This is a genomic window from Collinsella sp. AM44-11, assembly GCF_003467145.1.
GTDB lineage: Bacteria > Actinomycetota > Coriobacteriia > Coriobacteriales > Coriobacteriaceae > Collinsella.
This window is the reverse complement of sequence record NZ_QSFE01000001.1, coordinates 57,672-115,342: the sequence shown is the minus strand read 5'-3', so window position 1 is coordinate 115,342 and position 57,671 is coordinate 57,672. Positions and strand designations below refer to the sequence as shown.

Genomic DNA, 57,671 nt, shown 5'->3' with positions numbered 1-57,671 from the left:
GTAGCTCCCTTCCCAAACATTGCACCGAAAGTGCCGGTAAAGCATTTCCAGTCAATGCTGAAACACCTGTTCCGCACGTAATGAAGCTCAATCTTCTGGCGCAAGCCGCTCTCGAACGTTGCAGCGTTACGGTCGGTGGCCTGCCACAGGCCCGTAATACCGGGCTGGACAGAGAGCAGCTCAGCCTTTTCCTCATCGGAAAAGTGCTGTTCAAGTTCGTCTCTTGTTATGGGACGCGGACCGATGACGGAAAGGTCGCCGTTCAGCACGTTCAGGAACTGCGGCATCTCATCAATGGAGCACTTGCGGATGAACTGCCCGACTTTGGTAATACGGGGATCATCGTCGACCTTGCGCTCGACTTCCCACTGATGCAGCTGCTCAGGACTCAGATACTTCTGGACGTTGCCGGCATCCGCAACCATGCTGCGAAGCTTAAGGATCTTGATGGTCTTACCGCCCTTGCCAACACGCTCCTGCGAGTAAACAGGGCTGCCAGAGGACTCAAGACAGATGAACGCACACACGACCACAATGGGAATGAAGAGCACAACACTCACGCAAAGGCTAAATACAAAATCGAAAAGTCGCTTAACAAATCGATAAGCCAATGTACCGCTCGGCTTAATTACTAAAGTAGCTGGCTTAGCTCCAACAGCTGCGGCACCGCTATATTCCGTTTTATCTATCATAATTTACTTCAAACCTACGTCCCCGCCCCCGGGGATCCTCCCTGTCCCGTTAAGCAGTCGCCAGCAGCTAGGCAATCGCCTTTTTAAGGTTTCGCATGACGCGCTGCTCGTTTGAAAGCACCGCGAGGCCAACGCGCGTAGTTACGCGTCGGCCACACAGGTCGAGCTCCAAATAGGCAGTGCTCTTGCGTCTGTTAATGGTTTTGATAAGGCCTTCGTGGCCCAACAGTGGACCTGCCGTCACTACGACCTGGTCGCCGTCTTTTAAGGCCTCGCTCATGGGCACTACGCGGTCTCCTCTATTGGTAAAACTGCCAATGAGCTGGGTCTCTTCTTTTGCCAGCGGCACAAACTGACCGTCCTGGGATAACACCCGGGCAAAGTCGTCCATGCGCAGCAGATACTGTTGCACGGTGCGGGGATCTGCCGTGTCGCAGATAAGGTAACCGGGAAAGAGTGGCTTGGTCGTATTGACCCATTCGCCGTGTATCTTAATCTCGGTTTGATATTGGGGATAAAAGAGCTCTTGCATGGCACTCGCCGGCACCACGCGCTCGATGCGCTCGCGCATTACGTCTTCGCGACCATTAGTGACCTGGATCACATACCACACGAGCACCACCCCCCTTGCTGTCTTACGTGTGGCTCACGGGATTTGGGTATGGCTTCGCCAGGGCGCTCATGCGCGAAGGCGCTCCATATTCAAACCCTGAGCCCAGTTAGACAAGCACGTGGCTCTGCCCCACCGTGAACGGTATGTATAAAAGCAGTTGCTAGAGACGCGGACGTGTATCGCAAAATGACCGCGTCCCCAGCTGACTGCGTGCGATCCGGTCAAGTGATTTCAAAACTGGACCGCACGCAAACAGCTGAAGGACTGCTACGTTTTGCCATGCAATCTATTAATTATTTGCACCTGTGAATTAACTCAATACAAATAAACAACGTCGCATGACTTCTTTATTGGAGCTCGTGGTTTTTCTGACACCGCCGTTACGGCCGGATGCTGATCGACCCTGCGCTTTGTGGCTTGCTGGAGCCGTGAGCACAGTTGAACTCATGTAACGTTAGGTATCCTAGCACAAGCTGGTAGCGAAACTGATTTGGCTTGTGGCGAACAACATATCGTTCATTTAGCGTGCTTAAGGGGGTTGTTTTGGGATGTTGTTCACGTTGATGCAGGTTATTGGGGCGTTGGCAATAATTGGGAGCGTTCCTGAAGCCCAACTGGAGCAGCGAGCTACACTGGTAATCGCGTTTGGATAACAAACTATGTACAGACATGGGAAATAAATTGTGCAACTTTTTGTTGGCGTAGGTGGGGTTTGTGGCGTATGACGTTTTCGCATGAAAAAAGGTCTTCGGAATACCGAAGACCTTTGCATTCACAATGGTGGAGACGAGGGGGATCGAACCCCTGACCTCTTGACTGCCAGTCAAGCGCTCTCCCAGCTGAGCTACGCCCCCGTGACGAGTAGATACTATAGGGGAAGTTGACGCGACGTGCAAGGACTTTTTTGGGTCAGACTCCAAATGCCCATTGATATAAGTAAGCGATGGCGGTGCCGGTGTGGACTTGGATCGTGGCTGTTGACCTAACGACGTTGCTGATGCCCGTGTCGGCTAGTAGACCTAACGAAGCGTGATCTAGCTCCCACTCTAGGCCGCGTTCGCTTACCACCGTCCCAGGGGCTATAGCAATGATAGAGAACGTCTTGTCCACGACGCCCTCGATGGTCCACGATTCGCCTTCATGCAGAATGCGGGCCGTGATCTCGTCCTCGGCAATCCAGACGGGGGCGTCTTTGTAGTTGGCTAGTAAGCCTAGGACGCTTAGGGCCATATCCGGGCGGCCACCGGTGGCGCAGGTCGCAACCACTTCGGCACCCGTCCAGCGACGGCGGACGGAGTCGAGCGCCAGCGCCAGATCGGTATAGTCCTTGTACGGGTCGTGGCGCTCTACTTCAAAGGCTTCGGCGGCATCGACCAACGCGCGGCCCGCATCGCTCACCGTGTCGGCATCCCCCACATAGACGTCGCAGCTCAGGCCAGCGCCCAGTAGCGCATCAAGTCCGCGGTCCACGGCGACAATGTGGTCGCACTCCCCTGCTAGCCTACGCAACAGATCCGCGCTCGCAACCACGGGCGAGCCACAGACCACTAATACCTTACAAGCCACAGCCCTCGCCTATCCCTCAAACGCAAGCACGCGGGCCAGATCCAGCTCCTCGTAGCAGTCGATAAAGATATCGCAGTTGGCGCGCACATCGTCGCGCTCCATACGGCCATGCGGGTCATAGATACCCACGCGCTTAAAGCCGGCGGAGCCAGAGCTCTTTAGGCCAAAGACGGCGTCCTCAAACACCCATGAGCGCTCAAACTTGTGCCCATGGCGCCCCTCCAGACGGCGAAGCGCCAGCTCGTATACGTCGGGGAACTGTTTGGAACGTCCCGCCTCGCCCGTGGTGGTCACAAACTCCATGTAGGCATCGAGCCCGGCGCCCGCAAGCGCAGACTTAACCAACTCGGCCGGCGTGGACGTGGCAACGCACATGACAATGCCCGCCGCCTTCGCCTGCTCCAAAAATGCCAGAAGCCCCTCGCGCGGCGGCACCCTGGAGTAGACATCGATCAAAATGTCGCTCAGCTCGCGATACAGCTCCTCGCCATTCTCGCCAATGCCCCAGGTGTCGTGGTAGGCCTGGCATTCGTCCTCCAGCGAAAGATGCTCAAACTGGGCAAAATCGTCGACCGTCACGTCAACTCCGTGGCGGTGCAATAACTCGGGCTGGGCATAGGCCCAAACGGGGGCGCTATTAACCAGTGTGCCGTCGCAATCGAAAATAAAAGCGACATTGGGAGCGGCGGTCTGGGACATAAATGTACCTTTCGATGTCAAATGGTAAACAACCTGCTAAAAACGTTTTACCAAACGTCAAACCAACAATCAAAAAACCCTTATTGGTAAAACTGTCAAGAGTTTTACCATCGCAATTCTGCCAGTGGTCTAAACATGGCGCTTACCGATTAAACGCCGCCCAAAAACCACTTTCCTTCATAAAAGTAACGTACAGGTGTTATCGTAGTTTCTGCCGAAAGTTCCACCGAGCACGCGAGGTGGAACGAATCATAGAACTATCGCCGTCCCTTCGATTCGTGCAGCCTTGGACCTTTCGCATCTAGTCACCAAGGCAACACGCTGCCGCGTCATGATGGGATCAAACGTGAGCGATACAAAGCTAAAGCCAGCAACTAAAAAGCCCGCTACCCGTAAAGCCGCCCCGCACGCACCGGAACTCTCCAAGGACGATGTCTACCTGTTTGGCATCGGCACGTGGGAGCGCAGCTGGGAAAAGATGGGCGCGCACCCCGACACGCAGAACCGTACGCGCGGCTGGCGCTTTTGCGTTTGGGCGCCCGATGTAAAGAGCGTGCATGTCATTGGCGAATTTAACGACTGGGATGAAGAAGCCAACCCGCTGGTGCCCGTGCATACGAGCGCTATCTGGGAAGGCTTTATTCCTGGTGCCGAGCAGGGCCAGCTGTATAAATATCTCATCGAGACCAACGAGGGCGAGAAGCTCTACAAGGCCGATCCGTACGCCTTTAAGGCTGAGTGCCCTCCGGGTACCGCCAGCGTGCTGTGGACCCTCGATGGCTATAAGTGGAACGACACCGCGTGGCTCAAGCGTCGCGCCGGCCACAACCACATGTCGCAGCCGCTCAACATCTACGAGGTGCATATTGGCTCGTGGAAGCGCCACGGCGACGCCCCGCAGGGCGAGCCGGATGAATACGGCAACTACCCCGGCCCCATGGACCCCTTCCCCGCGCAGCGCGGCGAGTTCTACACCTACGACGACCTGTCGGTGGAGCTCGTGGACTACGTGCGCGACATGGGCTACACGCATATCGAGGTCATGCCGCTTATGGAGCATCCTTTTGACGGCTCCTGGGGCTACCAGACGACCGGCTACTATGCCGCCACGTCGCGCTACGGCAACCCGCAGCAGCTCATGCACTTTATCGATGCGTGCCACGAGGCAGGCATCGGCGTGATCATGGACTGGGTGCCCGGCGGTTTTTGCGCCGACTCCCACGGCCTTGCCACCTTTAACGGCCACATGTTGTTTGAGCACGAGATTCACCCCAACTGGGGCACGCACAAGTTTGACTTCGCGCGCGGCGAGGTCCGCTCCTTCCTGGTCTCCAACGTGCTGTATTGGCTCGAGAACTTCCACGTTGACGGCATTCGCATGGACGGCGTGTCCAGTATGCTGTACCTCAACTTTGGCATCGACGATCCCGGCCAAAAGAAGTTCAATAAGTACGGTACCGAGGAGGACTTGGACGCCAGCGCGTTTATCCGCCAGGTCAACTGCGCCGTGGAGGCCCACTACCCTGACGTGATGATGATGGCCGAGGAGTCCACCGCGTGGCCGCTCGTGACCTACCCGCCGCAGGACGGCGGCCTGGGCTTCCACTACAAGTGGGACATGGGCTGGATGAACGACACTCTGCACTACATGCAGACCGATTTTCCGTGGCGCCCCGGCAACCACGGCCTACTCACGTTCTCCATCATGTACGCCTTTACCGAGAACTTTATTTGCCCGCTGAGCCACGACGAGGTCGTCCACGGCAAGTGCTCGCTCATCGGCCGCATGCCGGGCGACTGGTGGCGCCAGTTTGCCGGTCTGCGCACGCTGGCCTTCTACCAGATGACGCACCCCGGCGCCAAGCTCAACTTTATGGGCAACGAGATCGGCCAGTTTATTGAGTGGCGCTATTACGAGTCCATCCAGTGGTTCCTGACCGAGGAGTATGAGACCCACCGTCATCATCAGGCGTTTATCAAGGCGCTCAACCACCTGTACACCGCCGAGCCCGCCCTGTATGAGCGCGGCTACACCGACGACGGCTTTACCTGGATCGATGCGGACAACTCCAAGCAGTCCATCGTGAGCTTTGTGCGCCAGGGCGAGGACGTCGATGACGACCTGGTGATCCTGATCAACTTTGACCCGGCGAGCTACGAGAGCTTCCGCGTGGGCGTGCCGCGCGAGGGTGACTGGGAGGTCATCTTCGATTCTGACCGTCCTGAGTTTGGCGGCAGCGGCTATGCCGGCGAGGAGCCCTATACCTGCTCGAGCGAGCCCTATCCCCGGAACGGGCAGATGGACTCCATCGAGATGAAAGTGCCCGGCCTGGCAGGCGTGGTGCTTAAGCGCCGCGGTCCCAGCAGCTATAAACCGCCGGTGGTTGAGGAGCCCAAGGCTGCGTCTAAGAAGCGCACGTCCTCGGTAAAGCCTAAGCCTGCGGCCGCCAAGAAGGCTCCGGCTAAGGCGAAGGCCAAGGCAACCAAGCCCGCCACGGCCAAAAAGACAACCACCAAAAAGGCCGCTACCAAGGCCAAGTCTGCTTCTGTTAAGCCGTCTGCCAAGGATGCGTAACAAAACCGTTACAGCTGTAATTACCCGCCCCGACGAGGCGTAGGATACAAGTCATAACCGTTCCGGGAGAAACATCCCCGGGGGAAAGGAACGTATGAATAAGATCTTCGACAACAAGCAGGAGTTTACCGAGCTCTATCGCGATGCCGTCATGAGCATCAGCGGCAAGAGCGTCGGGGCCGCGAGCGACCTGGACCGCTTCAACGCCCTGGCCAAGCTCGTGGCCGAGAAGGCGCGCACCGTTGCCACCAAGAGCGACGCCCGTGTGACCGCCGAGGGCAAGAAGCGCGTGTACTACTTCTCGATCGAGTTTTTGATCGGCCGACTGCTCGACAACTACTTGCTCAACTTTGGCGTGCGCGACATGGTCGCCGAGGCGCTCGACGACATGGGCTTCGATCTGTCCGTCATCGAGAACCAGGAGCCCGATCCGGCTCTGGGCAACGGTGGCCTGGGCCGTCTGGCCGCATGCTTCCTGGATTCGATGGCAGCCGAGGGCATTGCCGGCTACGGCAACGGCATGCGCTACCGCTACGGCCTGTTTAAGCAGGAGATCGTCAACGGCAGCCAGGTCGAGGCCACCGACGAGTGGCTTACCCACGGCTATCCCTGGGAGGTCCGTCGTCAGGATAAGGCTGTGACCATCAAGTTTGGCGGCCGCGTCGAAGGCTTTGAGGAGGATGGCCGCACGTTTTACCGCACGGTGGACACGCAGGATATCCTGGCCGTCCCTTATGACATCCCCGTCGTGGGCTATGCCGGCGAGACCGTCAACAAGCTGCGCGTCTGGGCTGCCGAGCCGGTCGAGGAGCACTTTGACCTGGAGGCCTTCAACCGCGGCGACTACGCCCTGGCCGATGCTGAGCGCGCCGAAGCCGAGGCCATCAGCGCCATCCTCTACCCCAACGACGCCGGCGAGCACGGCCGTCTGCTGCGCCTGAAGCAGGAGTACCTGTTTGTCTCGGCCGGCATCTACAGCCTGCTCGACACCTTTGAGAAGGAGCACGGCGAGAACTGGGAGCTGCTGCCGCAGTTTGTGGCCATCCACACCAACGACACGCACCCCGCCATGTGCGGCCCCGAGCTCATGCGCATCCTCATCGACGAGAAGAAGCTCGAGTGGGACGACGCCTGGAACATCGTGACGCAGGTCGTGAGCTACACCAACCACACCATCCTGCCCGAGGCTCTGGAGAAGTGGCCCATCGGCACGTTCTCCAAGCTCCTCCCCCGCGTGTACCAGATCATCGACGAGATCAGCCGTCGTTGGCACGAGTCGTTCGACACCACGCAGGAGGGCTGGCAGGAGCGTCTGCGCCAGACCGCCATCCTGTGGGACGGCGAGATTCGCATGGCCAACCTGTCTGTGATCTGCAGCCACAGTGTCAACGGCGTGGCCAAGATCCACTCCGACATCATTAAGAACATCGTGCTCAAGGACTTCTATGCCCTGACTCCCGAGAAGTTCAACAACAAGACCAACGGCATCTCGCACCGTCGCTTCTTTGCCGAGGCCAACCCCACCTACGCCAAGCTCGTGACCGAGGCCATTGGCGATGGCTGGCTCAAAGACGCCTTTGAGCTTGAGAAACTCAAGGAGTTTAAGGACGACACCGAGTTCCTGAAGGCCGTGGGTGCCTCCAAGCGCGCTAACAAGGAGCGCCTGGCCGCCTACGTCAAGGCCGAGACCGGTCTGGTTATCGACCCCAACACCGTCTTCGATGTCCAGGTAAAGCGCTTCCACGCCTATAAGCGCCAGCTCATGAACATCATGAAGGTGATGGACATCTACAACCGCCGCATCGCCGATCCTAACTTCCACGTGACGCCGACGACCTTCATCTTTAGTGGCAAGGCTGCCTCGAGCTACACCTTTGCCAAGGAGACCATCCGCCTCATTAACTCCGTTGCCGACGTCATCAACAACGATGCCCGCGTCAATGAGGTCATGAAGGTCTGCTTTATCCCCAACTTCCGCGTGAGCAACGCCCAGCTCATCTACCCCGCCGCCGAGATCTCGGAGCAGATCTCCACGGCCGGCAAGGAGGCCTCGGGCACGTCCAACATGAAGCTCATGATGAACGGCGCCATTACGCTGGGCACCCTCGACGGCGCCAACATCGAGATCGCCGACCTGGCCGGCCGCGAGAACGAGGCCATCTTTGGCCTGACCGCCCCCGAGGTCGAGCAGCTCTGGGCGTCGAATAGCTACTTTGCGTGGGACACCCTCAACAACGATCGCGAGCGTCTGGGCCGCGTGATGGACGAGCTCAAGGACAACACGTTTGCGGGTCTTTCGGGCAACTTCGAGAGCATCTACAACGAGCTCATGAACAACAACGACCCCGACCTGGTCATGGCTGACTTCCGCAGCTACGTTGATGCATGGGAGAAGCTCACGAACAGCTACGGCGACCAGGAGACCTGGAACCGCAAGGCCCTGCTCAACACCGCCTCCTCGGGCTGGTTCTCGAGCGACCGCACCATTCGCGAGTACCGCGACGAGATCTGGCACGCGTAAAGGCGCGCGAGCTCCCTTTGCCGTACGGCATTACTCGACGGGCGTGACAGAGCGCCGCGCCCGTCGCTAATGGGTTAGGAACATCGATGACAGAAGGAGAAATCGATGAGTAAGAAAGAATGCATCGCGATGCTCCTCGCAGGAGGACAGGGCAGCCGATTGGGGGCACTCACCCAAAAGATCGCCAAGCCGGCGGTTAGCTTTGGTGGCAAGTTCCGCATTATCGACTTTTCGCTGTCCAACTGCTCCAACTCGGGCATCGACACGGTGGGCGTTCTGACGCAGTACCGTCCCTACCTGCTGCATGCCTACGTGGGCTCCGGCGAGGCGTGGGATCTGGACAGCCGCGACGGCGGCGTGTCGATCCTGCCGCCGTACGAGACGCAGACCGGCGGCGCCTGGTATGCGGGCACGGCCGACGCCATTACGCAGAACCTGGACTACATCAAGGCCAACGACCCCAAGTACGTCCTGATTCTTTCGGGCGATCACCTGTATCGCATGGACTACCGCAAGATGCTCAAGACGCACATTGAGAACAACGCCGACCTCACGGTGAGCGTTATGCCCGTGCCGTGGGAGGAGGCCAGCCGCTTTGGCATCCTGACCACCGACCCCGAAGACGGCCGCATCACCAAGTTCACCGAGAAGCCCGAGAAGCCCGATTCGAACCTCGCGTCCATGGGCATCTACATCTTCTCGGCCGACGTGCTGATCGAGGCGCTCGAGGAGGACGCTCTGGACCAGCGCTCGAGCCACGACTTTGGCAAGGACATCATCCCCAAGCTGCTCGGTGAGAACAAGCGCCTGTACAGCTATGAGTTCCACGGCTTCTGGAAGGACGTCGGCACCATCGCCAGCTTCCATGAGACCTCGATGGACCTGCTGGGCAACAACCCCGAGTTCGATTTGTTCGACAAGAACTTCCCCATCATGTCCAACATCACCACGCGTCCGCCGCACTACATTGGCCCGGACGGCCGCCTAGACGACTGCCTGGTCTCCAATGGCTGCAAGATCTACGGCACCGCTCGCCACTCGATCCTTTCGACCGATGTCATCATCGAGGAGCGCGCCGTGGTCGAGGACTCCGTGCTGCTGCCGGGTGCGCACGTTAAGAGCGGCGCGCACATCTGCCGCGCTATTTTGGGCGAGAACTCCACGGTCGAAGAGGGCGTGAAGCTCGGCTCTGTCGATACCACCAAGGATACGGCCGTCGTTGGAAATGACGTCGTTATCGGGAAGGGGGAATGATCCGATGATCAATCGCAAGGCCATCGGTTATATCACCGCTAACTACTCTTCGTCCTACGGCAGTGTCCTGCTCAAGGACCGCCCCATCGCGTCCGTTCCGTTTTTGGGCCGCTACCGCCTGATCGACTTCCCGCTGTCCAACATGATGAATGCCGGCATTAAGACCGTCGGCGTCGTCATGCCGGGCAACTACCGCTCGCTGATCGACCACGTGGGCTCTGGCAAGGACTGGGGCCTGGACCGCAAGAAGGGCGGCCTGTTCATGGTGCCCGGCAACGCGTATGGCACCACCAAGGGCGGCATGCGCTTCCTGCTGCGCGACATCATCTCCAACAAGACGCTGTTCCAGCGCTCGGAGAAGCCCTATGTCGTGATGATGGGCACCAACATCATCTTTAACATGGACCTCAACACCATCATCGAGGCGCACGAGAACTCCGGTGCCCAGATGACCGTGGTGTACTGCAAGGCCACGCGCAACGTCGATGACGAGACCAAGCTCGAGATTAACGAGAACGGCCGCCTGACGGGCGTGAGCGCCGGCGTCGTGTACGGCGACAACGCGTCTATGGATTGCTGCATCGTCAACCGCGAGACGCTGCTCGAGATCATCGACCACTACCAGGCCGCCGACTATCTGGACCTGCTCGAGGCACTCCAGGGCGACTTTGGCAACATCGACGTGTGCAGCTACGAGTACAAGGGCGAGGTCGTGGGCGTATTTAGCGAGAAATCGCTGTATCGCCGCAGCATGGACCTGCTCGACCAGACCGTGGCCGACCAGCTCTTCGATCCCGAGCGCCCGATCCTGACCAAGGCTCACGACGTGCCGCCTTCGCGCTATGCGACCGGCAGCCACGCCTGCAACTCGATCATTTCGGCCGGCTGCATCATCAAGGGCACCGTGCGCAACTCGATCTTGTCGCGCGGCGTCGTGGTTGAGGAAGGCGCCTCGGTGACCAACTCGATCATTAACCAGAGCTGCATCATCAAGAGCGGCGCACGCGTCGAGAACGCCATCCTGGACAAGAACAACGTGGTTCCCACCAACACCGAGCTTCGCGGCACGCCCGAGAACATCCTGGTGCTGGGCAAGGCTCCGTTAACTTCCGACACCACCATCGTACGTTAACGTTGGCACCGCAACATCGCTCGTAACATGTAGAATAGCCGCCCGGTTAGCGCCAGGCGGCTATTCTCGAATTGCAACATGGGAGACAATATGGCTGATTCCAGCAAAAAGATGCAGATCGTGTTTGCCTCGGCCGAGTGCGCACCGTTTGTGAAGACCGGTGGCCTGGGCGACGTGGCGGGCTCGCTGCCCGCGGCGCTTGTGCGCGCCGGCGCCGAAGTTATCGTGATGGTGCCCAAGTACGCCACCATCAAGGACGAGTACAAGGCGCAGATGGAGCACTTCTCCGACTTTTACGTGAGCCTGGGCTGGCGCAACGAGTACTGCGGGCTCGAGAAGCTCGAGCACGACGGCGTCACTTATATGTTCATCGACAACGAACGCTACTTTGCGCGCGACTATCCGTACGGCTTCTTTGACGACGGCGAGCGGTTTGCGTTCTTCTCCAAGGCCATCACCGAGAGCCTGCAGCACCTGCCGGCCGGCTTTGAGTGCGACATCCTGCACTGCAACGACTGGCAGACGGCACTAGCGCCCGTGTTCTTGCGCGAGTTCTACCAGGGCCTGCCGCTGTATGACCGCGTCAAGACCGTGTTCTCGATCCACAACGTGGCGTTCCAGGGCCAGTTTAGCGACACCGTGATGGAGGACATCCTGGGTGTGGCGCATATTCCCGCTGCTGCCTCGCAGCTGCGTTGCGACGCATGCAGCGTCAACTATATGCTGGGCGCGCTGCGCTATGCCGACGCCATCACCACAGTGAGCCCCACCTATGCCAACGAAATCCAGACGCCCGAGTTTGGCGAGGGCCTGGACGGCGTGCTGCGCGAGCGCTCGTACGCGCTGCAGGGCATTTTGAATGGCATTGACGTGGCGGGCTTTGACCCGGCGACCGACAAGCGCATTGCCGCCAACTACACCGTGGAGGACCGTTCCGGCAAAGCCGTATGCAAGGCAAAGCTGCAGGAGGAACTGGGGCTCGAGGTTCGCGACGACCGCCCGCTCATGGTGATGGTCACGCGCCTGACGCGCCAAAAGGGCATGGACCTGGTCATGTACGCGCTCGACCGCATTCTGGCCGGCGGCGTGCAGTTGGCCGTGCTGGGCACCGGTGACCGCGACTACGAGGACGGCCTGCGCTACTTCCAGGACAAGTACCCCGGCACCATGGCCGCGCGCATCGAGTTCGATCCCGCGCTGTCGCAGCGCATGTATGCCGCCGCCGACATGTTCCTAATGCCTTCGAAGTTTGAGCCCTGCGGCCTGTCGCAGATCATCGCGATGCGCTACGGTACCCTGCCCATCGTGCGCGAGACCGGTGGCCTGAAGGACACTGTGATCCCGTACAACGAGTTTACCGGCGAGGGTACGGGCTTCTCGTTTAGTAACTTTAACGGCGACGAGATGGGTGACGCCGTGTTCCGCGCGGCGCGTCTGTTCTGGGATAACCGCGACGCCTGGAACCAGCTGGTAACGCAGGCCATGAGCCAGGACTTTAGCTGGACGCGCTCGGCCGACAAGTATCTGGGCCTGTATTTCTTTATGCATCCGGAGATTGAGAGGCCGGCACCCGTGGTTGAGGCTGCGGCTGTCGAGGAACCCAAGGCTGAAGAGAAGCCAGATGAAGCTGACCCCGTTAAGGCCGAGCCTGAGGTGAAGGCTGAGGCTACTCCCGAGCCCGAGCCTGAGGTGAAACCCGCCGCGAAGCCTGCGGCCAAGAAGACCACGACGCGTAAGACGACGGCCAAGAAGGCCACGACCACGAAGGCCGCTGCGAGCAAGACCACCGCTGTCAAGACAACGACCTCGCGCAAGCGCACCACCGCAGCTGCCAAGAAGGCCGCCGAAGCCGAGGCTGCTCCCGAGGTAAAGGCCGACGCCGTCGAGGCTAAGGCTGCGGCAAAGGCACCGGCCAAGGCCGCTACCAAGAAGACGACTGCGACCGCCAAGAAGGCAACAGCTGCCAAGAAGATCACAACAACGAAATCGACGACCACGAAGGCCGCCACAACCAAGGCAGCCACAAAGCCGGCCGCCAAAGTCGAGGGGACACCCGCCGAGCCCAAGGCCGAGGCAGCTGTCGAGGCCAAGCCGACCGCCAAGACCACCACGCTCAAGCGCGCAACGACGACGGCCAAGAAGTCCACGACCAAGGCTGCTGCTCCCAAGGCAGAGGCCAAGGCCGAGGACAAGCCCACAGTAAAGGCCAAGCCGGCACCGAAGCCCGCTGAGGTCAAGACCGCTCCGAAGGCTACGGCAAAGGCCGAGCCTGTCAAGGAGGCCCCGGTCTCCCCCGCCGCTTCGGCCGAGGAAAAGGCTCCGACCAAGAAGACCTCCGTCCGCAAGGCAACAGCCACCCGCAAGCGCCGCTAATCCAGACGATCCAAAACCTCATCAAACCCTAAGCAAGGGGCGCTCCAACCGGGCGCCCCTTCTCTGTTGATAGTTGGTAAAACGATTTTCTAGGACAACCGTTCGCCGATGGTAAACGGATGTTGTTTATACAGCCTGTGTACAAAAGATATACTTACATCCTGTGCGTAAAACCCATGGCCCGCAGGCCATGATTCTATTGAACTGGACCGTACTATGAGATTGATACACAACAGCCGTCTACCGCAGTTTCGCACTCCGTTTGGCGCTGTGACCACTGGAACTTCCGTTGCACTCTCGGTGATTTTGGAGGATGCCGATCCCAACCAGGCAACGCTTACGCTGCGCATCTGGGTCGATGAGGTCGGCGAGACCCTGATCCCAATGGAGCACGAAGGCGATGGCATTTTTACCGGCGAGCTCAAATGCACCGAGCCCTGTCTTATCTGGTACAGCTTTATCTGCAATATCGAGGGCCAGCCCGAGGTCCGCTTGGGCGCACCGCAGGGTCGCACCGGTGGCGAGGGCGTAACTTACGACTACGCCGAGGTGCCGTCCTTCCAGATTACCGTCTATAAGCACCGCGAGAACCGCCCCGCTTGGTACGAGCAGGGCATGGTCTACCAGATCTTCCCTGACCGCTACGCTCGTGACGAAAACTGGCGCGAGCGCACGCTGGCCGAGGTCGAAAAACCGCGCAACGGAATCCAGCGCCGCATGATCGAGGACTGGAACGAGCCGCCCGTATACGAGCGCGCCGAGGACGGCTCCATCAAGACCTGGGACTTCTACGGCGGCTCGCTCAAGGGTATCCAAAATGACCTGCCCCGCATCGCGGAGCTGGGCTTTACGGCCATCTACCTCAACCCCATCTTTGAAGCCGCGAGCAACCACCGCTACGACACGGCCGACTACACCAAAATCGACCCAATCCTGGGCACCGAGCAGGACTTTACGGAGCTGTGCGAGGCGGCCGAGAAGCTGGGCATCTCCATCATCCTGGACGGCGTCTTCAACCACACGGGCGACGACTCCATCTATTTCAACCGCTATGGCAACTACCCCGGCATGGGCGCCTGGCAGAGCGAGGATTCGCCGTGGCGCGATGCGTTTTATTTCCACGAGGACGGCTCGTACGACTGCTGGTGGGGCGTGGGCAACATGCCCGCCATCAACGAGAATTCTGAGCTGGTGCGCGAGAAGCTTCTGGGCAAGGACGGCGTGATTCGTAAATGGCTACGTGCCGGCGCTCATGGCTGGCGCCTGGACGTCGCTGACGAGCTTTCCGACGACTTCCTGGCCGAGATCAAGAAGGCCGTACTTGCCGAGAAGCCTGATGCACTGTTGCTCGGCGAAGTCTGGGAAGACGCCTCCAACAAGATCAGCTACGGCCATCTGCGTCGCTACCTACAGGGCTCCGAGTTGGACTCTGCTATGGATTACCCCTTCCGCGACATGGTCATCGGCTTTTTGATGGGCTACAAGAACGCCTACCAGGCAGCCGAGGAAATCGAAACCCTGCGCGAGAACTATCCCCGTGAGGCCCTGTCCTGCGCACTTAATCTGCTTTCGAGCCACGACCGTCCGCGCATTATCTCGGTGCTCGGCGGCGGCCCCGACGAGTCGCAGCTGCCCGAGTGCGAGCGCAGCAAATGGCGCCTGGACGAGAACTCGATGGGCCTGGCCAAGAGCCGTTTTTGGCTCGCCACGCTCATGCAGATGACCTTCCCCGGCGTGCCTTCGATCTACTACGGCGACGAATACGGCCTGGAGGGTCTAACCGATCCGGGCAACCGCCGCACCCTGCCGACCAAGGACCAACTGCACGACTTCGACACGCTGGCTATTGTCAAAAACGCCTCCGCCGTACGCCGCGCACTGCCGTTTATGATCGACGGCGAGATCAAGGCCTTCGCGCTCAACGACGAGGTGCTGGCATACAACCGCACGGGCAGGGATGGCGAGTCCGCGACGGTTATCATTAACCGTAGTCTGCGCAATTCGCACCGCGTGACGATTCCGGCGCTCGACGAATGCGCGAGTGACGTGATCAGCGGTCACGAGTGCGAGATCCACAACGGCACGGTCACGCTCGATTTGTATCCGCTGGGCTCGTCGATCATCTATCACCATGCCGAGCAGCGCCTGCAGGAGCCGCTCGATCACGGCGCGGGCGTTGTGTGCCATATCACCTCGGTACCGACCGATGACGGCAAGCCCGGTACGATCGGCGCACCCACGCGTCGCTTTATCGACCATCTGGCCGCTATGGGCATGCGCTACTGGCAGGTCCTGCCTGTCAACCCGACGGACTTCTTCCGCTCCCCTTACGCCGGTCCTTCGGCCTTTGCAGGTAATATCGACCTGCTGCCCGAAAGCCACGAGGAGCTGGCGGCCGACTTTGAAACTTGGAAGGCCCGTGGCGGCGAGGATGCCGATCCGCTGTACACCGCGTTTAAACATCGCAATGCCGATTGGCTCGAGAAGTACTGCGTCTACATGGCCGTCAAGAAATACTTTGAGGGCGAGTCGCGCCACGATTGGCCGGCAGATGTTGCGCGCTACAACGAGCACCTGATTGACGACAAGCGCTTCCACGACGAGGCCGAGCTTCAGGCGTACATGCAGTACCGCTTTGACCTAGCCTGGTGCGAGCTCATGAACTACGCGCACAAGAAGGGCATCGAGGTCATCGGCGATATTCCTATGTACGTGTCCGACGATTCGGCAGATGCGTGGAGCGAACCCGAGAACTTCTGGCTATCCGATACCGGCAAGGCAATCGAGATCTCCGGTGCGCCGCCCGACAACTTTGCGCCCGAGGGTCAGGTGTGGGGCAACCCGACGTTCCGCTGGGACCACATGAAGCAGAACGGCTATAGCTGGTGGATGGATCGCCTACGTCGTGCGTTCTCACTTTACGACCGCGTGCGTCTGGATCACTTCTTGGGCTTCCACAGCTACTTCAGTATCCCCGCTGGCAAGGCTTGCGCCGAAGGTCGCTGGCTGGCGGGACCGGGCAAGGACCTGTTTCAGACCGCCTATGACGAGCTGGGTCCGCTCAACTTTATTGCCGAGGACCTGGGCTATTTGACGCCCGGCGTTCGCGCCATGGCCTCGACCTGCGGCTTCCCCGGCATGGACGTGCTGGAGTTTGGCGACTACGACGTCCGTTGCGGCGTGCACCCTACGCCAGGAAAGATCCTGTATACCTCGACGCACGACACGTCGACGCTTGCCGGCTGGTGCACGCGCTCCTTTGCGGGTGGCGACGAACCGAGCGGCATTGCATTGGCAAGCGAGCTCATGGGCAACGCCCTGACAAGCGACGCTCCCCTGGTGATGATGCCGCTGCAGGACGTGCTGGGGCTTGGCGACGACACGCGCATGAACGTACCGGGCGTGGCCACGGGCAACTGGACCTGGCAGGCTGACGAGGCCGACGTTGCGGCCGCTGAGGGCAAAACCGCACAGCTCCTGCGCAACACGCATAGATTCTGGGGCGAAGCGTGATAAAACGCCCGATATAGGGTACAGTTACAGACGTTTGAATTTTTGCGGGCAGAGTAATCTGCCCGCTTTGTGCTGAAAAGGAAGTATTATGGCGCGCTACGATTACAAGTGCTCGAGCTGCGGCAACGTGTTTGAGGTTGAGCATCCCATGTCCGAGACTCCCGAGGTCGTGTGCCCGAGCTGCGGTGCCCCGGCGGCCAAAACGTTCTCGGCCAGCAGCATTAAATTTGAGGGCAGCGGTTTCTACAACACCGACCAGCGAAGCGGCGGCTCCAGCACAAGCGCCACGAGCGGTTGCTGCGCCAACTGCCCGCACAGCCACTAGAAACCAATCAGCCCCGCGACCGGCACCAATCGCGGGGCTGTTTCTTTGCGCTATGGATAGCTCTATGAGTTGCGCACCAGCCTGGCGCAGAAGTGGCCGTCGTAGGAGTCGGCGTTTACCGGCACGCTTTGGAAGAGGCCTCGATCGTTCTGGCGTACGGATACGAGCTTCTTGGCCTGATCGAACTCGGGGAGTTGCAGAATCTGCGCCTCGGAGAGCGGCTCCAGGCTAAAACCGGTGCCCTCGGGAGAGTTCAGGAACGCTTCCACGACCTGTGTGTTCTCCTCGTCGAAGACCGAGCATGTCGCATAGATAAGCTCGCCACCAGCAGCCACGCGCGCAGCGGCTTCCTTGAGCATCGTCAGCTGCAGCTTGGGCAGCTCAACCGTCACATCCTTTTCGGTCAGGCGCCACGGGATCTCGGGATGACGACGCATGGTTCCGGTGCCAGAGCACGGCGCATCGATAAAGACTGTGTCGAACTTAACCGGCTCGCCAAGCATGGCATCAAACGATGTGAGCACCTCATCAAGCTCGCAAGCATCACCAGAAACCGTACGAACGCCCTGAATACCGGCCTTATGCAGGCGAGCGAGATTCAGATCGCACTTGCGATCATGCAAATCGAGCGCCGTATGCTGACGCTCATAGCCCGCACGCTTGGCCTGGCACATCATCACATAGGTCTTGGTGCCACGACCGGCACCAATCTCAAGGCAGCTTCCAGGGCACGTGGCAGCTGTGGCGATGAGCTGGGCGTTAAGATCCGAGGCCACGGCAGCAGCGCGCTCAAATACGCCCGACGAAACGGTAACCTGGGCATCAACCGGGGCATGACAGCCCGGGAAGACAGGCGCGACGAGCTGCGAGATATACGGATCGGGATTAGTCGCAAAGGCGTTCTCATGCAGAGCCAGCGGCGCGGGCGCCAGATTGCCGGCAAAGTTGAGCGCACCCTCTGGCGTGTCGAAGGATGCCATAATGCGAGCGCACAGCCAGCGCGGCAGACCCATCAGACGCGACAGACGAACCAATCGTCGCTCAGACTCATTCACATCGGACGCCGTAGCAAAGTCCTCAACGTTATCCGCAACCTTATGCAGTACAGCATTGGCCAAGCCAGCGGCAGACTTAGCACCGCAGCGAACCAGCTCAACACCCTGACTTACGGCAACGCGGCCAGGCGTATGCAGATAGAGCATCTCGAAGGCCGAGATACGAAGCGCCATGCGAACGCGCGGCGCGACCTTTTTGGGTTTATCGAGAAACTGATCGAGCAACTCGTCCAAAATACCCTGCGTGGCGGCAACACCGAGCGCCAGGCGAGCGGCAAACGCAGAATCGCGCTGGTCAATGGCCTTGGCCGATGCGCGAGAGGACAGCACGTCGCGCGCATACATGCCGCGGCGATCGGCCTCCATCAGCACATCGAGCGCAAGCTTGCGCGCGGGAGACAGCTTGCTCATGACAAAACACCCCAGATAAGATCGGCACCCTGCAGGCCAGCAGCCCAAGCAGAAGCAGTCATAGCACGCTTGCCATCAGGCTTAACCTCGAGCAGTTCAACCGAGCCATCAGAAAGGCCCAGGTAAACACGCTTGGCCTTAACGAGAACCTGACCCTCGCCGAGCGACACATCAGCCGCCGCAGCATCGAGCACACGCACGGTCTTGCCGGCAATCACGCAACGAGCAGGCGCGGTATCGGACGAAGCCAGCACATGACGCACGCAATCAAGCGCCGCCATGTGCGGATCTAGACGCATCTCCTGCTTGGAAATCTTCGCAGCATGGGTGACAAGCGACTCATCCTGCTCGATCCACACCGCCGTACCATCGGCAAGCGACGGTAGCGTATCGGCCAGCAGCTTACCGCCAAGCTCACCAAGCTCCATCGTGAGCGCCTCGGCATGCTTACCGGCAACCGACGTAGACGCCTGGGCACAATAAGCGCCGGTATCAACGCCATGTCCAATACGCATGATAGAAACGCCAGCAACCTCATCACCAGTAAGAATCGCACGCTGAATAGGAGCAGCCCCACGCCAGCGAGGCAGCAAGGACGCATGAACATTCACAATACCAAGCGGCGCCATATGCAGCACCTCATCGGGCAAAATGCAACCATAAGCAGCCACACAGAAAATGTCAGCCTGGGCAGCCTGGAGCACCTCAACAACCTCAGGCGTCATACGATTAGCCTCAACAACAGGCAGACCAAGCTCGAGCGCCTTAGCCTTAACAGGAGACGGCTCCAGCTTCTTACCACGCCCACGAACAGCATCGGGACGAGTAATAACGAGCGCAACCTCATTACCAGCAGCAACAAGCGAAGTCAGCGAAGGCACAGCAAAATCAGGCGTACCCATAAACACAATACGCATAAAGGACATCTCCCCTCAACCAAAGCCGAGACGGCTACAAAGAGCAGCGGAAAGCCAAATCACCAGCCCATCCGCAATAACATTTCAACAAGAACAAATATACCCAAAACCAAAGAAAGAGCCGCAATAAAAGCAGCTCTTTCAGCAAAGCACCCATCAGCGAAGACGCCCATCCCTGGCCCGACGGCACCCGGGCGAACCGAGCCAGAACAACGCAGTCCCCGGTGCTGAGCGCCCACATATCGTCCCGCGCGCAGTTTCGCAGCAAAGCGAGAATGTTTGAGCACGGGATGATATGTGGGCGCTCAGCACCGGGGACGGTGGGCCCTACTCCGTCTCGCCCGGTCGAGCGCCGCGGGCCAGGGCGTCCTGGTACTCCTTGACGGCCTTGAGCCTCTGCATGGGCTTAAGGCGCTCGAACATGGTGTTGCCGTGCAGGTGGTCGATCTCGTGCTGCAGGCACACGCAGAACAGATCGCCCGAGGCCTCATAACGAATCAGGTTGGCGTCCAGATCATACGCCTCGACGACGACATGGTCGGGACGCTCGATCTCGCAGCTAATGCCAGGGATGGAAAGGCAGCCCTCGCTAAAGGGCACCAGATGGTCACTCTGCTCAACAATGACGGGGTTAATGAGCACGTACGGGTCGTAGTCGTTCTTGTCGCTGTAGTCGCAGTCGATGGTGACGAGCTGAATAAGCTCGCCGATCTGCGGAGCAGCCAGGCCGCAACCGCCGTTGTCGAACATCATCTTCTTCATCTTCTCGGCAAGCGCCTCGATCGCCGGGGTGATCTCCTCGATCACGGCGCACTCCTGACGCAGGCGAGGGTCGGGCGACAGTACGATTCCGTTGGCTTCCATGGCCATCCTTTCGGGTTGTTACATCAAATCATAGGCATCGACGTCAACGCTCACGCTCACGCCGCGCACAGAGCCCACCTCTTTGAGGCAGGCGTCGATATCATCAGAGACATGGTACCCCACAGGCGACTTCACAAGCAGATGGAAGCGGTAACGGTCCTTGGCTCTCTCGATTACACACGAAGCCGGGCCCAGCACCTGCGGCAAGGCACTCCCCGCCCTCAAAAAGTCGGGCGCGGCGGCATGCCAGCGGCGCTTAAGAAGCTTTGCAATGCGCCCAATGTAGTCCTGCGCGTCATCCGCGTTCGCCGACCACACCAAAATGTTGACCAGACGCACGAACGGTGGATACAGGGCGTCGCGGCGCTGGTCCAAGTCGTAGTCGGTAAAGATCGAACGGTCGTGCTTAGCGACGGCGCGAATGACCGGATCCTCGGGCAGGTAGGTCTGGATGATCACCTCACCGGGACGATCGCCGCGACCGGCACGGCCCGCCACCTGTTCCAGCAGATCGTAGGCGCGCTCCCCTGCGCGGAAATCGGGCAGCTTAAGGGCGAAGTCGGCATTGACCACGCCCACGAGCGTGACCTCGGGAAAATCGAGACCTTTAGCGATCATCTGGGTACCCAGCAACACGGCGCAATCCGCCGCATCGAACTGCTCGAGCAGCTTTTTGTGCGCATCCTTGCCACGCGTGGAATCGGCATCCATGCGAATGATGGCAACGTCCTCGGGAAGCAACTGGTGCAGAGCGTCCTCGATCTGCTGCGTGCCCAGGCCCATTTTTGCCAGGTAGCGACTGCCGCATTTGGGGCAACGGCTCGTGGGCGCGGGATACGGCTGCACGCGCCAAGACGAACCGCATGTGTGACACTGCAGCGTGTGTGTGCGCTCGTGATACGTAAGCGCTGTGGAGCAGTGGTTGCAGGTGGGGACGCAGCCGCACTCGCGGCACATCAGGAATGGCGCAAAGCCACGGCGGTTATGCAGCAACACGGCCTTCTCGCGGCGCTCGACCACACGCTCCAATCCCTCCATCAAGGGTTTTGAGATCATGGAGCGGCTGCCGTGCGAGAACTCGCGACGCAGGTCAGCAATGCGGACCGTAGGCAGCACGGCGTGTCCGGGGCGCTCGGGCATCTCGACACGCGTCCAGGTGGCACCGTTATACATGCCGCGGCGGCAGCGGTCGAGGGCCTCGGCAGAAGGCGTGGCCGACCCCAGCACGAGCGGGCAGCGATAGCGGCGCGCCATCTCGGCTGCCACCTCGCGCGCATGGTAGCGCGGACTGGACCCCTGCTTGTAGCTGGTCTCGTGCTCCTCGTCAATGATGATGAGGCCCAGGTCGCCAAGCGGGCAAAAGAGCGCCGAACGTGCGCCGACGACCACGCGGGCGGAACCGCTGGCAACCATGTCCCACTGGTCCAGGCGCTCGCCGGCCGAAAGACGCGAGTGGAAAACCGCGACCGTCTCGCCAAAGCGGGAGCGGAAGCGGCCGACGGTCTGGGCTGTCAGCGAAATCTCGGGTACCAGCACGCAGGCAGAGCGGCCAGCCGCGAGCACGCGCTCGATGGCGGATAGATAGACCTCGGTTTTGCCGGAGCCGGTGACGCCGTCGACCAGCACCACGTCGCCATGAGCGTCCAGACGGGCGCGCTCAATCTGCGCGAGTGCCTGTTGCTGGCCACTGGTAAGGGAGACCGGCGCTTTGCCGCTTGCCGAGGACAGCGTGGTCTGCTCGCCGCAGCCACGCCAGGCGCGGCGCTCTTCCACCACCACAACGCCGCGTTTTTCGAGCGCCTTGATGGTCGCCGACATGCTGTTATAGAGAAGGTTGAGGTCGCGCGTCGTGACCGGTCCGCACTGGAGCGCCTCGATGAGTTGGCGCTGGCGGACCGCGGTCTTGGGTGGCGTGTAGTCAAAGCCTTCGGGCGTAAGCATCACCCAGCGGTTTTGGATGGGTTTGACGGCTGGACGTTCAACCGTCCACACGCCGTCGTCGCCCTTGACCACACGCGGGCTGCCGCCCGGTGGCAAAAACAGGCGCAGGCACTCGGAAAGCGTTGCGACGTACTCGTGGCTCATCCAGCGTGCGATACGGGCGGCTTCGGCGGTAAAGAGCGGTTTGCTGAGGATAGCCTCGACGGCTTTAATACGCGCGGGGTCGAGGGCGTTGTTACCCTGCAGGTCGCCCAGCTCAGGCGCAATATCAACGATATAGCCCGCGGCGGCACGGTTACCAAAGTGGACCAGGACCGTGGATCCGATCTGGACCTCGTTGGCAAGGGACTCGGGGATGCCGTAAGCAAACGGTTCCGACAGCGCACGGGTGGGGATGTCGAGGACCACGCTCGCGTAGGCGGCGATGGGTTCGGGTGCAGGCTCGGGCTTCACCGGAGTCTCCTCCGGTTCCGGCGAACCAAACAGCGACAGTTGTTGAGCCATACACCACCTCTAACGAACGGACCTGAAAGGGGTGGGACAAAATAATCAGTAGAGTTTGTCCCATGGCCGATACGAGTGTCGAGCTTGTTGCGTCACTCGAACATGGGACAAACACTACTGATTATTTTGTCCCAGCAACCCACTCATCGGTACAGAAACAAGAGCCCCGCTCGGGGGAACGGGGCTCGGATACATGCGTTTACGCGTCTGCTACAGCGCCATCGTGCGGGCGCGGTCGATGCGTGCCAGGCAGTCGTCGCGGCCGACGAGCGCCATGGTCTCGCCCAACGGGGGGCTCACCATGTTGCCGCAGACGGCGACGCGCACGGCCTGGAACACCACGCGCTTCTTAAGGTCCATCTGCTCGGGCAGCGGCTCAAGCGAGGCGTCGATGGTCTCGGCAGTCCACTCGCCCACACCCTCAAGCGCGGCCTTGGCGGCGTCCAGAATGGCACCCATGCCCTCCTTGGCCAGGCCTTTGTTGACGGACTTCTCGTCATACTCGAGTGTCTCGGCCGTGGCAAAGATGGGGGCGGCGACGGTCACGGCGTCGGCCGGCATCTTGGTGCGCGGCTTGACGATGGCGGCAAGCGCATCAATCCAGTCCTCGCCGTACTCGACATTACCCTCGATGAGACCCGCCTCGTGCAGTTCGGGGACCATGATCTCGTCGGCAAACTGGGCATCGGACATGCCGTTGATGTACTCGGCGTTGACCCAGTCGAGTTTCTTGGGGTCGAAGGTCGCCGGGTTCTTGGAGATGCGGTCGAGCGAGAACTTGCTGGCCAGGACATCGCGCGGGATGATTGTGGTCTCGCCGTCGAGCGACCAGCCGAGCAGCGCCAGGTAGTTGACGAAGGCGTCGGACAGGTAACCGGCGTCGCGGTACTCCTCCACCGAGGTGGCGCCATGGCGCTTGGAGAGCTTCTTGCCGTCGGCGCCCAGGATCATGGAGATGTGGGCGAACGTGGGCACAGGCGCACCGAGGGCCTCGTAGACCATGACCTGACGCGGGGTGTTGGACAGGTGGTCGTCGCCGCGGATGACATGGGTGATCTTCATCATGGCGTCGTCGACGACGGTCGCAAAGTTGTACGTGGGCGTGCCATCGGAGCGGAAGATGACAAAGTCGTCGAGCTCCTTGGCGTCGAAGGTCACCTCGCCGTGGACGGCATCGTGGATGACGACGTCGCCGCGGTCCTCGGGTACCTTGATGCGCAGGACGTAGGACTCGCCGGCCTCGATGCGACGGCGGGCCTCCTCGGGATCAAGGTCGCGGCAACGGCGCTGATAGCCCTGGAAGGGGTCCTTGCGCTCCTGCGCGGCCTTGCGATCGGCGTCGAGCTGCTCCTTGGTGCAGAAGCAGGGATAGGCCTTGCCCTCGTCCCAAAGCTTCTGGGCAGCCTGCTTGTACAGGTCCAGGCGCTCGGTCTGGGCGTAGGGGCCAAAGTCTCCGCCCACCTCAGGACCCTCGTCCCAGTCCAGGCCCAGCCAACGCATGGCGCGCAGGATGATCTGCGTGTTCTCGTCGGTGGAACGGGTGGGATCGGTGTCGTCGATGCGCAGGATGAACGTGCCGCCGTTAGCACGGGCGAAAGCCCAGTTATAGATAGCGGTGCGGGCGCCGCCGATGTGCAGCTTGCCCGTCGGTGAGGGTGCAAAGCGGACGCGAACGTCTGATGCCATGGAAATCTCCTCGATTGCAGGATGGATGTCTAACCGCATCAGTATAAAGCATCAAAGCAACCTCCGCACAAAGGGCACCGACCAGTCATTGGGGACAGACTTAAATGACCATTCGTTGGGGACGTTCTTCGAAGCTAACTGAACAGGAGTGTCCCAAACTGCCGTCACTTGGGGACGTTCCTAAACTGCCGGCAGAAAAGGACCGTCCCCAAGTGCCGACACATAAGGAACGTCCCCAGGTGCCGTAAGAGTGTTCCTATTGGCTGGTCATTTAAGTCTGTCCCCAATGAGTGGGTGCGGAAAGGGTGTGAATGTTTGATTTACGCGCTATGATGTGCCCTTGCATAGAGAGCCCAGCGGAATGGTAACGGTCGCCGGGACACGTTTTTGAAAGGACAATCATGTCAGAAGAACTTCGTTCCATCTCACCCCAACACGGGTCCTTTGTATTTACGTCGGAATCGGTGACCGAGGGCCATCCCGATAAGATCGCTGACCAGATCAGCGACGCCGTACTCGACGCAATCCTCGCCAAAGAAATAGAGCTGCAGGAGCAGGGCTATATTGCGCCCAACGGCGTGCCCGCCAACGTGGAAAACGTCCGTTGTGCCTGCGAAACCCTCGTGACCACCGGTACCGTCATCGTTGCCGGCGAGATCCGTACCCAGGCATACGTCGACGTGCAGGAAATTGCCCGCGGCGTTATCCGCCGCATTGGCTACAACCGTGCCAAGTTCGGTTTTGACTGCGACACCTGCGGCGTCATGAGCCTTATCCACGAACAGTCACCCGACATCGCCCAGGGCGTCGACGAGTCGTTTGAGACCCAGACCGGCGCTACCACCGACCCGATCGACTTGATCGGCGCCGGCGACCAGGGCATGATGTTCGGTTACGCCTCCAACGAGACCAAGACCTTAATGCCCATGCCGCACTACCTTGCCAGCCGCTTGGCCGAGCGCCTGGCAGCCGTGCGCCACGACGGCACCCTGGCCTATCTGCGCCCCGACGGCAAGACCCAGGTCACCGTGCGTTACGAAGATGGCAAGCCCGTCGAGGTCACGACCATCGTCATCTCCACGCAGCATGCCGCCGAGATCGAGGACATGGGCAAGATCAAGGCCGATCTGATCGAGCACGTCATCACGCCAGTCATGGCTGCCGAGAACATGCCGTGGGACAACGCGGACATCTACGTGAACCCCACCGGACGCTTTGTCGTGGGCGGGCCTATGGGCGACACGGGCCTCACCGGCCGCAAGATCATCGTCGACACCTACGGCGGCTACGGCCGTCACGGCGGTGGCGCCTTTAGCGGCAAGGACTGCACCAAGGTCGACCGCTCCGCCGCGTATGCTGCGCGCTGGGTCGCCAAAAACGTGGTCGCCGCCGGTCTGGCCGACCGATGCGAAGTCGAGCTGGCCTACGCCATCGGCGTGTCCAAGCCGCTGTCAATCATGGTCGACACCTTTGGCACCGCACATGTTGCCGAGGACAAGATCGTCGAGGCCGTCGAGAAGACCTTCGACCTGCGCCCGGGCGCAATCATCCGCGACCTAGACCTGCGTCGCCCCATCTACGAAAAGACGGCAGCCTACGGTCACTTCGGCCGCGAAGACGCCGACTTCACCTGGGAAAAAACCGACCGAGTCGAAGAACTCAAAGCAGCCTGCGGCCTGTAAGCTAGCGGCAAAAGCTACAGCCAAATCGAAACGCACCAAAAGAGGTACCGGACCAACCGGTACCTCTTTTTTATTAACCGGTGGTGAAGATGAGCCGACCTGGGACGCAGAATAGGTTCCCAGCTGATGAATTTTGCAGCAAGCGTGCCCCTACCATGTATCCTAAGTTCCGAGGGCTTTGGTATTTGGTCGATCGCGAGTTCCGCACGAGCCGGAGGCCACTTAATGTGGCCTCCGTGCGAGCCAGGACTGTAGAGCAGGCGACCAAATACCAAAGCCCTCGGAACGACGGGATAGAACAGGAGCGCATATGGCAGGCAAGCCGCAAACACTAGCTACGACCTCGGCATTCGAGATCTTGGGGCCCGTCATGGTCGGCCCCAGCTCATCGCACACCGCCGGCGCCCTGCGGTGCGCCCAAGTTGCCGCCAGCCTGCTGGAAGGCCGCATCACCAAAGTCACCTTTGGCCTGTGGAACTCCTTCGCCCACACCTACCGCGGCCACGGCACCGACCGTGCGCTCGTCGCGGGCATCCTGGGCCTCGACACCGATGACGAAAACATCAAGCAGGCCTTTGACCTCGCACGTGAGCAGGGCCTCGAATATCACTTTGACATCAAGGGCGACGACGCCTCCATCCACCCCAACACCGTCGACATCGACATGGTCGACGACACGGGCGCCACGGCCCAGGTCCGCGGTGAGAGCCTGGGCGGCGGCAAGATGCGCATCAGCCGCATTAACGGCGTCGGCGTCGACATCTCGGGCATGTACTCCACACTCTTCGTGGCGCACTACGACGTCCCCGGCGTGCTCGCCGCGCTCACGAACCTGCTCGCCTACGCACACGTGAACATCGCGTTCTGCCGCACCTACCGCACCGAAGTGGGCGGCCAGGCCTACTCCGTCTTCGAGACCGACGGCGCGCCCGACGACACCGTCGTCCCCATGCTCCGCAAACTCGACAATGTCGATTACGCGACCTTTATCGAGCTCCCCGGTTCTGCCTCGTCGCTCTCCCCCGGTGTCTCGGCAAAGGAGATCTTCGACGACGGCGAGCAGCTGCTCGATGCGTGCGCCGAGCTCGGCCTGAATATCGGCGCCGTTATGGCCGTGCGCGAGGCGCGTCTGACCGGCGAGGCCCACGCCGTCGCCGCCATGCGCCGCGTGCTCGACGTCATGCGCGAGGAGACCACGACCCCCATCGTCAATCCGCAACGATCGCTCGGCGGGCTTATCGGCGGCGAGGCTAAACTCGTCGATGCCACCGGCCGCAACGATTTGAGCACGAGCCTGATGGGCACCGTTCAAACCGACGCCGTGGCCCGCGCGATGGCCGTGCTCGAGCGCTCCGCCACGATGGGAGTGATCGTCGCCGCTCCCACGGCAGGCTCCGCGGGTGTCGTGCCCGGCTGCGTGCTGGCGCTCGCCGATCACCTTCAGCTCGACGACGAGCAGGTCATGGACGCGCTCTACTGCGCAGCCGCCATCGGCCTCAACCTCACCACGAGCGCCTGCGTCGCCGGTGCCGAGGGCGGCTGCCAGGCTGAGGTAGGAAGTGCGGCCGCCATGGCAGCCGCCGCGCTGGTGCAGATGCTCGGCGGCACGCCCGGGCAGGCGCTCGACGCCAGTTCCATCGCGCTGAGTAACTTGCTGGGCCTCGTTTGTGACCCCGTCGGTGGCCTCGTGGAGGTACCCTGCCAAAACCGCAACGCCATCGGCGTGGCAGCCGCCTTTAGCTCGGCGCAGCTTGCACTTGCCGGTATCAAGAGCCTGGTGCCGTTTGACCAGATGGCGCACGTCATGCTCTCCGTGGGCCACGCGTTGCCGGCCACGCTGCGCGAGACGGCAAAGGGTGGCATCGCGCAGGCTCCGGCCGCACTTTCGGCCTGTGCAAAATGCGGTGTGTGCGGATAGCGACAAAGAAAGACTCGAAGGTGGGACAAATGTCCCACCTCTTTTGAATGCCACCGTTTCCTTACCACAATCAACTAGGTAATCGCTATAATGCAAGCCCAGTAAAAACACGATGAGCCGCAAGGCGAAATCCGAAGGATATGCATACGATGTCGCAAAACGATCGAACTCAACTGATTCCCGATCCGCAGCAGCCGAGCAGGCACACCGGCGGCGTTCAGTCGCCGCGTCCTATCGCGCCGAGCCACGGTCAGCAGCGTGGTGCGGCAAACGCTTCGCAACGCCCGAACCAGCAGCGCCAGCAACGTCAGCAGCGCCAGGCAAACGGCAATACGCCCAAGCAGCCCCCCAAGCACGGTCGAGGCGATCGCGACCCCGCGCGCAAACCCGCCGAGAACAATAAGTCGGGCAAAAAGACGACGCTCTTTGTCGTCCTGGGTCTTATCGTCATTGTCTATATCGTAGGCGTCGTAGCGTTTTCCCAGCTAGCCTACCCCAACACCACCATCGCCGGCGTCGACGTCTCGTTCTCCAACGCTTCGTCTGCCGCCACCAAGGTCAACTCGGCATGGAAGCACTATAAGCTCACCGTGACAGGCGATGACTTTAGCTGGACGTATCAGCCCGAGTCCGATGAGCCCATCGTCGACGGCGAAGCTGCCGCAAAAGAGATCATCAGCCACAACGAAGCCTTTGTATGGCCGGTCCGCCTTGTGGAATCCTTAAGCGGAAAGACCAAAACAACCGCTACCTCCAACGAAGTCGATCTTGATCAAGACGTCGACCTGTCCATGCTCTCCGACACTTTTGACCAAAAGAAGTTTGAGAAGGATCTGGGCGCCGCCATCGACGAGTTTAACGAGGGGCGCTCGGGCACGTTCGAGGCCAATAGCTCCTATGACGAGCAGGCCGGCAAGTTTACCGTCGAGAAGGCGCGCTCCAACGAAAAACTCAACCGCGAGCATGTCATTAAGTATGCCGAGCTCGAGCTTGCCTCGCTGGCCGAGACCGTAGATCTTTCCAAGCTCGGCAACGATGCCTATGAGCCGCTCAATGGAACGCTGACCGATGATCAGATTCAGGCCGCATGCGATGCCGCCAACAACTTCTTGGGCGTCAACGTGACCCTCAAGCTAAACGGCGAGGATACCGGAAAGGTTGATGGCAGCTCCGTGTTGCAGTGGATCAGCTTTGCCGATCCTGCCAACCCCACGCTCGATACGTCGCAAATCAGCAGCTGGGCAGCCGAGCTCGCGAACGGCTTTAATACCGTGGGCTCCACTCGCTGGTGGACGCGCGCCGATGGCAAGCAGTGTGCCGTCGAAGGCGGTGACTTTGGTTGGTCCATTGACAGCAGCTCGCTCGCCAAGCAGGTCGAGGACGCCATTAACAACAAGCAGACCGGCGAAATCGAGATCAAGTACTCCCAGAAGGCCGACACCTTTACCGCAAAGGGAGAGCCCGACTGGAAGGCGTATATCGACGTCGATCTGTCCGAGCAGCACGCGCGCTACTATGACGAGAACGGTAATATCGTTTGGGAGGCCAACTTTATTTCTGGCAAGCCGGGAGAGGACGCCACCCCCGAGGGCGTATGGCAGATCAACAGCAACAATGGCGCCAGCAAGCTTATCGGTGCCAAGGACCCCGAGACCGGCAAGCCCAAATACGAGAGCCCGGTCAGCTATTGGATGCCGTTCGAGGGCAATATGGTCGGATTCCACGACGCCACCTGGCAAAACGACAAGAGCTTCGATAATGCCGAGTCGTACAAGTGGTGCGGCAGCCACGGTTGCATCAACCTGCGCCTGGCCGATGCAAAGGCACTTCACGACTGCATCAAAGTCGGCCTGTGCGTGGTTGTCCACTCGTAGTGCAACGCGCGCATTCCCACAACGTGGAGCCGCTGCGACCAATCTAACAGTTCCGAAAGAATCCGCCATATGCGCCCGCCTTACGCGACGGGCGCATATACTTATTGAGGAACTTTCTATAAAGGAGACGCTATGCCGAATGTCCCCACCATCACCCCAGGCCCGGATGATGCCGAGTACACGCCCGAAGGTGCCACCGAAACGATTCCTTTGATTACAAACGTACATGCCGAAAAGCAGAGCGGACGCACGAACGATACCGCCGAGATTTCCGATGAAGAAGCCTATGCAAAGCTCAAGGCAAAGCGTGCCGAGCGTCGGCGCAAAAAGCTCATCCAACGCGGTATCGCCGTCGGTGTCGTTGTTGCCATCGCGCTCATTGCCATCATCGCAACGCTGGTCATCAACGCGCAACCCGCAGGCACCAACGGACCGGTGACCGACATGGTCACCGAAGGCACGTTTACCACCACAGTCGAAGCCAAGGGACAGCTCAAGCCTATTTCAGCCTCGGTCGTCTCCCCTTCCGTCGATGGTACGGTGGCGCAGATCAACGTGCAGGCCGGACAGAGCGTCAACGAGGGCGACGTGCTCATGACCATTAAGAACGACGCGCTCGATAGCGCTGTTTCCGAGGCGCAGCGCGCGGTCGCGGCCGCCCAGGAAGACCTGAACAATGCAAAGGCGACGCTCGCGGCCGCACAGGCCGCACCGACAACGGACAGTGACGGATCGACCGGCCCATCGGACGCAAACGCCAACGCAAATGCCGTCTCGACCGCCCAGCGCAACCTCGCCTCGGCCCAGGCAACGCTGGAGCAGGCAACTGCAAAGGCGGCCGAGCGCACCGTAAAGGCCCCCAGCTCGGGCAACATCGTCGAGCTCAACGCCAAAGTCGGTGCCACGGTGACCGGAGGCACGATCATGGGCGAAGGCGACACGAGCGGCGGCAAGCAGTGCATGCAAATCGCCGACCTGTCCAAGATGAAGGTGACGGTTCAGGTGGGCGAAAAGGATATCGCCAAAATTGCCGTGGGCCAAAGCGCCAACGTGACCTATCCCGCGTTTCCCGATATCGTGAGTCAGGGCACCGTCACGGCTATCGCCTCGGTGGCAAACTCTGACTCCGGCTCCGGTAGCGGCGGCAGCGTGACCTTTAACGTCGACATCCTCATCGAAGCACCCGACAGTCGCCTTAAGCCGGGTATGACTGCCGAGGTCTCGGTAGTGACCGAGAAGCTCGACGACGTGGTTATGGTGCCGACCATGGCGCTGATGACCGAAGACGGCGAGCACTATTACGTCAATCTGGCCACCGATTCGGAAGGCAAGAAGACGCGCCGCGTGAAGGTGACCGTCGTGACGCAAAACGACAACGAGGCTGTAGTCGGTAAGACGCAGGTCAAGCGCGACGACCAGGGCAACGAGATCAACCCAGACGTCCCGGTTACCAAGTTACGCGACGGCGACACCATCGTGACGGATACCGGCACAGGCATGACGGCAGACGGCGGCGACAATATGTCTGCCGACGAGGGCAAGTAATGCGTCCCGTCATCGACATCCGCAACGTGCACCGCATCTTTGAGAGCGAGGCCGGTTGCGCCCACATCCTGCACAACGTGAGCCTGGCGGTGAACCCCGGTGAGTTCGTCGCCATCACCGGCCCCTCGGGCTCGGGCAAGTCGACGCTCATGAACATCCTGGGCTGCCTGGACAAGCCGACGGCGGGTGATTATTTCCTGCAAGGGCTCAACGTCGCCGAGCTCGACGATGATGAGCTCACCGAGGTGCGCGCGCTGAGCATCGGCTTTGTCTTTCAGAGTTTTAACTTGCTGCCGCGTCTGACGGTGATCGAAAACGTCATGCTGCCGCTGTCCTACACCAATGTGCCGCGTAGCCAGCGCGAGATGCGCGCCGTGCACGCGCTGCAAGCCGTCACACTGCCGGTCGACCATTGGGACCACCGAATATCGGAACTCTCGGGCGGACAGATGCAGCGCGTCGCCATCGCGCGCGCCCTCGTCAACGACCCGCCCATCATTTTGGCCGACGAGCCAACGGGAAATCTAGACTCGACAACCGGGGCGCTCGTCATGGAAACCTTCCACAAGCTCCAGAAACGCGGCAAGACCATCGTACTCATCACGCATGACCCCGGCATCGCCGCCGAGGCCGATCGAGCCGTAACCATCCGTGACGGGCGAATCCATGACGGCGCATATGTCGCGCATACACCGAATACGTTACGAGGGGCCGTCAACAACCTGCCCGCGATTTCTGCAACCACCAATCAGCCGAAAGGAGCGAAGGCATGAGCACCCGCGATCTTGTCCAAGAAGCCCTTCACTCGCTCGAGGCCAACAAGGGACGCAGCCTGCTCACCATCCTTGGCATCGTCATTGGCATCGCCTCGGTCATCGCCATGACTTCGCTCATCGGCGGCATCCAAAACAGCCTAGTCAACAGCCTGGGCCTCAATGCAGCCCGCATGGTAGAGATCTATTCGTCCCAAGAACTCACCGATTCGGATGTGGAAAAGCTTCGCAAACTGGTGCCGCAGATTGAGCAGATCGGCATCGTCGATAGCGCCTATTCCGAGTACAAGGTCGGGGATAAAAGCTATACCGTCATGGCACACGGCGTCGATAGCGACATGCTCGATGCCGTGGGCGCCAGCAAGCTCGTTGCGGGACGTGTCTATTCACAGGCAGAGTCTCAATCAGGCTCGCGCGTGGCACTCATCAGCCGCGGCGGCGCCGATCAGCTTTACGGCAACGAACAGGACGCACTGGGGAAAACCATCAAGGTGTCCAACGGCGAGGTGCAGATTGTAGGCGTGATTGATGGCGGCAGCGACTCCATGGGCTCGCTCACGCTGTATATGCCACGCGAAACCATCTCCGGCCTGTTTGGCGACGAGAATCCTTCATTTCCCAGCGTGACGGCACTTGCCGCCGAGGGCACAGACATGGACGAGCTCTGCAAGACCATCGAGTCTAAGGTGCGCGCGATGAAGGGCATCTCGGAGGATGATGAGTACGACAGCGTATCGGCGACCTCCATGAAAAGCGCCATCGATGCACTCAACTCGTTTATGGGCGCCTTCTCGCTCATCATGGGCGCTGTCGCCAGTATCTCACTGCTTGTCGGCGGAATCGGCATTATGAATATGATGCTTACCAACGTGACTGAGCGCATCCGCGAGATCGGTATTCGCCGTGCCTTGGGCGCCAGTCGCCGCGATATCACCGCGCAGTTTTTGGCCGAGTCCTCGGCGCTGTGCGTCACCGGTGGCCTGCTGGGTGTCCTGATTGGCTATCTGCTGGCCTGGGGCCTCGCGATGTTTGCCGCAGGATCAGGGGTTCTCAACGAGCTCGGTGCCAGTGGGGAGATCACACCGAGCTTTTCAATCGCCACGGTGCTGCTGGCCTTCGGCGTCTCCGTCGGCATCGGCGTAATCTTTGGCTTCTACCCCGCTCGCCGCGCGGCAAAGCTCAACCCGGTGGAGTGCCTACGCTACCAGTAAGCCACCACCAGCTACCAGTAAGCCACCACCAACAAGTTGCGGTGAATTAGGGACTGAATATGCTATCTAGCAGCAAAAACAGACACTATTTCACCGCAACTTATTGAAGGGCTGTTTGCGCCAGTTCTGGGTGTCGTCCTCGAGCTATTGATGGATGACGGGCTTGTACGGGTCGAGCTTGCTCGGGACGCTCCTCCTCGCGGGCGGGAGGGCGCGCAGGCGCGGCAAGCGCCTAGCGCGCGAACTCCCGTAAGAGCGCGTCTTCCACTTCCCGAAGCGAAAGGGCCCCGCTTCCCTCGGCGGGACGGGTGACCACGATGCAGCGCGCTCCCACGTCGCGCGCGGCGGCGAGCTTCTCGGCCGTGCCGCCTACGGTTCCCGAGTCCTTAGTCACAAGCCACTGGGCGCCCACCTGCCGAAGCATCGCCTCGTTGAGCTCGCGGGTGAAGGGCCCCTGCATGCCGATGACGTGCGACGGCGAAAACCCCGCGTCGATGCACTTCGTTATAGCACCGGGCAGCGGGAGCACACGCACGAAGAAGCGCTCCGCGAAATCGGCGACGCGCGTGTAGGGAGCAAGCTCCTTGCTCCCCGTCGTGAGAAGCGCGCGACCCGGGTTCTCGGAGAGAAAGCGCGCCGCGCAGGCGATCGACGCGACCGGCACGACGCCTTTGGGCAGCGCCTCGACCGGGCGCGCAAGGCGCAGGCATCGTGCACCCACGGCGAGCGAAGCGGCCCGGATGTTGCCGCTTGCGAGCGTAGCGAAGGGGTGCGTGGCGTCGACAACGATGTACGCGCCGGAAAGCTCGCGCTCCATGTCGGCATCGTCGAGCCTGCCCGCATGCACCTCGATGCCCGGAAGCTCGCCCAAAAGCTCGCCTCCGTACTCGGTTGCCGCGTAGGCACGGGCGGGGATGCCCGCCCTGCTCGCCCATTCGCACAGAAGGCGGCCCTCGGTGGTGCCGGCGAAGATGCGCAGCGCCAGCGCGGATGCGGGGGCCGTCACTTCGGGCCGCCTGTGCGCGTGATCTGGTAGAGCAGCGCGTTCATAATGGCGGCCGCCACGGTCGAACCGCCCTTGCGACCCCTCGCGACGATGGCCGGAACGCGTCGTGCGAGTAGCTCCTCTTTCGCCTCGACCACGTTCACAAACCCGACCGGCACCCCAACGACGAGCGCGGGCGCGATCTTCCCCGCGTCCATGAGCTCGGCGAGGCGCAGAAGTGCTGTGGGAGCGTTGCCGACGGCCACGATGAGCGGACCCTCGATGCCGCAAGCTTTGTCCATGCTCGCAACGGCGCGAGTCGTGCCCGCGGCGCGCGCAGCCGCGGCGACATCAGGGTCGGCCATGAAGCACACGGCCTTGCAGCCGAGCTTCTCGAGCGCGGGCTTGCTTATGCCTGCGAGCGCCATGTTCGTGTCGGTGAGCACCGTGGCCCCTGCGCGCAGTGCGTCGAGCGCACAGTGCGCGGCGTCATGGGTGAACACGAGGGAATCGGCGTACGAGAAGTCGGCAGTGGTGTGGATGACGCGCTTCACGACGGGCTCTTCGAGCGGCGGGAACGTGCGGCCGCCGAGCTCTTCGGTGATGATCTCGAAGCTGCGCCGCTCGATGTCGCCGGGCGCCATCTCCTTGGAATCCATCTAGTACTCCACTCCTTCCCTTGCACATATCCCCTGCTCGTAGGGGTGTTTCTCGCACCGCATCTCGGTTATGTAGTCGGCCTTCTCCACGATCTTGCGGGAAGGCGCGCGCCCGGTGAGCGCTACTTCGACGCCGCGCGCGGACATATCGAGCGCGCGGTCCACGAGCGCCTCGTCGACAAGCCCCTTCGAAAGCGCGTCGAGCGCCTCGTCGAGCACGAGCAGCCCCTCCTGAGCGCCCTCGAGCTCGGCGAGCGCGGAAGCGAGGTTCCCATCGTGCAGCTCGCACGTCGCGGCAAGTTCTTCCGACGTCATCGACCAGGTAAACTTGTCCGACACCTTCCCCGCGAACAAGGGCACGCCGAAATGCTCGGCAAGCAGGCGCGCCTCCCCGCTTTCGCCGTCTTTCAGGAACTGCACGACAACGACGCGGCGGCCTGCGGCGAGCATGCGAAGGGCGAGGCCCATCGCCGCCGTGGTCTTGCCTTTGCCGTCGCCATGATACACGTGGATCATACGCCCTCCTCGATAATGCGGTAGACATACTCCATGTCAAGCGCCCCGCGCACGACGTCGGCCAGGCGGTCGAACTCGCGCGCACGGTGATCGGCTGCGGACGCTGCGCCCGCAGCACCCACGACGCTCTCGGGCAGGCCGCGCATGCGCGCGAGCGAGCGCGCGAGAGCGAGCGCCACCCCCGGTTCGTCGAACAGGCCGTGGAGATAGGTTCCGAACACGTTTCTGCAGGCCGCGCCTTCTGGTTTGCCGCCAATCGTGCCCGCAGGGGCACAGGAGACGGTCGTTTCGCCGTCGTGAATCTCGTACCCGCGCGCCGTCATGCCGTTCCACACCGAGAACGCGCCTTGGGCGCCCGTGATGCGCAGCTCCGACTGGGCGAGGCGCTTTTCCTCCTTGAACACCGTACTTGCAGGGATGAGCCCGAGCCCGCGCGCGGTGCCAGCGCCTTCCCTGCCGTGCGGGTCGGAAAGCTCGTCTCCCAAAAGCTGGTAGCCTCCGCATATGCCGAGCACCGGTGTGCCCGCGCCCGAAAGCGCGCGTACACAGGCTCCGATGCCGCTAGCCGCAAGCCAGCGCGCGTCGTCGAGCGTGGTCTTCGAGCCGGGAAGCACCACCAGGTCGGGTCGGCCCAGATCGGTCGTCGAGGAAACGTAGCGCACGCCCACGCCGGGCACGCGCGAAAGCGGGTCGAAGTCGGTGAAGTTCGACAGATGCGGAAGGCGCACGACGGCGACGTCGATGACGCCGCGCGCCTCGCGGGCAGATAGGCGCGGCGCGAGCGAGTCCTCGTCGTCCAGGTCGAGCGTAAGATACGGCACGACACCCACGACGGGAACCCCGCACATCTTCTCGAGCGGGGCCAAACCCGGGCGCAGGATTTCCACATCGCCGCGGAACTTGTTCACCACAAGCCCCCGCAAAAGCGCGCGGTCCTCGGGCGCAAGGAGCGCGACCGTGCCATAGAGCTGGGCAAATACCCCGCCCGGGTCGATGTCGCCCGCAAGCAGCACGGGGGAGGACACGGCGCGCGCGAGCCCCATGTTGACGATGTCATTTTCGGCAAGGTTGATTTCGGCGGGGCTGCCGGCGCCCTCGATGACGATGACGTCGTTTTCCTCCGCGAGCGAATCGAACGCCTCCAAAATCTGCGGCATGAGCGCCTTCTTTCGCGCGAAGTAGTCCCTCGCAGCGAAGGCTCCCTGCGCCTTGCCGGCCACGATGAGCTGGCTTCGGTGGCCGCTTTCGGGCTTGAGCAGGATGGGGTTCATGCGCACGTCGGGCGCAATGCCGCACGCCTCGGCCTGCATGATCTGGGCGCGCCCCATCTCGAGCCCGTCGGCCGTGACACCGCTGTTGAGTGCCATGTTCTGGCTCTTGAAGGGAGCCACGCGCAGGCCGTCCTGCGAAAGCACGCGGCACAGCCCAGCCGCAAGCAGGCTCTTCCCCGCGTTCGACATGGTGCCCTGGATCATGATGGGCTTCGCCCTACCCACGGGTATCGACCTCCTTCGCCGAGCCTCGGCCATCCGCGCCCGCCATAGCGCCGCTGAAAGAAGCGCCGCCCCGTTCGTCGGGTTCGCCTTCGCCCGATGCGCCTTCCGCCCGAAGCGCACGGCCGAACGCCATCGCAAGCCGGGCATTCTCCTTGCGCGTGCGCACCGCGACGCGGCACCAGAAACGGGACAGTACCGAAAACGAGTCGCACGTGCGGACCAAAACCCCCTGTTTATACAGGCGCTCGGGGATGTCTTTCGCCGGCGTGCGGACTAAAAGGAAGTTCGCATCCGACGGCACGACGGAAAGCCCGAGCGAGGAGAGCTCGTGGGAAAGCCACGCTCGCTCGCCCGCCAATACATCGCGCGTGCGCGAGACGTATTCAACGTCCTCCAGGGCGGCGATGCCCGCGGCCTCGGCGACCGAGGAGACGGGCCACGCCTGCCCCGCCCGGCGAATCCCCTCGATGAGTTGGGTGTTTCCGCTGATCAGATATCCCAACCGCAACCCCGCCATTCCGTAGAGCTTGGTGAACGCGGAGAGCACGGCCACATGGCGCGAACACGCGGCGCGTGCGGCCACGCTCCTTTCGCGGGCGTCGGGCGCAAATCCGAGAAAGCACTCGTCCACGACGAGCAGCGCGCCCACCTGCTCGCAGCGGCAGGCCGCAGCATCGATCACACGGGGGTCGACGAGGCGCCCCGTCGGGTTGTTCGGATTGCAGAGGTACGCCACGTCTCTCGGCCCCTCGATCGCGCGGGCGAAGGAGGCAGGCACGTCGAAGTCGTCCGCTTCGGAGAGCGGGAACTCCTGCACGCATGCGCCGTAGTACGATGCCGCCTCCGCATATTCAGAGAACGTCGGCGCGCACACGACGAGGCGTTTCGGGCGCACCGCCGCGGCGAGCCGCCAGATGATGTCGGACGCGCCCGCGCCGCAGACGATAGTATCTTCGGGAATGCCCTGGGCGCGCGCTAGGGCGCGAACGAGGGCGAGGCTTTCCCTATCGGGGTAGGCGTCGATTCGAGAAAGCGCCTTGCAAGCTGCGGCGACGGCGCGCGGCGAGGGGCCTGCCGGATTCACGTTCACCGAGAAGTCAATGAGGTCGGAGGCACCCCCTTCGCAAGCGATGCCGAGCGATTGCGCGCTGCCCCCATGCGTACGGGCGCGCAGGATTCCCCCGGCAGCCCGGGGCGCGGCGTGGTCTTCCCTCATGCCATCGCCCCCACGGCGAGCACGACCGCCGCGCGCGCGGCGCCGAAGACGACAAGCGCGCATACGGACGCAGCGAGCATGAGCCTTGTCGCCCGGGCGATGTCGCCCCACTCGATTTCGCGGGACGTGTCTCCTATCGTCGGTTTCTCAACGAGCTTGCCGAAATACACCGCGGGTCCCGCCAGGCGCAGCCCGAGCGCGCCCGCGCACGCTGACTCGGTCTGCGCCGCGTTCGGGCTCGCATGGCGACGCCTGTCGCGGCGCCAGATGCGCGCCGCCCCGCGCGCGTCGAGCCCGACGATCGGGCACACGGCGATCATGAGCAGGGCCGATAAGCGCGAGGGGATCCAATTCACCGCATCGTCGAGGCGCGCCGAGGCGCAGCCGAAGTCGATGTAGCGCTCGTTTTTGTAGCCCACCATGCTGTCGAGCGTGTTCACCGCCTTGTACGCCATGCCCAAGGGCGCACCCCCGATCATAAGGTAGAAAAGCGGCGCGATGACACCGTCGCTCGCGTTCTCCGCCACCGTTTCCACGGCGGCGCGCGCGACGCCCTGCTCGTCGAGAACAGACGTGTCACGTCCCACGATGAGCCCGACGGCTTCGCGCGCCGCGACAAGGCCGCCCTTCGAGAACGCGCGGGCAACGGCCAGGCTCTGGCGGCGCAGCTCGCATGCCGCGAGAATCTGATAGCTCGCCCATGCCTCGGCCACGAAGCGCAAGCCGGAGTAAACCATGCCGCAAAGATGCAGGATTCCCCAGGTCAAAAGCCCACACGCAAGCGGAAGCGCCACGGCGAGCACAAGCCCTGCGGCGCGCGTGCCCGCGGACGTTTGCGGGAATGCGCGCCGCAGGCGGCCTTCGGCCCACGTGATCGCGCGCCCCATGGCGACGACGGGATGGGGAAGCCAGCGCGGGTCGCCGAAGGCAAGGTCGGCCGCGAACCCGGCGGCGACGGCAAGAATCGTCATCACCGGGCATCGCCCCCCGAAGCGGGGCGAACGTCGCGAAGGCAGCGCCCATCCCAGGTGGCGGCCCATGCGCCGCCCGGCTCGGTATGCACGTCGAAGTATCCCATTTTCGGGACAGCTAGCTCGGAGAGCAGCGCTTTCACGGTACCCGCGTGAACGACGAAGACGGCGCGCCCACTCCCCTGGGCGCGCTCCGATTTGCATGCCTCCCGAAACGCCGCGACGACGCGGCGGGTGAAATCGCTCTTGCCCTCGCCATGCGGGCAGCGCGTCTCGCACCAGGAGTCTACCCAGGCGCGGTAGCGCGCATCCTCTTTAAGCTCGGCGGCGCTTCGCCCCTCGAAGTCGCCGAAATCCATCTCGCGCAGACCGGAGCACGCCATAAGCTCCGCGTTCGGGAAGAGGATGCGCGCCGTCTGGTCGGTGCGGGCCATGCCGCTCGTGATAACACGGAACACGTCACGATAGCACACGAGGTCGCGCAAAGCGCGCTCGCCCGCGCTCGACAGGGGCTCGTCGGTGCCCGCCCCGCTGTAGCGATGGTCTTCCGTGCCCGCCGTGGCACCATGGCGCACGAAGACGACTTCCAAAGGCGCACCCGCGCCCTGCGTCCCTCGAGGCGCATCGGCAAGGTTTCCTTTGATGACCTGGGGTATCCCGCACGTCATGCGCACGACGACGTCGGCGCGCGCAGCGAGCGCGCATCCCAAGCGCCCCGCGCGCTCGCGCCATTGGGCGTCTTCCGCACGCATGGGGACGACCCCCGAGCCGACCAAGGGCAGAATCACTGCGTCGAAGCCGATCAGCCGCTCGAGCGCCCGGTCAGCGTCGAGCGCGCGTACGAGTTCCTCAGCATGGTATGCGACGCGGCCGGCAAAAGCCGCGGGCACGCCGCCCACCGCAAGCTGCGCCGCGTCGACGAAATCGTCCGCCGCGAACCCGAGCTTTTCGCGCACGAAGGTCCTCTTCCCCGAATGCGCGCCACCTACCACGAGCATCATAGGAGAATGCCCCCCACCACCAGCATGGCAAGCATCGCGAGCTCGGCCCATTGCAGAAACCATCCGGCCAAATCCCCCGTCACCCCGCCGAAGCGGGACAGGGCAACATGGCGGTACCACGCGAGCGCCAAAAGCCCCGCCACCGCCATAAGGGCGCCGACGGCCTGAGCGCACGCGACCATCCCTGCAGCCGAAGCCGCAGCGAAAGCGCAAAGCGGCACGACGATCGCCGCGCGCTTCTTCGCAGGCGAGAGCCCCGCGGCCATGCCGTCCGCCCGCGCGGCAGGCCAGCATTCAACGGCGAGTCCCGAAAGCGCGCGGGAGAACACGAGCGAGCACAGAAGCGCGAGGAACGCCCCCGCCGTAAGCGGCAGCTCGGTGAACAGGGAAAACTGCAGAATAAGGTACACAACAACACCGATGACCCCGAAGGCGCCCGCCCGCGGATCGTGCATGATCTCGAGCTTTCGCTCGCGCGGGGCCCAACTTGCAAGCGCATCGGAGGTGTCGCAGAGCCCGTCTAGGTGGATGCCTCCCGTCACCGCCACAGGCAGCGCCACGAGCACGGCCGCGACGATGGTCGCGGGCACGCCGAGCAGGTTCGCCACGTGCCCCCACGCCGTCATGAGGAAGCCTTCCGCAAGGCCCACCAGGGGAAACGCGGCAAGTGCATGAGTTGACCCGAAATCGGTCCAGGCCGATTTCGGGACGGGGATGCGCGAGAACGTTCCGAGCGCCGCGCCGATTGCCTCTACCATCTTCACCTTGTAGGTCCTTCGCCTTTCATCCACACGGGAATCCCGCATACCACTTCGACTGCGCGGTCGGCCAGCGCCGCCACGCCCGCGTTCACGCGCGCGAGCGCGCGCCTCCATGCCTCGGTCCCCTCATCGTAGCGCATCCCATCGGCGAACACGTCGACGGTGACCACCACCGTATACGCAGCGGCCTGAGCGAGCCGTTCGATGCCTCCGAGCACCTCGCGCCCCGCAGCGTCGGGGTCACGTGGGGACAAGCCGCCTTCCGCGAAAAGCTCGTTCGCAACCAGGTTGCCCACGTCCTCCAAAAGAAGGGTGCAGCCGCGCGGAAGCCCGGGCACTGCGGCGCCCACGTCACGCGTGCGCTCGAGGGTGGAAAACCCCTTGCCCTCGCGCAGCGCCCGATGGCGCGCGATGCGGCGGGCGCCCTCTTCCCCGAAGGGCTCCATCGTTGCCAGGTACACGCGGGGGCCGTCGTGCCCGAGGCACAGGGACTCGGCGTAGGCGCTCTTGCCGCTCGCGGCGGCGCCGATGACGAGCGTCACCGTCATTTCCCGGCCTCGAAATGCTCGTAAGCAGCCATGCCAGTCGCCGTGAACGTCTTCCCATCCCGGTACACGCGCAGCGCCGAATCCAGAAGGGGCAGATACGCCATGGCGCCCGCGCCCTCGCCCAAGTGCATGCCTGCGTCAAGGGGTGCCTTTATGCCAAGCTCGCGAAGGAGCTCCTGGCTTGCGGGTTCGCTTGATGCGTGGGTGCCCACGAGGTAGCCCAAGGCGTTGGGGCACAGGCGCGCCGCGCACAGGGCCGCCGTGCAGGATATGACCCCGTCGAGGAGCGCCGGCGCCTTCGAGGCCGCGGCCCCCAGGTAGAAGCCGCACATCGCCGCGATGTCGAAGCCGCCCACCTTCGAGAGCACGTCGATCGGGTCGGCGGGATCGGGCGAGTTCGCGTCGATAGCGCGCTCGACCACTTCGCGCTTGCGCGCGAGCGAGGCGTCCGAGAGCCCCGCGCCGCGCCCGACGAGGCTCCGCGCGTCCGCCCGGATGAGCACTGCGGCCACCGCCGCCGAGGTGGTCGTGTTGCCGATGCCCATCTCGCCCGCGGCGAGAAGGCGCACGCCGGCGCGGGCAAGCCCGCACGCGACGGCGATTCCGACCTCGATCGCGCGCACGGCCCCATCTCGAGACATAGCGGAGCCGTGCGCGATGTTGCCACTCCCCCGCCGCACGTTCGCGCGCACCATGCGCGCGTCTTCTATGCCCCGGGCCATACCCACGTCGACGGGCACGACCTCGGCACCCGCGAACGCCGCCATGCGGCAGGCGCTCGTGGCCCCCTCGCACATGTTGCGCGCGACGGCTCGCGTCACGTCTTGCCCGCTTTGCGACACGCCTTCGGCAACGACCCCGTTGTCGGAGAAGAATACCGCGAGCGCACGGGGAAACTCGGCCACCTCGGCGCTCCCCTGAGCTGCGGCGATACACGCGACGGCGTCTTCAAAGTCGCCCAATCCCCCCAAGGGGTGCGCGATGGAGTCCCACGCGGCGTACGCGGCGGCGCGGGCGCACTCGTCTGCGGGCTCGATCCGGGAGAGCGTGGCTTCGAGCACGGCGCCCGGCAGCGACGAGAACGCGCGCTCGACTTCCTCGCGGATGCAGGCAAGCGCGGTTTCGGTTGCTTCAGCCATGCCGTCTCCTCTCTGCAAACGACGCTGCGGCAGACGCGAACGCGCGCGCAACGTCGGGGTTCGCAGGATAGTACACATGCGGGAAGCCCGCAACCAGGGACGGGGTGGTCGACATGCACGGCCAGCCCTTGTCGCGCCGGGGCTTCTGCGCCCAGAAGTCGCCGCCCGGGCAGGTGGACTGCCAGTAGTGGAACTCGTGCGCGCGGATGCGTGTGCCGCGCAGCCCGTAGAGCCCGTCGCGTTGGGAAGTGAGCTCCACGTACCCGAAATGGGACAGCCTTCCCCCATTCTCGCTTGCGCCCTCAAGGGCGCCCGCAACAGGCCAGCGCCGCCCCTCGCTATCGGCGATTTCGCGCTGCAGGTACAGAAACCCACCGCATTCGGCGACCGTCGGCATGCCGGATTCCACCGCGCGCCGCACCGCCTCGCGCATCGGCGCGTTCTCGGAGAGCTGCCGCGCATGGAGCTCCGGGTAGCCGCCCCCCAGATAGAGGGCGCTTGTCCCCCGGGGCAACTCGCTATCACACAGGGGGCTGAAAAAGGCCAGCTCGCAACCCAGGTCCTCGAGCGCGCGCAGGTTCTCCTCGTAGTAGAACGAGAACGCCTCGTCACGCGCGACGGCGACGATGGGCCGCGTTCCCGCGATCGGCTCCAACCGGTAAGGTTCCTCGCGGACATCGGGTGCCGTCGCCGCTATTTCGAGCAAGCGGTCGACGTCGACGCTCTTTTCCACCAGCTCGGCCATCTTGTCGATGCGCGCGGAGAGCTGCTCGACCTCGTCGGCGGTCACAAGCCCCAGATGCCGGCTTTCGAGCGAGAACGCCTCGTCGGCGGGGATATTCCCCAAAACCGCGACGCCCGTGCGCTTCTCGATCGCAGGCGCCGCGTAGGCGCAGGCAGCGGCGCTCGTCTTGTTCAGCACGACGCCGCGCACGTTCGCACAAGGCAGGAACTCGGCGATGCCGCGGATTACGGCGGCGAGCGATAAAGACGCCCCGCGCCCGTTCACCACTAAAACGACCGGCGTTTCCGTGTCGCGCGCAACCTGATAGCTGCTCGCGTCGGCCACGCCGGGCGCCATGCCGTCGTAGAAGCCCATGACCCCCTCGAGCACCGCGACATCCGCGCCCGCGGCGCCGCGTGCGAGCAGGGCGCGCAGCGTCGGGGCGTCAGTGAAGAAGCCGTCTAAGTTGCCCGAGCACGCACCCACGACGCGGCGATGAAAGAGCGGGTCAATGTAGTCAGGGCCGCATTTGAAGGCCGCGCATGCAAGGCCGCGGCGCGCGAGCGCGCGCAGGAGCGCGCACGTGACGACCGTCTTGCCGCTCCCGCTCGAGGGCGCAGCGACCATGAAGCGCGGGATGGACGTGCTCACCGGGCACCGCCTTCCCCACCTGCGGCGTTGCAGTTAGCAAGCGAGACCACCTCAACGGATGGGTTCCACTCGACAGAGGGGTCCTCCCCGAAAGGCGACTCAGCAAGCGCGCCGACTTCGGCAAGCTCCTCGGCATCCGCGCTCGCACCGCGCGCGCTGACGAGGAACACGGGGTTTTGCGCCTTCATAAGATGGTGCGAGCCTACAGCCTCAGCGCGGGCGGCCGACACCTGGCACGCCTCGAACCCCTTAAAGCGCGAACCCGAGAGGAGCGCGCACGCCTCGGTGAGCGTCTCAACGGTGACGCATGGCACGCACAGGCGAACCTGCGAGTTCTTCTCGAGCGCCGCCTCCACGATGGAGGGAAGCTCGCCCGCGCTCCCGCCGACGAACACGGCGTCGGGGACAGGCAGTTTCGCGAGCGCTTCGGGGGCGACACCGGGAACCGCATGCACGTTGCCGCACCCGAATGCATCCGCGTTCTCTCGGATGAGCCGCACGCCGGCCGCGTTGCGCTCGACCGCCCATACCGACCCCGCTCGCGCGACGAGCGCCACCTCGATCGACACGCTCCCCGTGCCGGCGCCGACATCCCACACGGTGTCGGTCGCGGTGAGGCGCAGCTTCGCGAGCGCGACGGCGCGCACCTCCTGCTTGGTCATGGGAACGTCGCCGCGGATGAAGAGCTCGTCGGGAATGCCCGAGGAAGCGTACGGCCAGCGGGAGCTCGCGGCGCGGCATGCGCCCGCAGAGTCCGCCGCGAAAGAAGCAGCCGCGGGCGCAGACGCGCCGGCCGGCGCCTCGGAGGCTGCGCTAGAGCCCGCAGGCGACCCGGCGCAGCCTGCGAACTCGATAAGCATCACGTTCAAGTCGTCGAACGTCTGACCTGCGATTTCACTTGCGGTCGCGCAGGTGATGCGCTCGTCGGGGTACGACAGGCGCTCGGCCACCGTCACGCGCGCGTCCCCGAAGCCCGCCTGCACAAGCTCGCCCGAAAGCCGCGAGGGGTCTTCCCCGCCCGACGTGGCGAGGAAGAGCTCACCTGCGCGCTCGGCCTCGGCCACGATGTCGCACGCCACGCCGTGAGCGCTCGCGAAGCGCCAATCCTGCCATGGACGCGCGAGGCGCGCGGCGAGATACGACGCCGAGCTTATGCCGGGAATGACGCGCACGTCCACCTGCGCGTCGCCGGAGAGCGCCTCCACCAGGCGGCGCGCGCCGCTGAACAGCCCCACATCGCCCGTCATCACGACCACGGCGCGCTGCCACGACGCAGCATCGGTGAGCGCGGCGACGATGTCCGCCGTCTTCACGAGCTCGCATCTCACCACGTCGGGCGGCACGTCGATGCTGACAAGCGCGCGATGAGCGCCGATGACCACGTCGGCGATATCGATCGCGTCGAGCGCCGCGCGCGAGAGCAAGTCGGGGTTTCCGGGCCCCGCCCCGATGATCGTTACCTTTCGCATGGAATCTCCCGATACCCGCGCGGCGTGACCATACGGCCGCCTACGCGCTTCGTGTCCGCGTTGCCGACGAACACGGTGGTGAACATGTCGGCGTCGAACTCCCCCAGCTCGGAGAGCCTGCACATGCCCGACTGCTGCCCCTCGCGCCCGATGTTGCGTACCCAGCCGCAGAGCGTGTCGGGGGCCTTCCATTCGAGCATAATCTTCGCCGCGCGCGAGAGCCTGTCGGCGCGCTTTCTGCTGCGCGGGTTGTACAAACAGATGCAGAAGTCGGCGCTCGCCACGGCGGCGAGCCTGCGCTCGATGACCTCCCACGGCGTGAGCAGGTCGGAGAGCGACACGACCGCGAAGTCGTGGGCAAGCGGGGCGCCGAGCACCGCCGACCCGCTCTGAGCCGCGGTGGCCCCGGCGATAACTTCCACGTCTACATCGGGGTAGTCCTCCGCAAGCTCCAGCACGGGGCTCGCCATGCCGTACACGCCCGCGTCACCGCTGCACACGAGCGCCACGGCTTCTCCGCTCTGCGCGCGCGAAAGCGCCAGGCGGCACCGTTCGACCTCGTGCATCATCGGCGTCGCGAGATGCGCCGCGTCGGGCACGGCGGCGAGCGCGAGCTCCACGTATTTCGTGTACCCCACAACGATGTCGGCCGCCTCGAGCGCGCGCCGAGCCGCAATCGTCATGCCGTCGGGGCCGCCCGGGCCGATCCCCACCACGAAGAGCTTTCCCATCACCGCTCCTTAAACGAAAGTTCGATAGTTACCTTGGAAAACGCGACGGTCACGCCGCCGTGAGCGAGCTTCGGGAAGATAAGTTTGCCCCCGCCCGCGAGCGCCGCGCGCTCGCACACATTGTCGACCCCCACCGTCGCGCGCACGAAATCAGATGGCGAAACGCTGCCTTCGACCTGCGACAACTCCTCTGCGGAATACGTCGCAAGCGGGATATTGCGCGCGCGGCAGAAGGCGAGCAGACCCTCCTCGCGCGCCTTCACGTCGATCGTCGCCGCCTCGCGCACGGCCGAGGGCGAGATGCCCGCCTGCCCGCACGCGAGAAGAAACGCCTCCCCGATCGCTTCGGCGCACGCACCGCGACGGCACCCTATGCCCGCAACGATGCAGGGCAAGACAAGGTGAAGCGGCTCGGGCGCAGGCGCCTGCGCCCGCACGCCCGCCGGCTTCCCCGTCTCACCGACGGGCACGACCTCGTTCGTTGTCTCCGCCGCGCGAACGGACGCACCCGCATTCGCGCCAGCGAACGGCGACACGACGATATCGGCCCGAGCGCGGTCGGACGCAATGTCAACCCCCTCAGGCGGCTGTCCCGAAATCGGCATGTCGGAATAGAGCGCCACGCGCCCGCCCGAAAGCAGCCGCGCCGACACTCGTTTGATAGCCTCGGGATTCGAAACGGCGAGCCCCGCACAGCGCGCCCACGTATCCACCGCCCACACGCCGCGGACGTCGGTCGCCGTGGTGATGACGGGGATGGCCCCTGCCGCGCGTGCCACAGTTTGCGCAAGCTCGTTCGCACCGCCCAAATGCCCCGACAAAAGCGGGACGGCAAAGCGCCCCGCCTCGTCGATCGCCACAACCGCGGAATCGCTTGCCTTCGAGGCGACATGCGGCGCGATCGCCCGCACGGCGATGCCCGCCGCGCCCACGAACAGGAGCGCGTCCGACGCTTCCCACGCGAGCGCCGTCCATGCGCGCAGGTCGGCCTTCCCCTCGCCGAACCCGCGCGAAACGGAAACGTCCCAGCCAGGGTCATCTTCACCTGTCTGCGCGCAATCGGAAAGCGCGCGTGCGGTGCGCTCCGCCAACGCATATCCCCTCTCAGTGAACGCTATGCAGGAAACCCTCATCTAGCGCACCACCATCGTCGAGAAGTAGCTGCCCCGATCGGGCACATCGTCGACCGAGCGGTACACGCGCTCGCCCGGAAGCCCACAGTCCTCTACGAGCTCGGCACCGTCGAAGGCGCCCTCCTCGCGAAGGATGCGCTTCGTGTCCGCAAGCGAGCGGCGCGCCTTCATGACCACCTTCGTCCCCGGCCAGCTGATTGCGCGGCGCACGTCGTCGTAGCCGCCGGGCACGATGTGCAGAGGCGACGACATCTCGGGCGTGAGGTCGCGCTCGAGCGCCGCGGCGACCGCGCAGAAGCTCGGCACGCCGGGAATGGCGCGCGCCTCGAACCCGCGGGCGCGCACGTCGGGCGCTATGCGCTGGAAGGTGGCGTAGATGCTCGGGTCCCCCAGGTTCAGCAGCGCGACGTCGCGGACCGCATCCAGGTGCGCGACAAGCTCGCGAACAAGCGAGGCATGCTCGGCCGCGCGGCGCTCGACGTCGCGCGTCATCGAGAATCGCACGGGGATCACCGTCTTGCCTGTAAGGTCGACGGCGCCGCGCACGATGTCGAGCGCGACCATGGCCCCGTCCGCCGTCTGCGGTGCGGCGATGACCGGACACGATTCGATTGTGCGGACGGCCTTGATCGTGAGCAGCTCGGGGTCGCCAGGCCCCGTACCCACGCCGTACAGCACGCCTTTACTCATACGTCGCCCCCAATTCCCCGATAACTGCATCGGCGCCCGACGTGCGGAAAAGCTCGCGGCGCTCGGCGTCGAACACGACCGCGGCGATGTCGCATCCGCCCGCCGCGCGGCGGCGCAACCTGTCCTCGATTGCCACAGCGAGCGAGGCGCGCGCAGCGTCCCCCACGCCGGCGGCCTCGATTACCTCGAGCGCCGCCGTGGTCGTGACCGACGACATGATCTCGCGCACGGTCTTCGCGCCCGCGCCGACCAAGGCCGCGTGGGCGGCCAGAATCTCCGCGCGGCAGTCGGCGGTACGCGAATGGGTGTCCATGATGCCGCCCGCAACCTTCACCAGCTTGCCGATGTGTCCCACAAGAAGGACATTGGTAAATCCCTCGCGAACGCAGCAATCAATCGCATCGCCCACGAAGTTGGAGATGAAGACCACCGGCGCACCGTTTAGGTGGAAATGCCCCGAGATGAACTGCCCGCCGTAGTTGCCGGGCGTGAGCACGACTCCGCGCCGCCCCATAGCCGCATGCTGCCGGATCTCGAGCTCGATGCTGTCGCGCAAGGCAGCAAGGCTGCGCGGCTCGACGATGCCCGTCGTGCCCAGGATGGAAATGCCGTCCTCTATCCCCAGGTGCGGGTTGAAGGTCTTTTCGGCAAGGGCAACACCCTCGGGTACCGAAATCGTCACAGCAATATTTCCAGAAAAGCCGTGCGCGGCACACACCTCGCGCACCGCCGAAGTGATCATCGCGCGCGGCGTCGCGTTGATGGCGGCCGCCCCCACCGGCTGCTCGAGCCCGGGCAACGTCACGCGCCCCACGCCCACGCCGCCATCGACGGAAACTTCCGATTCGCGCGCGGGCACGCCCTTGCTGCCCGCAGCGCCCGTGCCCGACCCCGCATGTTCCACGCGCGCGTACACGAGCACGCCGTCGGTCACATCTGCATCGTCGCCTGCGTCCTTTCGCACGGCGCACTGGGCGCACCCCTCGCCGATACATGTGTCGACCACGTCCGTCTCGACTGGCAGCCCGCCGGGGGTGACGATCGACACGCGGCCGACGGGCTTTCGTGACAAAAGCATCTCGCAGGCCGCCTTCGCCGCAAGCGCGGCGCAACTCCCCGTGGTGTAGCCGCAGCGCAGGCGGGTCGTCCCGGTATATATGTAGTGCTCGAAGGCCACGCTAGCTGCTCGCCTTCCGATACCCCGTGGCAAACGAAGGGTCGTAAAGCTTGCTGCGCTCGTACGACTCCGCTTGCGCGCCGTTGTGCGCAAGCCCACCGCGAACTCCGAGCACGCGGCCCACCACCACGAGCGCCGTGCGGTCGATGCCCTCTCGCGCGCCCGCATCAGCGAGCGTGCCCACTGTGCATCGCACCACGCGCTCCTCAGGCCAGGTCGCCTTGTACACGAGCGCCGCCGGCTCGTCGGAGCTGCGGCCCGCGGCCAAAAGCTCGGCGGAAAGCTCGGCGAGCATACCCGAGCTCAGGAAGATGACCATAGTCGAGCCGCTTTCCGCCATGGTGCGCATGCCCTCGCCCGCGGGCATGGGGGTGCGCCCGGAAAGCCGCGTGATCACGACCGACTGGCTGATTCCCGGCAGCGTGTATTCCTGGCGAAGCGCCGCCGCGGCACCGCAAAAGCTCGACACGCCGGGCACCACCTCGTAGACCACGCCGCGCGCGTCGAGCGCGTCCATCTGCTCCTGGATGGCGCCGTACAGGCACGGGTCGCCCGTGTGCAGGCGCACCACTTCCTCGCCCCGCGCATCCGCCGTGCACATCACGTCGAGCACTTCCTCCAAGGTCATGTGCGCGCTGTCGTAGACGACGCAGGATTCCTTGCACTCGGCGAGCAGCTCGGGGTTCACAAGGCTCCCCGCCCAAACGACCACGTCGGCCGCGCGTAGAAGACGCGCCCCGCGCAGCGTGATAAGGTCGGCGGCGCCCGAACCTGCGCCAACGATATGAATCATCCGAGCCTTCCCTTCCCGTTTCTCATCGCAACCGTTTACGCCGCCATTCGCGCAGCGGGCAAAACACGGCGCCTGCGGCAGCAATCGGCGCAAATACGCAGGCAGGAGGCGCAATGCCGCCCGCGCTGGCTTTGACACGTTCACAAGTGCCCACTATCATAGTAAAAGTTTCGGCAACGAGCATATGACAATCGGATAAAAGGAAATGACCGGCGCGGCGCCTGCACAGCCCGCGCTGGCTTGCGGAGGGAACCAGGTGGGAATCCTGGGCAAGGGACATTACTGTATAGGACGCGCGGGCGAACCGCCTCGCGCCCCAAGCCAGACTGCTTCGCCTTTTCCTCACGGCATCGCCGTGGCGTTAGCTCCTTGTGAACCCCGAGGGGTGCGCTTTTCTTTCGCTTGTGCCGACAAGCAACTGTCGCCGGGGGACCGGCAAACCGAGGAAAGGAAAAACCATGTCCGACCAGATGTCACGCCGCGGCTTCATGGGCGCCGCAGCAACCGGAGCCGTCGCGCTCGCCGGAGTCGCGCTCGCGGGCTGCTCCAACACCTCCGCGAGTTCCGAGAAATCTAGTGAAAAGGAGAAGGCCGCGAAGCCGGTCATTCTCGTCACGAGCTTCGGCACGAGCTACAACGACTCGCGCCACATCACCATCGGCGCCATCGAAGACGCTATCCGCGAGAAGTACTGGCAGGACTACGACATCCGCCGCGCCTTCACCGCGCAGATCATCATCGACAAGCTGAAGAAGCGCGACGGCATCACGATCGACAACATGACCGAGGCGCTTGACCGCTGCGTGGAAGACGGCGTGAAGGAAATCGTCGTGCAGCCGACGCATCTCATGGCTGGCCTGGAATACGCCGACGTGAAAGACGAGCTCGACAAGTACGCCGACAAGTTCGACAAGATCTCGCTCGGCGACCCGCTGCTCACCTCCGACGACGACTACAAAAAGGTGGCCGCAGCCATTAAGGAGAACATGGCGTCCTTCGACGACGGCGAGACGGCGCTGTGCCTCATGGGCCACGGCACCGAAGCCGATTCCAACGCCGACTATGCCAAGATGCAGGAAGTGTTCAAGAACGAGGGTTTGACGCAGTTCTTCGTCGGCACCGTCGAGGCTGAACCGACCTGCGAGGATGTTATCGCCGCCGCGAGCGCCGCAGGCTACAAGAAGGCCGTGCTCGCGCCGTTCATGGTGGTCGCGGGCGACCACGCGAACAACGACATGGCAGACGAGACCGACCCCGACAGCTGGGCTGCGAAGTTCGTGGCCGCCGGCTTCGAAGTGACGTGCCTGCTCCAGGGTCTGGGACAGAACGTCGCGGTCGACGACATCTACGTCTCGCACGTGGACGACGCCATCGCCAAGCTGTAAACTCGCCGCGCACGGGGGCGCCGGTCGCGTCCCCGTGCAACGGGCATGCGCCTTTCCCCGACTGACGACGCATGCCCGTTGCATTCGCATCCCGACCGCCCACCGCACGGCACGGGCGGTCGAAGCGATTGAAAGGAACCCCCTCCATGTTGAAGAAAACCCTCGTCTTCGCCCTGTCGGCGGCGCTTTGCGCATTCTCGCTCGCCGGCTGCGCCGGAAATTCAATCGACAGCGCAAAGGCAAGCGATGCCGATTCCCAGGAAAAGACCGAACAGGCGGCCGATGCGCCCGCGGGCGCAAGCGCTGCCCCCATCACCGCCGACAAGGTGGCCGACGGCACCTATCCAATCACCGTAGATTCCAGCTCGAACATGTTCAGGATCGTGGACGCCCAGCTCATCGTGGAAAACGGCTCCATGCACTGCGTGATGACGCTTTCCGGCACGGGCTACGGCAAGCTCTTCATGGGCACGGGCGACGAGGCTGCCGCCGCGAGCGAGGCCGACTTCATCCCCTATGTGGAAAACGCGGAAGGCAAGTACACCTACGACGTGCCCGTTGATGCGCTCGACGAGGACACCGCCTGTGCCGCGTGGAGTATTAGAAAAGAGCAGTGGTACGACCGCACACTTGTGTTCGAATCCGCCGGCGTCGATCTGCGCGCCGACGCACTGAAGTAACGCCATGCGGTCGATTCTTCCCAAGGGGGAAAACAGGAAGCTCCACAGCATCGCGGCGCGCGCGATCGCCTGCGTTCTCGTCGCCCTGCTCGCGCTTCCCTTCGCGGGGTGCAGTGCGAGCCCGAACGCGACCGGTGGCACGGCGGGCTCTCAGGAATACACGGTGAGCGTCTCGCTTTCCGGCGGGTCAGGGCGCGCAAGCATCGCCTCACCCACCACAATTGTGAAGGATGGCGACACCTACACCGCGACCATCACCTGGTCGAGTTCGAACTACGACAAGATGACCGTCGACGGCGTGGACTACGCGCCCGTAAACGACGGCGGCAACTCCACGTTCGAGATACCCGTCACGCTCGACGAGGACATCGCCGTGTCGGCCGAGACCGTCGCCATGTCGACGCCGCACACCATCGACTACACGCTCCACTTCGACTCATCCACCATGAAGGAGAAATCGGGCGACGATGCAAGCGGCGGCTCCCCTGCGGGAACGGCTTCAAGCGCCGCGGCCGACTTCCACAACGCCGATTTGGGCTGCGGCTGGGAGCCGACGGGAGCGCTTCAGCTTGAATACGCCGAGCACTTCACTGTCGACGAGTTCGAAGGCGGCCTGCGGCTTATCTGCGTTTCGAACGGGGAGCGCTTCCTCGTGGTGCCGCAAGATGCGAAGGTACCTGATGGGTTAAGCTCCGACATCGCGGTCATAAGGCGCCCCGCCGACAAGGTGTACCTCGTGTCGTCGGCGACGATGTGCCTGGTCGACGCGCTCGATGCGAACGACAATATCTTAATGTCGGGCACGAAAGCCGACGATTGCTCGGTCGCGGGCTTCAAAAGCGCGCTCGGAAGTGGGGCGATCGCCTACGGCGGCAAGTACAGCGCGCCCGACTACGAGCGAATATCGGCCTCGGGCTGCACGCTCGCCATCGAGAACACCATGATCAACCACACGCCCGATGTGAAGGAAAAGCTGCAGAAGCTCGGGCTCGTCGTGCTCACCGAACAGTCGTCGAGCGAGCCCAAAGCACTCGGGCGCGTCGAGTGGATTAAGCTTTTCGGCGTCCTGTTCGACAAGGAAGACGAGGCCACGCACCTGTTCAACGAGCAGAAGGCCCGCGTCGAGCAAACGTCGGGGCTCGCGTCGTCAGGTAAAACCGTGGCGTATTTCTACATTAACTCGAACGGGGCCGCCGTCACGCGGCGGGCGGGCGACTACGTGGCGCAGATGATCGAGCTTGCAGGCGGCAGCTACGCGCTCGATGACGCGCAGACGGCGTCGACGTCAGGTTCGTCAGTAACGCTCGAAATGGAGCGCTTCTACGCGACAGCGAAGGATGCCGACATCATCGTCTACAACGGCACCATCGACGAATCGGTTGCCACCTTGAACGACTTCGTAGGCAAAAACGCGCTATTGTCGCAGTTCAAAGCCGTGAGGAACGGCAACGTCTGGGTCACAAGCGCCGACATGTACCAGCAGATGACTTCTACCGCCGACATTATCGACGAGCTGCACGGGGCGTTCAGCGGCGATGACACGAGCGACTTCCATTATCTGAGGAAGCTCGGCTAGCACCATGAGAAGCCGACTTTCCATGGCATACGACGAATCGGGGCGCGCCGCGCGGTGTCGCGTCGTGACGGCGCTGCTCGCTGTTGCCCTCATCGTGCTCATCGGGACCAACCTGTGCATCGGGAGCGTGCTCGTGCCCGCAGACCACATCCCCGGCATCCTTTCGGGCGGCGCGGCCAATTCCATGGAAAGCCAGGTCATCTGGGAGATTCGACTGCCGCGCGTACTTTCAGCCGTGCTTCTCGGCGGGGCACTTTCGCTCTCCGGGTTCCTGCTGCAGACGTTTTTCAACAACCCCATCGCCGACCCGTTCATCTTGGGCGTCTCCTCGGGCGCAAAGTTCGTCGTCGCGCTTACGATGATCGTACTTCTGGGCGCAAACCAGGCCATGTCCTCGCCGGCCATGGTGGCCGCAGCGTTTCTGGGCTCGCTTATCACCATCGGTTTCGTGCTCCTCATTGCACGGCGCATAAGTTCCATGGCCATGCTCATCGTGGCGGGCGTCATGGTGGGATACATCTGCTCGGCGGCGACGAACTTCCTCATCGCCTTCGCCGACGACCAGTCCATCGTGAACCTGCACAACTGGTCTTTGGGTAGCTTCTCGGGTTCGAGCTGGGACGACGTCGCGGTCATCACGGTCGTGGTGATCACCGTAAGCGCATGCGTATTCGCGATATCGAAGCCCCTTTCCGCCTTCCAGCTGGGAGAAGCCTACGCGAAAAGCGTCGGCGTGAACGTCGCACGCTTCCGCGTGGCGCTCGTCCTTCTAGCGAGCATGCTCTCCGCCTGCGTGACCGCGTTCGCTGGTCCGGTGTCGTTCGTAGGCATTGCGGTTCCGCATCTCGTGAAGTCGGTGCTAAAGTCGTCGAAGCCCATCCGCGTGATTCCTGCGTGCTTCTTGGGAGGCGCCATCTTCTGCGCGGGCTGCGATTTGATCGCGCGCACACTGTTCTCTCCCGTCGAGCTTTCCATCAGCGCCGTCACCGCCATCTTCGGCGCTCCGGTGGTTATCGCGCTCATGTTGAAGAAGCGGGTGAGGTAGATGGGGGAATTCGTGCCGCGGCCCAAAACGCTCGGAGGGGACATTCCGTGCTTAGACAGTCCTGAGCTCGCACGAAAGCGCCAGAAGGCACTTTCGGCTCGTGCGGAACTCCGCGCGGAACGCCTCCTCCGAGCGGAGCCGAACCTCGAAACTACGGTCGAAACGCAGGCTGACGGAGCGCCGCTTTTCCACATAAGCGACCTGTCGGCGGGCTACGACAAGAAGGTCGTAGTCGAAGGCGTCGATCTGGAGGTTCGCGCGGGCGACGTCGTGGCGCTCATCGGGCCGAACGGCTCGGGCAAGTCGACCATCTTGAAAACCATCACATGCCATCTGGCACCGCTTGCCGGCGCGGTCGAGCTCGACGGGCGGAAGATTTCCCGATGGAAGACGGCGGAGTTCGCAAGGAACCTTGCCGTTATGCTGACAGATCGCCCCCGGACCGAGCTCCTCACCTGCCGCGATATCGTAGAGGCGGGAAGGCATCCCTACACCGGGCGAATGGGCACACTCTCGCCCGACGACAATAGTCGGGTCGACGAGGCCATGAAAACCGCACATGTGGAAGAGCTCGCCGAGCGCGACTTCATGCAGATAAGCGACGGGCAACGCCAGCGCGTCATGCTCGCACGCGCCATCGCGCAGGATCCGCGTGTGCTCGTGCTCGACGAGCCCACGTCGTATCTCGATATCCGCTACCAGATCGACCTGCTGCGAATACTTCGCCACCTTGCGAAATCGCGGAATGTGGCTGTCATCATGTCCATCCACGAACTCGAGCTCGCGCAGAAAAGCGCCGACAAGGTGATTTGCGTGAAGGACGGCCGGGTCTTCCGCGCCGGCGCACCCGAGGACATATTCACGCGCGAGACGATTGGCGAGCTCTACGGCCTTCAGCATGGCACCTTCAACGAGCGCTTCGGCAGCGTGGAAATTGGGCGCCCGCACGGCGATGCGCACACGTTCGTCATCGCCGGCGCAGGTACGGGGTCGGCTGTGTTTCGCCAGCTCGTCCGGCAGGGCAAGGCGTTCTACGCGGGCGTTCTGCACGAAGGGGACATCGACTGCGAGCTCGCGCGCGACCTGGCAGCGGAATGCGTGGCCGAGCGCGCCTTCGAGCCGATCGGGGATAAAACCATAGCCCGCGCCAAAGAGCTCCTCGTCCACTGCGCGCGCCTTATTGTGTGCCCCGCCGCCTTCGGCACCATAAACGCCCGCAACGCAGAGCTCGTCGAGTTCGCACGCTCGCATGGTATCGAGGTCATGTGAGCGTGCGAAGGCGCATCGGTGGATTCCCAATTGGAGTGGGAAGGATAAACTGGACTTTCTTTTAAGGATCCTCAGGCTACAGCTCCTACGCCGGCGAGGTCTACAAGGCGCCGGAGAACCTCGTAAACAGGAATTTCCACGCCGACGAGCCCAACCTGCTGTGGCTCACCGACATCACCGAGTTCAGGCTCCCGGGCGGCGAGAAGGTCTACCTGAGCCCGGTCATCGACTGCTTCGGCGGGATGCTCGTCGCCTGGTCGATCGGGCTGCACCCCGACAAGCGCCTCGTGAACTCAAGCCTGCGCCTAATCCAAGCGAGATTCCAGACTCGACAGGCCATTGAGAGTCAGGTCGTTGGCGACCTCAGAGACGCGCTCAATAGGAACCGAGCCGTCAGACAGCGCCCACGTGCGATAGATACCGATAATGCCTGACAGCAAAAACGCCAGATAGTAGTCGAACATCTCATCCTTAAGGCCTTGGGGCAGCAGATTGCGCTCGGCAATCTCGTGCTCGAGAGGTGCACGAAGACGAGCCATAAAATCATCGAGCGGAATGTTCTCGATCAGCTGACGATTGAGCACCAGGTTGTTGCATAACGCCTCGTTAACGGTTTTAAAGAAGGTCGCCGCCGCTCCCAGGGCGCGCTCGTTGGTGTCACCGTCCATTGAAGCAAGCGTTTTCTCGACCGAGTCGACAATCATCTCCACCACATCGACGGCAATGGCATCGAGCAGGCCGTCGACCGTACCAAAGTGAACGTAAAAGGTCTTGCGGTCGACATTGGCCTCGCGCGCGATGGCACTCACCGTAATGTCTGCCAGCGGCTTTTCCATGAGCAGGCGCTCGAAAGCGGAAAGGATGGCATTGCGGCTGCGAACGATGCGGCGATCAATACGAGGTTTGCTGGTGGCCATGGGCGTGTCCCTTCGATATGCGGGCATTCATCAACAGATGAGAGATAATCTACGTAAGAGGATTATCCCCCATCCGGCACAAAAAAGCCCGGCAATATGAAGAACGCACGACTGCCCTACTGCGACTTAGGGTGCTTCTTCTTATTGAGTGCCGACGGAGATACGCGAATACCGTCGCCTGTCTGGCGCACATAGGCTTTATGAGCCGGCTTAGCGGTCCCAGAAGCCTTCTGAGCGTGCTTCTTGGGATCAACGGTAACAGCATTCGTGGGGTGCGGCTTAGTGGGCGCAGAGGGCGTCTGAGGCGTGCGGCCGAGTTTGCGCATCACGCGATCCCAGCGCGCATGGATGCTCTCGTTGTGGGCGCTCTTAAGGCCCAACAGGGGCGCAGCCAAAATGGTCGGCGCAATAAACGTAATGAGGCGCCACAGCAGATAGCCGGCGGTCGAAGCCGACCCAAAGAAATGACCCAAGAACAATGCAAAGCCGCCCTCA

At 62.9% G+C, this 57,671-nt stretch carries 46 protein-coding genes, 1 tRNA gene and 1 pseudogene (2 of these 48 cut by a window edge); 19 read left to right on the top strand and 29 right to left on the bottom strand.

Annotation, left to right across the window (positions count from 1 at the left end; genetic code table 11):
* The 5 genes from DW943_RS00520 to DW943_RS00500 all read right to left on the bottom strand — a co-directional run.
* Positions 1–692: the 5' portion of a sugar transferase gene (locus DW943_RS00520; RefSeq protein WP_117861878.1), read on the bottom strand. The gene continues 10 nt to the left of window position 1, outside the view; only the first 692 of its 702 coding nucleotides appear in the window; its start codon is at positions 690–692; its stop codon lies off the left edge, out of view.
* Between the two features lie 67 nt (positions 693–759).
* A complete protein-coding gene (gene loaP, locus DW943_RS00515) occupies positions 760–1,311 on the bottom strand; it encodes an antiterminator LoaP (RefSeq protein ID WP_233543538.1) in 552 nt (183 codons plus the stop codon).
* A gap of 772 nt (positions 1,312–2,083) precedes the next feature.
* Positions 2,084–2,159: transfer RNA gene (locus DW943_RS00510), tRNA-Ala, on the bottom strand.
* 55 nt (positions 2,160–2,214) lie between these two features.
* A complete protein-coding gene (locus tag DW943_RS00505) occupies positions 2,215–2,871 on the bottom strand; it encodes a thiamine diphosphokinase (protein WP_117861876.1) in 657 nt (218 codons plus the stop codon).
* Between the two features lie 9 nt (positions 2,872–2,880).
* Positions 2,881–3,570: an HAD family phosphatase gene (locus DW943_RS00500; protein WP_117861875.1), complete on the bottom strand. Its 690-nt coding sequence runs from the start codon at positions 3,568–3,570 to the stop codon at positions 2,881–2,883.
* A 331-nt stretch (positions 3,571–3,901) separates the two neighbouring features.
* Between DW943_RS00500 and glgB the strand changes: the two genes are divergently transcribed.
* The 7 genes from glgB to DW943_RS00465 all read left to right on the top strand — a co-directional run bounded on the left by glgB (position 3,902) and on the right by DW943_RS00465 (position 17,263).
* Positions 3,902–6,145, top strand: a complete 2,244-nt coding sequence (gene glgB, locus DW943_RS00495; protein WP_117861874.1) for a 1,4-alpha-glucan branching protein GlgB — start codon at positions 3,902–3,904, stop codon at positions 6,143–6,145.
* A gap of 94 nt (positions 6,146–6,239) precedes the next feature.
* On the top strand, positions 6,240–8,666 hold the full coding sequence (locus DW943_RS00490) for a glycogen/starch/alpha-glucan phosphorylase (protein ID WP_117861873.1): 2,427 nt from the start codon (positions 6,240–6,242) through the stop codon (positions 8,664–8,666).
* Positions 8,667–8,771: 105 nt separating this feature from the next.
* Positions 8,772–9,920: a glucose-1-phosphate adenylyltransferase gene (locus DW943_RS00485; RefSeq protein WP_035138263.1), complete on the top strand. Its 1,149-nt coding sequence runs from the start codon at positions 8,772–8,774 to the stop codon at positions 9,918–9,920.
* Positions 9,921–9,924: 4 nt separating this feature from the next.
* The gene (gene glgD / locus DW943_RS00480; protein ID WP_117564079.1) at positions 9,925–11,052 is read left to right on the top strand and encodes a glucose-1-phosphate adenylyltransferase subunit GlgD; all 1,128 of its coding nucleotides are present in this window, start codon (positions 9,925–9,927) and stop codon (positions 11,050–11,052) included.
* 90 nt (positions 11,053–11,142) lie between these two features.
* The gene (gene glgA / locus DW943_RS00475; RefSeq protein WP_199572703.1) at positions 11,143–13,425 is read left to right on the top strand and encodes a glycogen synthase GlgA; all 2,283 of its coding nucleotides are present in this window, start codon (positions 11,143–11,145) and stop codon (positions 13,423–13,425) included.
* A gap of 216 nt (positions 13,426–13,641) precedes the next feature.
* Positions 13,642–16,938 carry a 4-alpha-glucanotransferase gene (locus tag DW943_RS00470; protein WP_117861872.1) on the top strand — a complete coding sequence of 1,099 codons (3,297 nt, stop codon included), beginning with the start codon at positions 13,642–13,644 and terminating at the stop codon, positions 16,936–16,938.
* A gap of 88 nt (positions 16,939–17,026) precedes the next feature.
* On the top strand, positions 17,027–17,263 hold the full coding sequence (locus tag DW943_RS00465; RefSeq protein WP_117861871.1) for an FmdB family zinc ribbon protein: 237 nt from the start codon (positions 17,027–17,029) through the stop codon (positions 17,261–17,263).
* A 62-nt stretch (positions 17,264–17,325) separates the two neighbouring features.
* On the opposite strand, the gene DW943_RS00460 is transcribed toward DW943_RS00465, so the two are convergent.
* From DW943_RS00460 to gltX, 5 genes are all read right to left on the bottom strand, one after another.
* The gene (locus DW943_RS00460; protein ID WP_117861870.1) at positions 17,326–18,729 is read right to left on the bottom strand and encodes an RsmB/NOP family class I SAM-dependent RNA methyltransferase; all 1,404 of its coding nucleotides are present in this window, start codon (positions 18,727–18,729) and stop codon (positions 17,326–17,328) included.
* On the bottom strand, positions 18,726–19,646 hold the full coding sequence (fmt, locus tag DW943_RS00455; RefSeq protein ID WP_117861965.1) for a methionyl-tRNA formyltransferase: 921 nt from the start codon (positions 19,644–19,646) through the stop codon (positions 18,726–18,728). Before fmt ends, DW943_RS00460 begins: the two co-directional genes overlap by 4 nt.
* Positions 19,647–19,973: 327 nt before the next feature.
* Positions 19,974–20,510, bottom strand: a complete 537-nt coding sequence (gene def, locus DW943_RS00450) for a peptide deformylase (RefSeq protein ID WP_117767144.1) — start codon at positions 20,508–20,510, stop codon at positions 19,974–19,976.
* A gap of 18 nt (positions 20,511–20,528) precedes the next feature.
* A complete protein-coding gene (gene priA / locus DW943_RS00445; RefSeq protein WP_117861869.1) occupies positions 20,529–22,955 on the bottom strand; it encodes a primosomal protein N' in 2,427 nt (808 codons plus the stop codon).
* A gap of 210 nt (positions 22,956–23,165) precedes the next feature.
* Positions 23,166–24,641 (bottom strand): glutamate--tRNA ligase, encoded by a 1,476-nt coding sequence (gltX, locus tag DW943_RS00440; RefSeq protein WP_117861868.1) that lies wholly within the window; start codon positions 24,639–24,641, stop codon positions 23,166–23,168.
* Positions 24,642–25,042: 401 nt separating this feature from the next.
* Here gltX and metK point away from each other — a divergent pair, with 401 nt between their 5' ends.
* From metK to DW943_RS00410, 6 genes are all read left to right on the top strand, one after another.
* A complete protein-coding gene (gene metK, locus DW943_RS00435) occupies positions 25,043–26,323 on the top strand; it encodes a methionine adenosyltransferase (RefSeq protein WP_117861867.1) in 1,281 nt (426 codons plus the stop codon).
* A 310-nt stretch (positions 26,324–26,633) separates the two neighbouring features.
* Positions 26,634–28,241, top strand: coding sequence for an L-serine ammonia-lyase, iron-sulfur-dependent, subunit alpha (gene sdaAA / locus DW943_RS00430; RefSeq protein WP_117861866.1), 1,608 nt, complete (start codon positions 26,634–26,636; stop codon positions 28,239–28,241).
* 149 nt (positions 28,242–28,390) lie between these two features.
* Positions 28,391–30,115: a L,D-transpeptidase gene (locus tag DW943_RS00425; RefSeq protein WP_158566035.1), complete on the top strand. Its 1,725-nt coding sequence runs from the start codon at positions 28,391–28,393 to the stop codon at positions 30,113–30,115.
* Between the two features lie 132 nt (positions 30,116–30,247).
* A complete protein-coding gene (locus tag DW943_RS00420; RefSeq protein WP_117861864.1) occupies positions 30,248–31,660 on the top strand; it encodes an efflux RND transporter periplasmic adaptor subunit in 1,413 nt (470 codons plus the stop codon).
* Positions 31,660–32,433: an ABC transporter ATP-binding protein gene (locus tag DW943_RS00415; RefSeq protein ID WP_117654704.1), complete on the top strand. Its 774-nt coding sequence runs from the start codon at positions 31,660–31,662 to the stop codon at positions 32,431–32,433. Before DW943_RS00420 ends, DW943_RS00415 begins: the two co-directional genes overlap by 1 nt.
* Complete coding sequence (locus tag DW943_RS00410) at positions 32,430–33,644, top strand: ABC transporter permease (protein ID WP_117773810.1); 1,215 nt, start codon at positions 32,430–32,432, stop codon at positions 33,642–33,644. Before DW943_RS00415 ends, DW943_RS00410 begins: the two co-directional genes overlap by 4 nt.
* Before the next feature lie 232 nt (positions 33,645–33,876).
* Here the strand turns inward: DW943_RS00410 and cobK are convergent, their stop codons facing one another.
* Genes cobK through cobM form a run of 17 tightly spaced genes read right to left on the bottom strand, consistent with a single transcriptional unit; the run spans position 33,877 to position 50,304 of the window.
* Positions 33,877–34,650 carry a precorrin-6A reductase gene (gene cobK, locus DW943_RS00405; protein ID WP_117861863.1) on the bottom strand — a complete coding sequence of 258 codons (774 nt, stop codon included), beginning with the start codon at positions 34,648–34,650 and terminating at the stop codon, positions 33,877–33,879.
* The gene (locus DW943_RS00400; RefSeq protein WP_117861862.1) at positions 34,647–35,288 is read right to left on the bottom strand and encodes a precorrin-8X methylmutase; all 642 of its coding nucleotides are present in this window, start codon (positions 35,286–35,288) and stop codon (positions 34,647–34,649) included. Before DW943_RS00400 ends, cobK begins: the two co-directional genes overlap by 4 nt.
* Positions 35,289–35,804 carry a cob(I)yrinic acid a,c-diamide adenosyltransferase gene (locus tag DW943_RS00395; protein ID WP_117861861.1) on the bottom strand — a complete coding sequence of 172 codons (516 nt, stop codon included), beginning with the start codon at positions 35,802–35,804 and terminating at the stop codon, positions 35,289–35,291.
* A complete protein-coding gene (locus DW943_RS00390; RefSeq protein WP_233543536.1) occupies positions 35,801–37,300 on the bottom strand; it encodes a cobyric acid synthase in 1,500 nt (499 codons plus the stop codon). Before DW943_RS00390 ends, DW943_RS00395 begins: the two co-directional genes overlap by 4 nt.
* The gene (locus DW943_RS00385; RefSeq protein WP_158566033.1) at positions 37,293–38,516 is read right to left on the bottom strand and encodes a histidinol-phosphate transaminase; all 1,224 of its coding nucleotides are present in this window, start codon (positions 38,514–38,516) and stop codon (positions 37,293–37,295) included. Before DW943_RS00385 ends, DW943_RS00390 begins: the two co-directional genes overlap by 8 nt.
* Complete coding sequence (gene cbiB, locus DW943_RS00380) at positions 38,513–39,487, bottom strand: adenosylcobinamide-phosphate synthase CbiB (protein WP_117861858.1); 975 nt, start codon at positions 39,485–39,487, stop codon at positions 38,513–38,515. Before cbiB ends, DW943_RS00385 begins: the two co-directional genes overlap by 4 nt.
* On the bottom strand, positions 39,487–40,488 hold the full coding sequence (locus DW943_RS00375; RefSeq protein ID WP_117861857.1) for a histidine phosphatase family protein: 1,002 nt from the start codon (positions 40,486–40,488) through the stop codon (positions 39,487–39,489). The genes cbiB and DW943_RS00375 overlap by 1 nt, the downstream gene beginning before the upstream one ends.
* A complete protein-coding gene (gene cobS / locus DW943_RS00370; RefSeq protein ID WP_158566031.1) occupies positions 40,485–41,246 on the bottom strand; it encodes an adenosylcobinamide-GDP ribazoletransferase in 762 nt (253 codons plus the stop codon). The genes DW943_RS00375 and cobS overlap by 4 nt, the downstream gene beginning before the upstream one ends.
* A gap of 2 nt (positions 41,247–41,248) precedes the next feature.
* A complete protein-coding gene (locus tag DW943_RS00365; RefSeq protein WP_117861964.1) occupies positions 41,249–41,797 on the bottom strand; it encodes a bifunctional adenosylcobinamide kinase/adenosylcobinamide-phosphate guanylyltransferase in 549 nt (182 codons plus the stop codon).
* The gene (locus tag DW943_RS00360) at positions 41,794–42,936 is read right to left on the bottom strand and encodes a nicotinate-nucleotide--dimethylbenzimidazole phosphoribosyltransferase (RefSeq protein WP_117861855.1); all 1,143 of its coding nucleotides are present in this window, start codon (positions 42,934–42,936) and stop codon (positions 41,794–41,796) included. Before DW943_RS00360 ends, DW943_RS00365 begins: the two co-directional genes overlap by 4 nt.
* On the bottom strand, positions 42,929–44,311 hold the full coding sequence (locus DW943_RS00355; protein WP_233543534.1) for a cobyrinate a,c-diamide synthase: 1,383 nt from the start codon (positions 44,309–44,311) through the stop codon (positions 42,929–42,931). Before DW943_RS00355 ends, DW943_RS00360 begins: the two co-directional genes overlap by 8 nt.
* Positions 44,308–45,780: a precorrin-6y C5,15-methyltransferase (decarboxylating) subunit CbiE gene (gene cbiE / locus DW943_RS00350; protein WP_117861854.1), complete on the bottom strand. Its 1,473-nt coding sequence runs from the start codon at positions 45,778–45,780 to the stop codon at positions 44,308–44,310. The genes DW943_RS00355 and cbiE overlap by 4 nt, the downstream gene beginning before the upstream one ends.
* Complete coding sequence (gene cobJ / locus DW943_RS00345) at positions 45,768–46,511, bottom strand: precorrin-3B C(17)-methyltransferase (RefSeq protein WP_042435525.1); 744 nt, start codon at positions 46,509–46,511, stop codon at positions 45,768–45,770. The genes cbiE and cobJ overlap by 13 nt, the downstream gene beginning before the upstream one ends.
* A complete protein-coding gene (locus DW943_RS00340; protein WP_233543532.1) occupies positions 46,511–47,602 on the bottom strand; it encodes a cobalt-precorrin 5A hydrolase in 1,092 nt (363 codons plus the stop codon). The genes cobJ and DW943_RS00340 overlap by 1 nt, the downstream gene beginning before the upstream one ends.
* Before the next feature lie 42 nt (positions 47,603–47,644).
* Entirely contained in the window at positions 47,645–48,334 is a 690-nt protein-coding gene (gene cobI, locus DW943_RS00335; RefSeq protein WP_117861852.1) for a precorrin-2 C(20)-methyltransferase, read from the bottom strand.
* A complete protein-coding gene (cbiD, locus tag DW943_RS00330; protein WP_255415003.1) occupies positions 48,327–49,511 on the bottom strand; it encodes a cobalt-precorrin-5B (C(1))-methyltransferase CbiD in 1,185 nt (394 codons plus the stop codon). Before cbiD ends, cobI begins: the two co-directional genes overlap by 8 nt.
* 1 nt (position 49,512) lies before the next feature.
* A complete protein-coding gene (gene cobM, locus DW943_RS00325) occupies positions 49,513–50,304 on the bottom strand; it encodes a precorrin-4 C(11)-methyltransferase (RefSeq protein ID WP_117757226.1) in 792 nt (263 codons plus the stop codon).
* Positions 50,305–50,762: 458 nt separating this feature from the next.
* On the opposite strand from cobM, the gene DW943_RS00320 reads away from it, so the two are divergent.
* The 6 genes and pseudogenes from DW943_RS00320 to DW943_RS10620 form a co-directional block, all read left to right on the top strand.
* A complete protein-coding gene (locus DW943_RS00320; RefSeq protein WP_117583469.1) occupies positions 50,763–51,689 on the top strand; it encodes a sirohydrochlorin cobaltochelatase in 927 nt (308 codons plus the stop codon).
* A gap of 146 nt (positions 51,690–51,835) precedes the next feature.
* The gene (locus tag DW943_RS00315; protein ID WP_117716075.1) at positions 51,836–52,369 is read left to right on the top strand and encodes a hypothetical protein; all 534 of its coding nucleotides are present in this window, start codon (positions 51,836–51,838) and stop codon (positions 52,367–52,369) included.
* Between the two features lie 4 nt (positions 52,370–52,373).
* Complete coding sequence (locus tag DW943_RS00310) at positions 52,374–53,945, top strand: ABC transporter substrate-binding protein (RefSeq protein ID WP_147348612.1); 1,572 nt, start codon at positions 52,374–52,376, stop codon at positions 53,943–53,945.
* A 22-nt stretch (positions 53,946–53,967) separates the two neighbouring features.
* Complete coding sequence (locus DW943_RS00305) at positions 53,968–54,990, top strand: iron ABC transporter permease (RefSeq protein WP_117757228.1); 1,023 nt, start codon at positions 53,968–53,970, stop codon at positions 54,988–54,990.
* On the top strand, positions 54,991–56,259 hold the full coding sequence (locus tag DW943_RS00300; RefSeq protein ID WP_117861850.1) for an ABC transporter ATP-binding protein: 1,269 nt from the start codon (positions 54,991–54,993) through the stop codon (positions 56,257–56,259).
* Between the two features lie 77 nt (positions 56,260–56,336).
* Positions 56,337–56,561: pseudogene (locus DW943_RS10620) on the top strand (DDE-type integrase/transposase/recombinase); the annotation flags it as partial.
* A gap of 3 nt (positions 56,562–56,564) precedes the next feature.
* Here DW943_RS10620 and DW943_RS00290 read toward each other — a convergent pair.
* Positions 56,565–57,176, bottom strand: coding sequence for a TetR/AcrR family transcriptional regulator (locus DW943_RS00290; protein ID WP_158551920.1), 612 nt, complete (start codon positions 57,174–57,176; stop codon positions 56,565–56,567).
* Between the two features lie 116 nt (positions 57,177–57,292).
* A protein-coding gene (locus DW943_RS00285; RefSeq protein WP_117757230.1) for a lysylphosphatidylglycerol synthase transmembrane domain-containing protein crosses the window boundary here: on the bottom strand, positions 57,293–57,671 show its 3' end. The gene runs 929 nt beyond the window's last position; 379 of the gene's 1,308 nt are visible here — the last part of the coding sequence; the start codon falls outside the window, past its right edge; it ends in the stop codon at positions 57,293–57,295.

What these genes read in the sequence shown, in the direction of transcription:
- DW943_RS00500 (WP_117861875.1), bottom strand. Translation starts at nt 3,570, where the DNA reads ATGTCCCAGACCGCCGCTCCCAATGTCGCTTTTATTTTCGATTGCGAC.
- glgB (WP_117861874.1), top strand. Translation starts at nt 3,902, where the DNA reads ATGATGGGATCAAACGTGAGCGATACAAAGCTAAAGCCAGCAACTAAA.
- DW943_RS00490 (WP_117861873.1), top strand. Translation starts at nt 6,240, where the DNA reads ATGAATAAGATCTTCGACAACAAGCAGGAGTTTACCGAGCTCTATCGC.
- DW943_RS00485 (WP_035138263.1), top strand. Translation starts at nt 8,772, where the DNA reads ATGAGTAAGAAAGAATGCATCGCGATGCTCCTCGCAGGAGGACAGGGC.
- glgD (WP_117564079.1), top strand. Translation starts at nt 9,925, where the DNA reads ATGATCAATCGCAAGGCCATCGGTTATATCACCGCTAACTACTCTTCG.
- glgA (WP_199572703.1), top strand. Translation starts at nt 11,143, where the DNA reads ATGGCTGATTCCAGCAAAAAGATGCAGATCGTGTTTGCCTCGGCCGAG.
- DW943_RS00470 (WP_117861872.1), top strand. Translation starts at nt 13,642, where the DNA reads ATGAGATTGATACACAACAGCCGTCTACCGCAGTTTCGCACTCCGTTT.
- DW943_RS00465 (WP_117861871.1), top strand. Translation starts at nt 17,027, where the DNA reads ATGGCGCGCTACGATTACAAGTGCTCGAGCTGCGGCAACGTGTTTGAG.
- DW943_RS00460 (WP_117861870.1), bottom strand. Translation starts at nt 18,729, where the DNA reads ATGAGCAAGCTGTCTCCCGCGCGCAAGCTTGCGCTCGATGTGCTGATG.
- fmt (WP_117861965.1), bottom strand. Translation starts at nt 19,646, where the DNA reads ATGCGTATTGTGTTTATGGGTACGCCTGATTTTGCTGTGCCTTCGCTG.
- def (WP_117767144.1), bottom strand. Translation starts at nt 20,510, where the DNA reads ATGGAAGCCAACGGAATCGTACTGTCGCCCGACCCTCGCCTGCGTCAG.
- priA (WP_117861869.1), bottom strand. Translation starts at nt 22,955, where the DNA reads ATGGCTCAACAACTGTCGCTGTTTGGTTCGCCGGAACCGGAGGAGACT.
- gltX (WP_117861868.1), bottom strand. Translation starts at nt 24,641, where the DNA reads ATGGCATCAGACGTTCGCGTCCGCTTTGCACCCTCACCGACGGGCAAG.
- metK (WP_117861867.1), top strand. Translation starts at nt 25,043, where the DNA reads ATGTCAGAAGAACTTCGTTCCATCTCACCCCAACACGGGTCCTTTGTA.
- sdaAA (WP_117861866.1), top strand. Translation starts at nt 26,634, where the DNA reads ATGGCAGGCAAGCCGCAAACACTAGCTACGACCTCGGCATTCGAGATC.
- DW943_RS00425 (WP_158566035.1), top strand. Translation starts at nt 28,391, where the DNA reads ATGTCGCAAAACGATCGAACTCAACTGATTCCCGATCCGCAGCAGCCG.
- DW943_RS00420 (WP_117861864.1), top strand. Translation starts at nt 30,248, where the DNA reads ATGCCGAATGTCCCCACCATCACCCCAGGCCCGGATGATGCCGAGTAC.
- DW943_RS00415 (WP_117654704.1), top strand. Translation starts at nt 31,660, where the DNA reads ATGCGTCCCGTCATCGACATCCGCAACGTGCACCGCATCTTTGAGAGC.
- DW943_RS00410 (WP_117773810.1), top strand. Translation starts at nt 32,430, where the DNA reads ATGAGCACCCGCGATCTTGTCCAAGAAGCCCTTCACTCGCTCGAGGCC.
- DW943_RS00400 (WP_117861862.1), bottom strand. Translation starts at nt 35,288, where the DNA reads ATGGATTCCAAGGAGATGGCGCCCGGCGACATCGAGCGGCGCAGCTTC.
- DW943_RS00395 (WP_117861861.1), bottom strand. Translation starts at nt 35,804, where the DNA reads ATGATCCACGTGTATCATGGCGACGGCAAAGGCAAGACCACGGCGGCG.
- DW943_RS00385 (WP_158566033.1), bottom strand. Translation starts at nt 38,516, where the DNA reads ATGAGGGAAGACCACGCCGCGCCCCGGGCTGCCGGGGGAATCCTGCGC.
- cbiB (WP_117861858.1), bottom strand. Translation starts at nt 39,487, where the DNA reads ATGACGATTCTTGCCGTCGCCGCCGGGTTCGCGGCCGACCTTGCCTTC.
- DW943_RS00375 (WP_117861857.1), bottom strand. Translation starts at nt 40,488, where the DNA reads ATGATGCTCGTGGTAGGTGGCGCGCATTCGGGGAAGAGGACCTTCGTG.
- cobS (WP_158566031.1), bottom strand. Translation starts at nt 41,246, where the DNA reads ATGGTAGAGGCAATCGGCGCGGCGCTCGGAACGTTCTCGCGCATCCCC.
- DW943_RS00365 (WP_117861964.1), bottom strand. Translation starts at nt 41,797, where the DNA reads ATGACGGTGACGCTCGTCATCGGCGCCGCCGCGAGCGGCAAGAGCGCC.
- DW943_RS00360 (WP_117861855.1), bottom strand. Translation starts at nt 42,936, where the DNA reads ATGGCTGAAGCAACCGAAACCGCGCTTGCCTGCATCCGCGAGGAAGTC.
- cbiE (WP_117861854.1), bottom strand. Translation starts at nt 45,780, where the DNA reads ATGCGAAAGGTAACGATCATCGGGGCGGGGCCCGGAAACCCCGACTTG.
- cobJ (WP_042435525.1), bottom strand. Translation starts at nt 46,511, where the DNA reads ATGGGAAAGCTCTTCGTGGTGGGGATCGGCCCGGGCGGCCCCGACGGC.
- cobI (WP_117861852.1), bottom strand. Translation starts at nt 48,334, where the DNA reads ATGAGTAAAGGCGTGCTGTACGGCGTGGGTACGGGGCCTGGCGACCCC.
- cobM (WP_117757226.1), bottom strand. Translation starts at nt 50,304, where the DNA reads ATGATTCATATCGTTGGCGCAGGTTCGGGCGCCGCCGACCTTATCACG.
- DW943_RS00320 (WP_117583469.1), top strand. Translation starts at nt 50,763, where the DNA reads ATGTCCGACCAGATGTCACGCCGCGGCTTCATGGGCGCCGCAGCAACC.
- DW943_RS00315 (WP_117716075.1), top strand. Translation starts at nt 51,836, where the DNA reads ATGTTGAAGAAAACCCTCGTCTTCGCCCTGTCGGCGGCGCTTTGCGCA.
- DW943_RS00310 (WP_147348612.1), top strand. Translation starts at nt 52,374, where the DNA reads ATGCGGTCGATTCTTCCCAAGGGGGAAAACAGGAAGCTCCACAGCATC.
- DW943_RS00305 (WP_117757228.1), top strand. Translation starts at nt 53,968, where the DNA reads ATGGCATACGACGAATCGGGGCGCGCCGCGCGGTGTCGCGTCGTGACG.
- DW943_RS00300 (WP_117861850.1), top strand. Translation starts at nt 54,991, where the DNA reads ATGGGGGAATTCGTGCCGCGGCCCAAAACGCTCGGAGGGGACATTCCG.
- DW943_RS00290 (WP_158551920.1), bottom strand. Translation starts at nt 57,176, where the DNA reads ATGGCCACCAGCAAACCTCGTATTGATCGCCGCATCGTTCGCAGCCGC.